The organism is Bifidobacterium sp. UTBIF-78 (genome assembly GCF_006408945.1).
GTDB lineage: Bacteria > Actinomycetota > Actinomycetes > Actinomycetales > Bifidobacteriaceae > Bifidobacterium > Bifidobacterium myosotis.
The window spans coordinates 1-55,406 of the sequence record NZ_JFAO01000030.1 but is presented as its reverse complement, the minus strand read 5'-3'; the positions used below and the strand labels follow the sequence as shown (position 1 = coordinate 55,406).

General features: G+C 60.1%; 50 protein-coding genes. 24 read left to right on the top strand and 26 right to left on the bottom strand.

Annotation, left to right across the window (positions count from 1 at the left end; translation table 11 throughout):
• On the bottom strand, window positions 1-268 hold a 268-nt coding region (locus BG22_RS07515; protein WP_181163447.1), incomplete at its 3' end, for an AAA family ATPase.
• A gap of 303 nt (window positions 269-571) precedes the next feature.
• Between BG22_RS07515 and BG22_RS07510 the strand changes: the two genes are divergently transcribed.
• Window positions 572-1,000 (top strand): hypothetical protein, encoded by a 429-nt coding sequence (locus BG22_RS07510; protein ID WP_140494562.1) that lies wholly within the window; start codon window positions 572-574, stop codon window positions 998-1,000.
• Window positions 1,001-1,430: 430 nt separating this feature from the next.
• On the opposite strand, the gene BG22_RS07505 is transcribed toward BG22_RS07510, so the two are convergent.
• Complete coding sequence (locus BG22_RS07505) at window positions 1,431-2,846, bottom strand: MFS transporter (protein WP_140494560.1); 1,416 nt, start codon at window positions 2,844-2,846, stop codon at window positions 1,431-1,433.
• 536 nt (window positions 2,847-3,382) lie between these two features.
• The gene (locus tag BG22_RS07500) at window positions 3,383-3,748 is read right to left on the bottom strand and encodes a phage holin family protein (RefSeq protein ID WP_140494558.1); all 366 of its coding nucleotides are present in this window, start codon (window positions 3,746-3,748) and stop codon (window positions 3,383-3,385) included.
• A 250-nt stretch (window positions 3,749-3,998) separates the two neighbouring features.
• Here BG22_RS07500 and BG22_RS07495 point away from each other — a divergent pair, with 250 nt between their 5' ends.
• Window positions 3,999-4,856 carry a deoxyribonuclease IV gene (locus BG22_RS07495; protein ID WP_140494556.1) on the top strand — a complete coding sequence of 286 codons (858 nt, stop codon included), beginning with the start codon at window positions 3,999-4,001 and terminating at the stop codon, window positions 4,854-4,856.
• A 62-nt stretch (window positions 4,857-4,918) separates the two neighbouring features.
• Here BG22_RS07495 and BG22_RS07490 read toward each other — a convergent pair whose 3' ends face one another.
• The gene (locus BG22_RS07490; protein WP_140494554.1) at window positions 4,919-5,641 is read right to left on the bottom strand and encodes a response regulator transcription factor; all 723 of its coding nucleotides are present in this window, start codon (window positions 5,639-5,641) and stop codon (window positions 4,919-4,921) included.
• A complete protein-coding gene (locus tag BG22_RS07485; protein ID WP_140494551.1) occupies window positions 5,638-6,813 on the bottom strand; it encodes a sensor histidine kinase in 1,176 nt (391 codons plus the stop codon). The genes BG22_RS07490 and BG22_RS07485 overlap by 4 nt, the downstream gene beginning before the upstream one ends.
• 313 nt (window positions 6,814-7,126) lie before the next feature.
• Between BG22_RS07485 and BG22_RS07480 the strand changes: the two genes are divergently transcribed.
• The 16 genes from BG22_RS07480 (at window position 7,127) to BG22_RS07405 (ending at window position 22,920) form a co-directional block, all read left to right on the top strand.
• Window positions 7,127-7,876: an ABC transporter ATP-binding protein gene (locus BG22_RS07480; protein ID WP_140494549.1), complete on the top strand. Its 750-nt coding sequence runs from the start codon at window positions 7,127-7,129 to the stop codon at window positions 7,874-7,876.
• On the top strand, window positions 7,873-10,404 hold the full coding sequence (locus BG22_RS07475; protein WP_140494547.1) for an FtsX-like permease family protein: 2,532 nt from the start codon (window positions 7,873-7,875) through the stop codon (window positions 10,402-10,404). The genes BG22_RS07480 and BG22_RS07475 overlap by 4 nt, the downstream gene beginning before the upstream one ends.
• A gap of 339 nt (window positions 10,405-10,743) precedes the next feature.
• Window positions 10,744-12,831, top strand: a complete 2,088-nt coding sequence (locus BG22_RS07470) for a bifunctional indole-3-glycerol phosphate synthase/tryptophan synthase subunit beta (protein WP_140494545.1) — start codon at window positions 10,744-10,746, stop codon at window positions 12,829-12,831.
• A 125-nt stretch (window positions 12,832-12,956) separates the two neighbouring features.
• Window positions 12,957-13,826: a tryptophan synthase subunit alpha gene (gene trpA, locus BG22_RS07465; RefSeq protein WP_140494543.1), complete on the top strand. Its 870-nt coding sequence runs from the start codon at window positions 12,957-12,959 to the stop codon at window positions 13,824-13,826.
• Window positions 13,827-13,996: 170 nt separating this feature from the next.
• The gene (gene lgt, locus BG22_RS07460; RefSeq protein ID WP_140494541.1) at window positions 13,997-14,929 is read left to right on the top strand and encodes a prolipoprotein diacylglyceryl transferase; all 933 of its coding nucleotides are present in this window, start codon (window positions 13,997-13,999) and stop codon (window positions 14,927-14,929) included.
• Between the two features lie 63 nt (window positions 14,930-14,992).
• Entirely contained in the window at window positions 14,993-15,661 is a 669-nt protein-coding gene (rpe, locus tag BG22_RS07455; RefSeq protein ID WP_094668429.1) for a ribulose-phosphate 3-epimerase, read from the top strand.
• 81 nt (window positions 15,662-15,742) lie between these two features.
• Window positions 15,743-16,006, top strand: a complete 264-nt coding sequence (locus BG22_RS07450) for a phosphoribosyl-ATP diphosphatase (protein WP_094668428.1) — start codon at window positions 15,743-15,745, stop codon at window positions 16,004-16,006.
• A gap of 217 nt (window positions 16,007-16,223) precedes the next feature.
• Window positions 16,224-17,075 (top strand): ATP phosphoribosyltransferase, encoded by an 852-nt coding sequence (gene hisG / locus BG22_RS07445; RefSeq protein ID WP_140494539.1) that lies wholly within the window; start codon window positions 16,224-16,226, stop codon window positions 17,073-17,075.
• A gap of 23 nt (window positions 17,076-17,098) precedes the next feature.
• On the top strand, window positions 17,099-17,719 hold the full coding sequence (locus tag BG22_RS07440) for a CDP-alcohol phosphatidyltransferase family protein (protein ID WP_140494537.1): 621 nt from the start codon (window positions 17,099-17,101) through the stop codon (window positions 17,717-17,719).
• Window positions 17,709-18,686, top strand: coding sequence for a DUF881 domain-containing protein (locus BG22_RS07435; protein WP_140494535.1), 978 nt, complete (start codon window positions 17,709-17,711; stop codon window positions 18,684-18,686). The genes BG22_RS07440 and BG22_RS07435 overlap by 11 nt, the downstream gene beginning before the upstream one ends.
• A complete protein-coding gene (locus BG22_RS07430; protein ID WP_094668425.1) occupies window positions 18,686-19,018 on the top strand; it encodes a small basic family protein in 333 nt (110 codons plus the stop codon). The genes BG22_RS07435 and BG22_RS07430 overlap by 1 nt, the downstream gene beginning before the upstream one ends.
• Before the next feature lie 3 nt (window positions 19,019-19,021).
• Entirely contained in the window at window positions 19,022-19,840 is an 819-nt protein-coding gene (locus BG22_RS07425; RefSeq protein ID WP_094668424.1) for a DUF881 domain-containing protein, read from the top strand.
• Between the two features lie 189 nt (window positions 19,841-20,029).
• Window positions 20,030-20,473, top strand: coding sequence for an FHA domain-containing protein (locus BG22_RS07420; RefSeq protein ID WP_140494533.1), 444 nt, complete (start codon window positions 20,030-20,032; stop codon window positions 20,471-20,473).
• Window positions 20,474-20,562: 89 nt separating this feature from the next.
• Window positions 20,563-21,207 (top strand): MerR family transcriptional regulator, encoded by a 645-nt coding sequence (locus BG22_RS07415; protein WP_140494566.1) that lies wholly within the window; start codon window positions 20,563-20,565, stop codon window positions 21,205-21,207.
• Between the two features lie 251 nt (window positions 21,208-21,458).
• Window positions 21,459-21,869 (top strand): hypothetical protein, encoded by a 411-nt coding sequence (locus BG22_RS07410; RefSeq protein ID WP_140494531.1) that lies wholly within the window; start codon window positions 21,459-21,461, stop codon window positions 21,867-21,869.
• A gap of 520 nt (window positions 21,870-22,389) precedes the next feature.
• Window positions 22,390-22,920 carry a hypothetical protein gene (locus BG22_RS07405; protein WP_140494529.1) on the top strand — a complete coding sequence of 177 codons (531 nt, stop codon included), beginning with the start codon at window positions 22,390-22,392 and terminating at the stop codon, window positions 22,918-22,920.
• Between the two features lie 293 nt (window positions 22,921-23,213).
• Here BG22_RS07405 and BG22_RS07400 read toward each other — a convergent pair whose 3' ends face one another.
• The 3 genes from BG22_RS07400 to BG22_RS07390 all read right to left on the bottom strand — a co-directional run bounded on the left by BG22_RS07400 (window position 23,214) and on the right by BG22_RS07390 (window position 24,796).
• Window positions 23,214-23,708, bottom strand: a complete 495-nt coding sequence (locus BG22_RS07400; RefSeq protein WP_181163446.1) for a S26 family signal peptidase — start codon at window positions 23,706-23,708, stop codon at window positions 23,214-23,216.
• Window positions 23,709-23,778: 70 nt separating this feature from the next.
• Window positions 23,779-24,045, bottom strand: coding sequence for a PqqD family protein (locus tag BG22_RS07395; RefSeq protein ID WP_140494527.1), 267 nt, complete (start codon window positions 24,043-24,045; stop codon window positions 23,779-23,781).
• A gap of 193 nt (window positions 24,046-24,238) precedes the next feature.
• Entirely contained in the window at window positions 24,239-24,796 is a 558-nt protein-coding gene (locus BG22_RS07390) for a hypothetical protein (protein ID WP_140494525.1), read from the bottom strand.
• Between the two features lie 320 nt (window positions 24,797-25,116).
• On the opposite strand from BG22_RS07390, the gene BG22_RS07385 reads away from it, so the two are divergent.
• The gene (locus BG22_RS07385; protein ID WP_140494523.1) at window positions 25,117-25,455 is read left to right on the top strand and encodes a hypothetical protein; all 339 of its coding nucleotides are present in this window, start codon (window positions 25,117-25,119) and stop codon (window positions 25,453-25,455) included.
• Window positions 25,456-25,489: 34 nt separating this feature from the next.
• On the opposite strand, the gene BG22_RS07380 is transcribed toward BG22_RS07385, so the two are convergent.
• Window positions 25,490-27,376, bottom strand: a complete 1,887-nt coding sequence (locus BG22_RS07380) for a DUF4012 domain-containing protein (RefSeq protein ID WP_140494521.1) — start codon at window positions 27,374-27,376, stop codon at window positions 25,490-25,492.
• Between the two features lie 89 nt (window positions 27,377-27,465).
• Between BG22_RS07380 and BG22_RS07375 the strand changes: the two genes are divergently transcribed.
• The gene (locus tag BG22_RS07375; protein WP_181163445.1) at window positions 27,466-28,014 is read left to right on the top strand and encodes a low molecular weight phosphatase family protein; all 549 of its coding nucleotides are present in this window, start codon (window positions 27,466-27,468) and stop codon (window positions 28,012-28,014) included.
• Window positions 28,015-28,020: 6 nt separating this feature from the next.
• Here BG22_RS07375 and BG22_RS07370 read toward each other — a convergent pair whose 3' ends face one another.
• Together BG22_RS07370 and BG22_RS07365 are read right to left on the bottom strand one after the other, a co-directional pair.
• Window positions 28,021-29,592: a polysaccharide biosynthesis tyrosine autokinase gene (locus BG22_RS07370; RefSeq protein WP_375137710.1), complete on the bottom strand. Its 1,572-nt coding sequence runs from the start codon at window positions 29,590-29,592 to the stop codon at window positions 28,021-28,023.
• A gap of 213 nt (window positions 29,593-29,805) precedes the next feature.
• Window positions 29,806-31,131, bottom strand: a complete 1,326-nt coding sequence (locus tag BG22_RS07365) for a nucleotidyltransferase family protein (RefSeq protein WP_181163444.1) — start codon at window positions 31,129-31,131, stop codon at window positions 29,806-29,808.
• 155 nt (window positions 31,132-31,286) lie between these two features.
• On the opposite strand from BG22_RS07365, the gene BG22_RS07360 reads away from it, so the two are divergent.
• From BG22_RS07360 to BG22_RS07350, 3 genes are all read left to right on the top strand, one after another.
• On the top strand, window positions 31,287-31,799 hold the full coding sequence (locus BG22_RS07360) for a helix-turn-helix transcriptional regulator (protein ID WP_258186271.1): 513 nt from the start codon (window positions 31,287-31,289) through the stop codon (window positions 31,797-31,799).
• A complete protein-coding gene (locus tag BG22_RS07355; protein ID WP_140494513.1) occupies window positions 31,796-33,106 on the top strand; it encodes a type II toxin-antitoxin system HipA family toxin in 1,311 nt (436 codons plus the stop codon). The genes BG22_RS07360 and BG22_RS07355 overlap by 4 nt, the downstream gene beginning before the upstream one ends.
• A gap of 425 nt (window positions 33,107-33,531) precedes the next feature.
• Window positions 33,532-34,857: a hypothetical protein gene (locus BG22_RS07350; RefSeq protein WP_140494511.1), complete on the top strand. Its 1,326-nt coding sequence runs from the start codon at window positions 33,532-33,534 to the stop codon at window positions 34,855-34,857.
• A 127-nt stretch (window positions 34,858-34,984) separates the two neighbouring features.
• Here the strand turns inward: BG22_RS07350 and BG22_RS07345 are convergent, their stop codons facing one another.
• The 8 genes from BG22_RS07345 to BG22_RS07310 form a co-directional block, all read right to left on the bottom strand.
• Window positions 34,985-36,094, bottom strand: a complete 1,110-nt coding sequence (locus tag BG22_RS07345; protein ID WP_140494510.1) for a polysaccharide pyruvyl transferase family protein — start codon at window positions 36,092-36,094, stop codon at window positions 34,985-34,987.
• 33 nt (window positions 36,095-36,127) lie between these two features.
• Window positions 36,128-37,576: a lipopolysaccharide biosynthesis protein gene (locus BG22_RS07340; RefSeq protein WP_181163443.1), complete on the bottom strand. Its 1,449-nt coding sequence runs from the start codon at window positions 37,574-37,576 to the stop codon at window positions 36,128-36,130.
• Between the two features lie 40 nt (window positions 37,577-37,616).
• Window positions 37,617-38,198 carry a serine O-acetyltransferase gene (locus tag BG22_RS07335; RefSeq protein WP_140494506.1) on the bottom strand — a complete coding sequence of 194 codons (582 nt, stop codon included), beginning with the start codon at window positions 38,196-38,198 and terminating at the stop codon, window positions 37,617-37,619.
• Window positions 38,195-39,325: a glycosyltransferase family 2 protein gene (locus BG22_RS07330; protein ID WP_140494504.1), complete on the bottom strand. Its 1,131-nt coding sequence runs from the start codon at window positions 39,323-39,325 to the stop codon at window positions 38,195-38,197. The genes BG22_RS07335 and BG22_RS07330 overlap by 4 nt, the downstream gene beginning before the upstream one ends.
• 3 nt (window positions 39,326-39,328) lie before the next feature.
• A complete protein-coding gene (locus tag BG22_RS07325; RefSeq protein ID WP_140494502.1) occupies window positions 39,329-40,357 on the bottom strand; it encodes a glycosyltransferase family A protein in 1,029 nt (342 codons plus the stop codon).
• A gap of 4 nt (window positions 40,358-40,361) precedes the next feature.
• Window positions 40,362-41,609, bottom strand: coding sequence for an O-antigen ligase (locus tag BG22_RS07320; protein ID WP_140494500.1), 1,248 nt, complete (start codon window positions 41,607-41,609; stop codon window positions 40,362-40,364).
• Window positions 41,610-41,683: 74 nt separating this feature from the next.
• Window positions 41,684-42,982: a glycosyltransferase gene (locus BG22_RS07315; protein WP_140494498.1), complete on the bottom strand. Its 1,299-nt coding sequence runs from the start codon at window positions 42,980-42,982 to the stop codon at window positions 41,684-41,686.
• A complete protein-coding gene (locus tag BG22_RS07310) occupies window positions 42,982-44,121 on the bottom strand; it encodes a glycosyltransferase family 4 protein (RefSeq protein ID WP_140494496.1) in 1,140 nt (379 codons plus the stop codon). The genes BG22_RS07315 and BG22_RS07310 overlap by 1 nt, the downstream gene beginning before the upstream one ends.
• 411 nt (window positions 44,122-44,532) lie before the next feature.
• Here BG22_RS07310 and BG22_RS07305 point away from each other — a divergent pair, with 411 nt between their 5' ends.
• Window positions 44,533-46,080: an ATP-binding protein gene (locus BG22_RS07305; RefSeq protein WP_181163442.1), complete on the top strand. Its 1,548-nt coding sequence runs from the start codon at window positions 44,533-44,535 to the stop codon at window positions 46,078-46,080.
• Between the two features lie 9 nt (window positions 46,081-46,089).
• Here the strand turns inward: BG22_RS07305 and BG22_RS07300 are convergent, their stop codons facing one another.
• The 7 genes from BG22_RS07300 to BG22_RS07275 form a co-directional block, all read right to left on the bottom strand.
• Entirely contained in the window at window positions 46,090-47,667 is a 1,578-nt protein-coding gene (locus tag BG22_RS07300; RefSeq protein ID WP_140494492.1) for a sugar transferase, read from the bottom strand.
• 416 nt (window positions 47,668-48,083) lie between these two features.
• Window positions 48,084-49,046, bottom strand: coding sequence for a hypothetical protein (locus BG22_RS07295; RefSeq protein ID WP_140494489.1), 963 nt, complete (start codon window positions 49,044-49,046; stop codon window positions 48,084-48,086).
• A complete protein-coding gene (locus BG22_RS07290; RefSeq protein WP_140494487.1) occupies window positions 49,034-49,630 on the bottom strand; it encodes a hypothetical protein in 597 nt (198 codons plus the stop codon). The genes BG22_RS07295 and BG22_RS07290 overlap by 13 nt, the downstream gene beginning before the upstream one ends.
• A gap of 170 nt (window positions 49,631-49,800) precedes the next feature.
• Window positions 49,801-50,145, bottom strand: coding sequence for a hypothetical protein (locus BG22_RS07285; protein WP_140494485.1), 345 nt, complete (start codon window positions 50,143-50,145; stop codon window positions 49,801-49,803).
• A 46-nt stretch (window positions 50,146-50,191) separates the two neighbouring features.
• On the bottom strand, window positions 50,192-50,365 hold the full coding sequence (locus BG22_RS10865; protein WP_181163441.1) for a hypothetical protein: 174 nt from the start codon (window positions 50,363-50,365) through the stop codon (window positions 50,192-50,194).
• A gap of 48 nt (window positions 50,366-50,413) precedes the next feature.
• On the bottom strand, window positions 50,414-52,468 hold the full coding sequence (locus BG22_RS07280; RefSeq protein ID WP_140494483.1) for a hypothetical protein: 2,055 nt from the start codon (window positions 52,466-52,468) through the stop codon (window positions 50,414-50,416).
• Window positions 52,469-52,774: 306 nt separating this feature from the next.
• Complete coding sequence (locus BG22_RS07275; RefSeq protein ID WP_181163440.1) at window positions 52,775-54,571, bottom strand: ABC transporter ATP-binding protein; 1,797 nt, start codon at window positions 54,569-54,571, stop codon at window positions 52,775-52,777.
• Window positions 54,572-55,406 lie beyond the last annotated feature (835 nt).

The following is a 55,406-nucleotide window of genomic DNA, read 5'->3' as shown; positions in this document are numbered from 1 at the left end:
AAAACAAACGGACGGTACCGGTGATTCCCGCCATTCGTTCGTTGACGTATCGGATCAGCCCTTCCGCGTCCGTGATGGAGGAATAGGTTCCTGATTCGAAATTGATGTGGAGCATGGATTGCTTTGGAACACCCTCGGCGCGCATCCGCAGTCCGATGAGCTTCAACAGTGTTGATTTGCCGGAACGCCGGGCTCCTACAAGCACCTTGATGATGTTCTTCCCAATGAAAGGCTGTATCTGATGCATATACGTAGGGCGTTCAATCATGATGGCTTCTTCCTTTGCCGAAGTAAAACCAACTACATCGTAGTTTTCTTGGATAATATGCCTAGAAATCGATTATAATCGATTCTTCTGCCCATTTTGCTGATTCTCGCGATTGCATACGGGTGATTGGGATGATGCAAAGTCGAGTCGAGTCATGTCACGGGTGTCACGAAGGCCATGCGGTCGCATTCCCCGAAAGCCGACGGCTCGATACCAGCAGCGCTGAAAATCGACGGCATGGTCATATGATGCTTCATAGCCACACAAACGTCGTGCGGGCCAATCGTCTACGGAGGAGAGCACATGACACCGATTGAACTGTCCACTCGCCGCAGGGTGACCGGACTGACCTCGGACGAGTTCGCCCGACTGTTCGTAACGATCGAGCGAAAGGTGGATGGCGAGAACGTCCACTGGGATGCCGCGGACGTCGAATCATGGGAGATCGTCGGGCCTCCACCCACCGCCGACCAGCATCTCATCGATACGTTGGGCGCCGCGCAGGAATTCGTCGCGACACTGGCCAATCAGCTGTATCGCGCCGCGATGCCGGCCTCCGAGGGCGACACACTCACCGCGTACGGCGACAACCTGACCTTCTGGGCCGAGCATCCCGACTTCGGTGGCATGCCATATGCGCTGTGGAATTTTGCCGCGTTGCAGGCGGCCGAATGGATTCGCAAGGAGACCGGCATCATCTGCGAGCTGGACGCCCGCCGGCCGCTGGTGTGACCGACGAAGGCCCGATGACGGGCCGGCGAGTGCCTGTCAAGCCATACCGGGGTACGGCGGCAATAGTCGCCATTGCGGCAGCATGAGCATGATCCGACATCGGTGAGCGCGGTACGATACGCCGATTCGGCTCATTTCGGACTGTCGTACCGCATTGCTGTGGCACGACAGTTCACGCAATCGTTTTCATTCAGCGTCGTGGCAACATGGCGGAATCACAAACCGCGGAAACAAGCCATTCTGTTCCGGTCCGGCAAATTGGTCTCTGACACCGCCGCGGTACGACATGCGAAAAACAGCCGATTTCGCGTATAGTACCGCACCGGGTTGTACACAATATGGCGAGAACGCTGTTTTCGGGCTATCGTACCGCAATGTCGCCCGGCTCGACGCCTGGTACCGCCAAAGGTGCCAAGCCGGCAACGAACAATCATAGTTCGACCTGACTCCAGTGCTCAGGCAACGGGATGGTCCTGGTCGCGGTGACGCAGGCGAGCACGAGGCCCGCAGCCGAGCACACGACGACCAACATCATGACCGCGCGGAATCCGAACCCGGGAGCCTGCAGCAGCCCTCCGACGAGCGCCGGGGCGATCGCGCCGGGCACACCGACCGTCGTCTCGAACACGGTGGAGACGCGTCCCTGCATGTCGTCCGGCGTGCGCCCGTAGATGAACCCGAGTTCGCCGGCGTTTAGCGCGGGGAACAGCAGGGCCGGCGCGGCCAGGCATACGACGATCACGGCGTAGGAGTCGGTGAACAGCAGCGGGATCATCGCAGCCGTCAGCACGGCGAACGTGAGCATGATGATCCCGCCGGTGGGGACGTGGTCGACCAGCCATCCGGCGGCCAGCGACCCGGCGAACGCGGCGATACCGGTCACCGTGCCGACCAGTCCGATGAGCGCTGCGTCGGTGCCGCGCGCGGCGAGCATAATCTGCACGCCGACGATGCTCCCCACGCAAGCGACGTTGATGATCGCGCCCTGCACGATGGCCGCGAGAATCACACGCCGGGTCAGCGTCCAACACCAACCCTCAATGAACTGCGTAAGAAACGACGGATTGTCGCCGGATGTGGCCGTCACCGTGGGCGTCGCCGGCGACGTTGCCACGGCATCGGCGGCCTCGACTCCATCCGCACCGATACGCTTCGGCAGTCGCAACGCCGTGGCCGCGGCAATGCCGTACAGGATGGTGGAGACGAGGAACGGGAGCCATCCGGCGAGCCGGTACAGCAACCCGCCAATCACTCCGCCGGACAGTTCGACGCAGGATTCGCGCGCCTCACGAATGGCCTGCGCCTTGGCGAACCGTTCCATCGGCACGATCGATTTGAGCATCGCGTCATTGGATGGTCCCAGCAGTCCGTTCATAACGGCGAACAGGACGACCAACACGGCGAATGCGAGCGTGGTCATCGTGCCGGATGCGAGCATGCCGGTCGCGACGACGGACAGCGCCAGTCCAATCAGGCCGAGGGCGATCATGAGACGGCGCCGGTCATGCCGGTCTGCGATCGCGCCGCCGAACGACATCAGGACCAGCCCAATCGCCGATTCCGCGGTGACGAGCAGACCCGCCACGAACGGCGAGCCGGAGAGCGCAAGGCCGACCAGCGGTATGGAGAACGTGCGCAGGCTGACCGCGCACACGTCGGCGGTGTCGGCCGCGAACCAGTCGCGATAGGCGCGGCTGTGCCACAGCGAGCGGGATGTCGGCGGGACGGCCGTGCCTGAGCGATCGTGGCCTGACGCCGGATTCGGCGGGACAGTCAGGACCGGGGAGGGCGAGGGATGCGGAAGCTGTGAAGACCGCGGGGACGAGGAAGAATTATCGGCGTTCATGGTGACTCGTTTCGTGTGTCAGCCCCGAACGAAACACGGCGAGCGAGCGCGAGAAAACGTGAAGAGTCTGCGACGCGGATTCGTATGGATGTTCGGGGCGATGTCTGAAATATTCGCATAACGGCATGTCGCGGCTGCAATCTGTGCGGCCACGATGCATGAGGAACGGATGGGGCGGTGAGCCGGTCCGAACCGTATTAGTCGTATGCGAACGATTCCAGAACGAGGTACATGAGCGATCCTTTGCAACGGTCGGGCATGGCAGGCGCGTCGGTGCACCAGCATGCGGCGTCGGAGCAGGGATGACGGCTCCATGCGCCGCCACCTGTTTCGGTATCCACTGTATACGGTCGGGCGGCGAGGCATGCCCAACGGCGATGATCCCGACCCCCGACCCACGTCGTACGCATGCTTCCCGGCGGGAATCCCATCGGAGCGCGCGCAACGCACACCCGGCTGCGCACATCCGGCCGCAAGCGTCTGCCCCGTCGGCCGGGGGAGACGCCGGAATGTCGGAACAGCGGAACGGCCGCCGCCTATTCGCCGATGATCGAGTTGACGATGCCGGAGACGATGGCCATGATGAGCGAGCCGAGCACCGCCCACCAGAACCCGTGGATGATGACGCCCACGTCGAACAGGGAGAGGGCCAGCCATGAGGCGAGTTCCATGAACATCCAGTTGAGCACCAACGCGAACAAGCCCAACGTCAGCACGGAGATGGGCAGGGCGAGCATGTGGATCACCGGTTTGATGGATGCGTTGATCAGCGCCATGAACAGGGAGAACGCGGCGATGCCGAGAATCGGCGGCTCGCCCACCGCCTCCATGCCGGGCAGCACGGCGACCATGACGCCCGCCGCAACGGTCAGCACCAGCCAATGGGAAATGAATTGCTTCATGCTTTCGATTCTTCCAGTTCAAATGTCAGCGGAATGTGATGATGCCGCACACCGACGGGCGACGCCGTACAATGCGGAGGGTGACCGTTCGCGGGCCCGGTTGCGGGACAGGCGAGATAGCGGAGCGGAGTAAGGGAATCCGCCGGAATCCGCCGGAGAATCCAAGGAAGACGACTTCAGGGGAGTAGGGATCGGAACAATGACAGGAACAACGACGACAACGATAACGACGGAAACGACCGCGGCTACTATGACAACGACGGGCCTGCTCATCGGCTCGCACCTGTCCACGGCCGGCGGATGGGACGCGCTGATCAAACGCTCGCACGAGGAAGGCGGGTCTGCGTTCGCGTTCTTCCCGCGCTCCCCGTACGGCAAGCGGTCGAAGGCATTGGACCCGGCGAGGGCGGGGGAGTTCGGCGCGCGGCTGAAGGCCGAGCACTACGGGCCGCTGGTCGTCCATGCGCCCTACGTCTACAATCTCGCCAGCAAAGAGGAGACCAAGCGCGCGTTCGCCATCGAGGCGCTGGCTGAGGACATCGAACTGCTGACGCCGATTCGCGAGACGGGGCAGGAGACGTACATCAACATCCATCCCGGCGCGCACGTGGGCCAAGGCGCCGAGACGGGATGCCATCTGATCAGTGAGGGATTGAACCGCGTGCTCGAGCGGGCGAGCGGCATCATGGTGCTGCTGGAGACGATGGCGGGCAAAGGCACCGAGTGCGGACAAAGCTTCGAGGAACTCGCCGCAATCATCGACGGCGTCGAGGACAAGGAGCATATCGGCGTCACGTTCGACACCTGTCATGTGCTGGATGCCGGCTACGATCTGGTCAACGACTACGACGGCGTCAAGCGCCGGCTGGACGACATCATCGGGCTCGACAGGGTCAAGGCCATCCATGTGAACGACTCCCAGTTCGGGCTCGGCTCGCACAAGGACCGCCACGCCAACATCGGCGAGGGGCAGCTCGGTATCCCGTTCTTCACGCAGCTTGTTAACGACCCCGACATGGCACGTCTGCCGATGATCCTCGAAACCAAGGAGGTCACGCCCGACACACATCGCGAGGAGATCGCGCTGCTGCGCTCACTGGTGGCGTAGTGTGAGGCCTGAAGCGATGGGATTGTCATGCCTGCACCGCATCCGCTAACGTGATACGCCGGTTAAAGGTGCTGTGCGGCCCAGACGATGAGGCGCACACGGTTGGTCTGGCCGGTTTTTCTCAGGATATTGCCGACGTGGGTTTTGACAGTGGATACGCTGATGCCGAGGTGTGCGGCGATCTGCTCGTTGGAGTCGCCTTGGACGATACGGACGAGGATGTCCCGTTCCCGGCTGGTGAAATCGGGAAGACCATTGTTCCTACCATGCGGTGTTTTGCCGCTGTTTGCAGATCCTGCCGCCGATGCTGATACCGACACCGCCGGCGTTCGGACGGAACCGGTGGCGAGTCTTTGGCTGAGACGGCTCATGGTGGAGGAGTCCATGACGGTGTTGCCTGAGACTGCATCGCGTACAGCAGCAAGGAGTTGCTCGACGTTGCTGGTTTTGAGCAGGAACCCGCTAGCTCCCGCGCCGATCATGCCGATGGCGTAAACGTCGGTGTCGTAGGATGTCAGACCGATGATGCGTGTTTCGGGCAGATCGCCGGTAATGATGCGCGTGGCTTGGATGCCGTCAAGTCCGGGCATGCGCACATCCATGAGTATCACATCCGGCTTGATCCGTCTTGCTGTGCGTATCGCGCTTGCCCCGTCCATGGCCACTGCGGTGACGGTCATGTCAGGTTGCGTATCGATGATGCGAGTAAAACCATCAAGGACTAACGGCTGATTGTCGACCAGCATCACACGAATGGGTTGCGTCTCATATGCGTTCTCCGTCATTGCGGATCTCCTCGCCGGTAACCATCAGCCGTCTCGCCCTTTGCCACGACGGTCGATTCCTGCCCATGAGGCAGCGGCCAGACTGCATCGACCAAACACAACCCTTCCACCATGCTGACACTGGCATGGCCTCTGTATTGTTCGGCTCTCCACCTGATGCCATCCAAACCGTGCCCACGTCGTTGGCGCTCGGCAGCATCGGCGTGGGGAAGAAACGCATACGGATTTTCACAGTGCAAAGAAATATCATCGCCGGTGATGGTCAGGGACAAGTCGACACAGCGGGGTTGCGCGTAACGCAACGCGTTGGTCAGGCATTCCTCGACCACCCGGTATACGGCGTGGGATAATCCCGTTGGCAGATTCGTCGGTTTTTCGTCCTCATGATGCAGGTCGATGATCAGCCCTTGTTTCCGATATTCGGCGATAAGCTCATTGAACTGGTCAAGCGTGGGTTCAGGATGACGGTCTTCCCATACATTGTCGGATAGCAGTGCCCGCAGATCGGTGACTGCCTCGCGCGATGCCCGGGCGATGTCCGTGAACACCGTACGCGATGCCGGGTCAGCGGTAGCCGTCCTGCCACTTTCGGCCTGGACGGTGATGCCGGTGAGCGTATGGGCAAGGATGTCGTGCATCTCATGGCTGATGCGCATGCGTTCCTCCAATACGGCAAGTCGTGCACACATGGCGCTATCGCGTTCGGCCATGATCCGACGTGCCTCTTCCGCTTCAAGGCGCATATCCTTGATGCGGTTGAAACGGCCCGCCTGCCATGCAGTCAGCATCAGACTGCCTGCAAGCAACCCTGCCACAATCATTATCCAATCCGAGGAGCGAATGATCGCCAGGTGCAGTCCGAACGCGATAACGGGCAGCAGGCATGATGTCAGACCAATCATGCGGCAATGCTTCACCCGGCTTGCCCCACACAGGAACACGGCGATCACGGCAACGAGCTGGCCGATCAACGTGAACGAGCCGTAGACAGTCGTGTATATGGTGGGAACCACAGGAGCCAGAACAGCGAATACGACGGGCCGACGGCGCACGGACACGATGGAGACGGCGGAAACGGCCACCCACATCCAATCATCCATGCCTGCCGCACCGAACAGCATGCACGACAGTACGCCGAGCAAGGCGATTACATCCTCCGCACGAACCTTCACATCAGCGACGATACCCGTGCCAGTCGGCCAATGGCATGATTCGCAATGATGGTTTCCGTTCTCTCATTTCACGGGATCTCATACCTAAGTACCAAGTCGTTCACGCTTTGGTGCCGGACGGATGCCGAGTAATCCGTCCGGACGATATTCCACACGATTCCGTTCCCGTAGGCTGATCGTGTGAACGGATGATTCAGCACATCGGCAATCGAATCATCCGCGGAAGAAGGGAAGGCGCTGGTATGACAGGCGGATCGGCAACGGCAGATAGCGTCATGGGTGCGCATCCGGCGGCGATTGAGGCGCTTGATGTGTGCAAGACGTATGGTTCGGGGCGTCGGAGACGGTTGCGGTGGCGGGGATCACGGCGAGGTTCGAGAGGGGACGGTTCACGGCGATCGTGGGCCCGTCCGGTTCGGGCAAGACCACGCTGTTGCATCTGCTTGCGGGGTTGGATGCGCCGACTTCGGGGCGGGTGGTGATCGATGGCACGGATATCTCCGCTTTGTCGGATGATGCGTTGTCCGATCTGCGTCGTGACCGGATCGGGTTCATTTTCCAGGATTTCAATCTGCTGCCGTACCTGACGGCGGAGCAGAACATCGAGCTTCCGTTCACGTTGCGCGGCAAGCGGCCCGACCGAAACAAGGTACGTGAGATCGCGCGTGAGCTGGGCATCGAGAACCGTCTCGATCACAAGCCGCAGGAGATGAGCGGCGGCCAGCGGCAGCGTGTGGCGGTGGCCCGCGCGCTGGCCGGGGATCCCGCGGTGGTGTTCGCGGACGAGCCGACCGGCGCGTTGGATGTGAGGTCGTCGCGTCAGCTGCTGGCGATATTGCGGGATATGGCGTCTCGGCGCGGGCAGACGATCGTGATGGTCACGCATGATCCGAATGCGGCCGCGTATGCGGATAGGGCGCTTGTGGTGCGTGACGGGCTGATCGCCGCGGATATCGCGCATCCGTCCGCGACGGACGTGGTGCGCGTGCTCGAGCAGGGCGCCGGGCTTGCGGCGGGCGCGGCCGGGGAGCCGTCCGATCCGGCGGAAGCGGGTGCGCGATGATCCGGGTGGCGTGGGCGCAGATCAGGCATTCCCCGTCCCGTCTGCTCGCCGTCCTGTTGGCGGTGGTTCTGTCGGCGGCGATGCTGGCGGGCACGGTCGTGTTCCAGGGCACGTCCACCGCGAGCATGGCCACCGTCACGGCCGCGCCGTTGAAGCCCGTGGATGTCGTCATCGATCCCGGCGACGCCGATGCGGGATCGTTGAAGCCCTCGTGGGCCGAGGACGTGCTCGCCAAGGCGGACATGGGCGGCATGGTGAGGGCGACGGCACCGTATTACGCGGCCACGGTCACCATGTACGGTGCCGGCGCGCGCGGCACGGCGAACGTGTATTCCGTGTCCCGTGATCCGTCCCTGCGCTGGTTCGGTCTGGAGTCAGGCGATTGGCCGGACAACGCCGGTCAGATCGTCGTCTCCCGTGATACGGCCGATGGTCTCGGCGTGCGGGTCGGTGGCAGGGTCACGTTGAAATCGTCCGACGGGACGAAACGCGTGGTGACGGTCAGCGGCATCAACGACGTGCGGTTCAAGCCGATGACCGGCACCGATTACGCGGTCTACGCCGACCCGTCGTACTTCGGGGATGCGACGCCGGGCGAACTGTTCGTCAAACTCGACGATTCCCCCGATGCCGCCGCGGCCGTGCAGCGGCTTGCGCGGACGGCCGCGGCGGATGGCGTCACGGCGGTCACCGGCGCGGAGATGATCCGTCAGGCGTCGGCGATGATGGCCGGCGGCAGCGATCAGCTGACCGCGATCATGGCGGTGTTCGCCGCCATCGCCCTGTGCGCCGCGATGATGGTGATCTCCAGCACCTACCGGACATTGACCGCACAGCGCACACGTGACATCGCCATGCTGCGCCTGATCGGGGCGCGACGCGCGAACATCCGTTCGATGGTCCTGTCCGAGGCGCTGATCACCGCCGTGGCCGGCACGCTGATCGGTGGACTGGTCGGCGTGGGCGGCGGCTACGCGGCCATGACCGCGATGGGACAGGCGTTCGGCGGATTCGCCGCCGACCCTCTCCTATTGGCGGGTGCGCTGCTGCTGACCGTCGCGGCCACGGTGCTGGCCGCGTGGACGACCGTCCGCCGCGCCACGCGCATCCCGCCGATCCAGGCGTTGGACGGAGCCGCTCAGACCGACGGCGCGGCCGGCGTGGGGACAGGCGGCAGGATGCTTGATATCCAAGCCTCGCGCATCGTGTTCGGCGTGTTGTGCGCGATCGCCGGCGTCGCGCTGCTGTGGGTCGGTGCGGCCGGCTTCCACATGCCCATCGCACTGGTCGGCGGCCTTGTCCTGGCGCTCGGTCTCGTGCTTGCCCTGCCCGGACTGGTCGCGATGCTCATGCCCGCCATCGGCATGCTGTCGACCGCGTGCGGGCTGGCTGGCAAACTGGCCGCTTCGAGCCTGACGGCGAACGCGAGGCGCGCTGGCGGCACCGTCACCGCGGTCGCGTTCGGCATCAGCCTGATCGCCGCGCTCTCCTCGGCCGCGTCCACCGGCACCGGCACCATCAACGCCGACCTCGACTACCGCTACCCGGTAAGCGCCGCCCTCTACACGCCGGACAACAGCAGCCTCTCCGACAAAGTCCTGCAACGCGCAAGTGAGATCACCGACGCGCAGGCCGCATACCCGGTACGCACCACCGCCATCGGCCAGACGCCGGACGGGCGGAGGACCACACCCAAGGTACTCGACGTGATCCCCGACGAGGCCGCCGCCGTCTTCACCTCCGACAGCCCGTGGCCTGCCGGCATGAGCGATGGTATGCCGGTGGCGCTCGTCCACCCGCGATACATGAGCGCCATCGGCATCAAGGAAGGCGACACGCTCGCCATCACCGTCGCCGACACGACCATCACGGTCAGGGCACAGGCCTCGCAGCTCACCGAATCACCGGAACTCGCGGTCATCATCACCGACAGCCAGCTCGCCATGCTGCCGAACGCGGCCACGATCCGATCCGCGTTGAAGACCAGCATGGTCTGGTTCAAGGCCGGGCCAGGCGTCAACCGTGCCAGTCTTGCCAAACAGGTCGACCATCTGGCCGCGGCTGACCCGAATGCCACCGTCGGCGGCGGCATCGCGGAAAGCAACGACATCCTCAACGTATTGAACATGTTGGTCATGCTCTCCTACGCGATGCTCGCCATCACCGTGATCATCAGCCTGACCGGACTCGCCGACCAGCTCGCGCTTGCGGTCATCGAACGGACCAGCGAGATCAGCATGCTGCGCGCCCTCGGCGTCAGACGCGGAACCGTCCGCGCGGAGATTGCCATCGAAGCGCTGACCCTGACCGTCATCGGCACCGTCATCGGACTGCTCGTCGGCCTGCCGCTCGGCATCGCCGGCGTGAAAGCCCAGATCGGCGGCATGACCGGCCAGTTCACCGTCGCGATGCCCTGGACGCAGATCGGCGTGCTCATCCCCGTCATCCTCGCCGCGGGGCTGCTTGCCTCGATCATCCCCGCACGCAACGCCACCCGCATCCAACCGGCACAAGGCCTCACCAGCTGAAGCGGATAGCGGTATTTCCTTGGATACCGATTTGGGGAGGACCGATACCAGCCGTCGCGCTGATTCTTGTTTCGCGTGGCTATCTGCGTTGTGAGGGGTGCTTGGGGTGTTTTGTGGAGAGGCAACTGCTTTGCAAGGGGTACCTGATGGACGATACGGCGAGTATCAGCACCGCCGTTGCAACGTCTGTACTTGACATACGGATGGTTGTATACCCCTTGCAAGGCAGATATCTTTCTGCCAACGGACCGAAGCGCCCAAAATATAGGACGCACAAGGCCCATCGGCCAGGGGGTGACCTAGAGTGTCGCATGATCGACCACCAACAAAGGGAGAATCATGTCGGTTTTGGACGAACTGGTGGCGGGCGCGCTGGAGGACCAGCACACCCGCGAGCGTACCGTGTCGCTGGAGGAAGTGAAGCAGGCCGCGCTGGCGGCCCCGGCCCCAATCGACGCGATGCGATGGCTCAAGCGCGCTGACGGCATCCCGGTGATTGCCGAAATCAAGCGCGCGTCCCCGTCCAAGGGCCACTTGAGCGACATCCCCGACCCGGCCGCGCTGGCCCGCGAATACGAGCAGGGTGGCGCGAGCGCGATCTCCGTGCTCACCGAAGGTCGCAGGTTCCTCGGCAGCCTCGACGATTTCGACAAGGTCCGCGCCGCCGTGCATATCCCGCTGCTGCGCAAGGACTTCATCGTCACCGACTACCAGGTCTATGAGGCCCGCGCCCACGGCGCCGATCTGGTGCTGCTCATCGTCGCCGCGCTGGATGACGAGAAGCTCAAGCATCTGCTCGATCTCGCGCATGAGCTCAAGATGACCGTGCTCGTGGAGGCGCACACCCGCGAGGAGATCGAACGCGCCCGTAAGGCCGGCGCCAAGGTGATCGGCATCAACGCGCGCAACCTCAAGAACCTGCGCGTGGACGTGAACAAATACAACGAGCTGGCCGCCGATCTGCCCGACGACGTCATCAAGGTGGCGGAGTCCGGTGTGTTCGGTGCGGTCGAGGTCGAGGACTACGGCCGCGCCGGCGCGGACGCCGTGCTGGTGGGAGAGGGCGTGGCCACGGCCGACGATCATGAACTTGCAGTGGAACGACTAGTAAAGGCAGGAGCACAAGTGAAAGCATCCGAATCCACCCCGTTGAGCGAGCATCAGGGACCGTACTGGGGACAGTTCGGCGGCCGCTACGTGCCCGAGGCCCTCATTACCGCGCTGGACGAGCTCGAGCGCGTCTACAATGAGGCCAAGGCCGACCCCGAATTCCACAAGGAGTTCATGACCCTGCAGCAGCGTTATGTGGGCCGTCCGAGCCCGCTGACCGAAGCGCCGCGCTTCGCCCAGCTCATCAAGGACAAGACCGGTCTGGACGCCCGCATCTTCCTCAAGCGCGAGGATCTGAACCACACCGGCGCGCACAAGATCAACAACGCGCTCGGCCAGGCTCTGCTCGTCAAGCGCATGGGCAAGACCCGCGTGATCGCCGAGACCGGCGCCGGCCAGCACGGCGTGGCCACCGCCACCGTGTGCGCGATGATGGGCCTCAAGTGCCGCATCTACATGGGCCAGATCGACGCCCGCCGTCAGGCCCTCAATGTGGCCCGTATGCGCATGCTCGGCGCCGAGGTGGTCGAGGTCACGCTCGGCGACCGCATCTTGAAGGACGCCATCAACGAGGCCCTGCGCGACTGGGTCACCAACGTCAAGGACACCCACTACCTGCTCGGCACGGTCGCGGGCCCGCACCCGTTCCCTGCCATGGTGCGCGACTTCCAGAAGATCATCGGCGAGGAGGCTAAGCAGCAGCTTCAGGACTGGTACGGCATCGACCATCCGGACGCGGTGTGCGCCTGCGTGGGCGGCGGTTCCAACGCCATCGGCGTGATGAACGCCTTCCTCGACGACGAGCGCGTGAATCTCTACGGCTACGAGGCCGGCGGCAACGGCCCCGAGTCCGGCAAGCACGCCATCCGCTTCGCGCCCGGCACCGGCCAGCTCGGCATGTTCCAGGGTGCCAAGAGCTACCTGCTGGAGACCGACGAGGGCCAGACGCTCGACACGTATTCCATCTCCGCCGGCCTCGATTACGCCTCCGTGGGCCCCGAGCACGCCTGGCTCAAGGACATCGGCCGCGTGAACTACAGCTGGGCCACCGACGAGGAGGCCATGAACGCCTTCCGCGACCTGAGCCAGACCGAGGGCATCATCCCCGCCATCGAGAGCTCGCACGCCGTGGCCGGCGCATACAAGGCCGCCGCCGATCTCAAGGCCAAGGGCTACGACAAGGCCGTGATGATCATCAACATCTCCGGCCGCGGCGACAAGGATATGGCCACCGCCGGCAAGTGGTTCGGCTACCTGACCGACGACCAGGCCAAAGCCCTTGAGGTGACCGGCGCGCACGGCAACACCGTGGCGTGAGGTGCGGAATAAGCACAATCTCTTGTAGAACCTCCTCTCAGTCACTTCGTGACAGCTCCCCTCCAGCGGGGAGCCAGTGAGATGACGACTGAGAGAAGCAACAACGAAAAAGGAAAAGCTTTACTATGACCAACACTGCAACCACGCCCTCCGGCCAGCCGCTGGGCATCAGCCACAAGCCCAGCCAGACCGAGGCGATGTTCGCCAAGTTCAAGGCCGCCAACAAGCCCGCCTTCATCGGCTACCTGCCCTATGGCTTCCCGAACCCGGACGTCTCGCTCGAAGCGCTCAAGACGATGGTCGAGCACGGCGTCGACGCCGTCGAGATCGGCCTGCCCTACTCCGACCCGGTCATGGACGGCCCGGTCATCCAGGCCGCATCCTCCATCGCCCTGAAGAACGGCGAGACCATCAAGCGCGTGTTCGAGGCCGTCGAGACGGTGGCCAACGCCGGCGGCGTGCCGCTTGTCATGAGCTACTGGAACCTCATCTACCACTACGGCGTGGAGCGTTTCGCCACCGACTTCGAGAACGCCGGCGGCGCGGGCCTCATCACCCCGGACCTCATCCCGGACGAGGCGGGCGAGTGGGTCGAGGCCTCCGACCGCCACGGCCTCGACCGCATCTTCCTGGTCTCCCCGGATTCGGCCGACGAACGTCTTGAGACCGTGGCGAAGAACGCCCGCGGCTTCGTGTACGCGGCCGCCCGCATGGGCGTCACCGGTGAACGCGCACATCTCGACGCCTCGCCCGAGGTGCTCGTGGAGCGCACCCGCAAGGCCGGCGCCGAGAACATGTGCGTCGGCATCGGCGTGTCCACCGCCGAGCAGGGCGCCAAGGTGGGCTCCTACGCGGACGGCGTAATCGTCGGCTCCGCGCTGGTGCACACGCTGCTCGCGGACGACAACAGGACCGCGCGCGACACCGCCGAAGGCCTGAAGCTGCTGGCCGCCAAGAGCGAGGAACTGGCCGAGGGCATCCACAACGCCCGTTGATGCCGCGCGTGTATCACAACGCTGCGGCATACGTGTGTCGTGGCCGCACCGCACCGTCCCATGTATGCCATGGGCACGATGCGGTGCGTGCCGCACGGTAGGGTAGTGCACGCAACACCATGTGGTCATGCGCAGGCGTGACCCCGGCAAGTCCAGCAAGTAGAGGCAGCATGAATCTGGCTTATATCCCTTCGCCGACCTTCTCCAAATTCCAGATCGGTCCGTTCACCATCCACATGTACGCGATCTGCATCCTCATCGGCATCTGTGTGGCCGTGTGGATCCTGACCACCCGCTGGAAGCGGTACGGCGGCACCTTCGACCAGATTCTCGACACCACGCTGGTCACGGTACCCTGCGCTTTGGTCGGCGCCCGCCTGTACCACTGCATCACCACGCCAAGCATGTACTTCCCGCCCACCGGCGATCCGGTGAACATCCTCAAGGTCTGGGAGGGCGGCATGGCCATCTTCGGCGGCATCTCCGTGGGCGCGCTGACCGCGTTCCTCTGGTGCCGTCACCGCCGCTACCCGTTCGCCATCTTCGCGGACTCCATCGCGCCCGCCCTACTGGTCGCGCAGGCCATCGGCCGCCTCGGCAACTGGTTCAACCAGGAGCTGTACGGCTGGCCCACGACTCTGCCGTGGGGTCTGAAACTCAACGACGCCGACGCCATCGGCAAGTCCGAGATCTGCTACAGCGGTTCGCAGTGCCCGGACTACACCACCACGCTGTTCCATCCCACCTTCCTCTACGAGATGATCTGGAACCTCATCGGCGCGGCGCTCATCGTCTATCTCGGCAGGAAACTCGCCGATCGGCTCAAGGCCGGTCAGCAGTTCGCCATGTACATGATGTGGTACGGTCTCGGCCGCACATGGATCGAAAACGTGCGCATCAACTACTCCACGGTGATTCTGGGCCTGCGGACCAACGTATGGACCGCCATCATCGTGTTCGTCCTCGGCTGCATCCTCTTCGTCGTGCTCTACCAGCACGGCACCGACGCGCAGGAGCAGGCGCGCAAACTCCAGGCGGTCACCGCCGACGAGCTCGAGCGCCAAAGCGTCGAAGAGGAGAAGAACAAGCAAAAGAAGCGTTAACGGCGACCCGACGCCCCGTGAAATACCGGGGCAAGTCCCATTTGAAAGATAAGGTAGGAAACCATGAGCAAGATCGCAATCGCACCCAGCATTCTGTCCGCCGATTTCTGCAACCTCGAGCGAGACCTCAAGGCCATCGCCAACGCGGACCTCGTCCATGTGGACGTGATGGACCATCATTTCGTTCCGAACCTCACGCTGGGCGAGCCGATCGTCAAGCGCATCTGCGAGGTCACCGACCTGCCGGTGGACGTGCACCTCATGATCGAGGACCCGGACCGTTGGGCCCCGGAGTACGCCAAGCTCGGCGCCGCCTCCGTGTCCTTCCACATGGGCGCCACGCACGCCCCCGTGCGTCTGGCCCGCCAGCTGCGCGACATGGGTTGCAAGGCCTGCTTCGCCGTCCGCCCGGCCGAACCGGTCGAACCGATCTTCGACATCCTCGATGAGTTCGACATGATCCTCATCATGACCGTTGAGCCCGGCTTCGGTGGCCAGAAGTTCCTCGACAACCAGATGGCCAAGGTGCGTCGCCTGCGCGACGAGATCACCCGCCGCGGCCTCAAGACCCGCATCCAGGTGGATGGCGGCGTGAGCCCCAAGACCGCGCACATCGTGGCCGAGGCCGGCGCCGACGTGCTGGTGGCCGGTTCCGCCGTGTACGGTGCCGAAAGCCCCGCCCAGGCCATCGATGATATCCGCACCAAGGCCGAGGCCGCCTACAAGGACTGATTGTCGACCGGCGCGGCGGCATCCATGCATCCGCGCCCGACGCAATCGACGCAACCGTATCAATAAAGGAAACACAACATTATGAAGACGTTTGAATCCCTGTTCGCCGAGCTGAGCGAGAAGGCCGAGACCCGCCCCGAGGGCTCCCTGACCGTCGAGGAGCTGGACAAGGGCACCCACTTCATCGGCAAGAAGATCATCGAGGAGGCCGGCGAGACCTGGATGGCCGCCGAGTACGAAGGCGCCGACCGCACCGCCGAGGAGATGAGCCAGCTCATCTACCACGTTCAGGTGATGATGATCAAGCACGGTCTGACCCTCGAGGACGTCTACAAGCATCTGTGACGGCGGGCCGGAATCTGACCGGCCACAATCCGATTGGCCATTCCGGCCGATGCTTGTGCGTGGTCCTGTGCACCGCGCGCCGTGCCACGCACAAGGCATTGGCCGGGCCACAGTCGAGAGCAACGTCTTCAATGCCGCAACCGATTGATTGCGTCGTGGAAATCTGAGTCGTAGGAAGCTGTACACACAGTAACTCCCATCAGGGAGAGGAGCATTTATGCTGAGAATCGCCGTTCCGAACAAGGGCATGCTGTCCGAGCCCGCTTGGAACATGCTGGCCGAGGCGGGATACCGTCTGCGCACCAATCCGCGCCAGCTCGTCGTCCAGGACCCGGACAACGACATCGAACTGTTCTATCTGCGCCCGCTGGACATCGCCGTGTACGTGGGACGTGGCGCCATCGACGTCGGCATCACCGGCGAGGACCTGCTCAAGAACTCCGGCACCGAAGCCATCGAGCATCTTCCGCTCGGCTTCGGAGCCTCCACCTTCCGCTTCGCCGCGCCGAACGAGTCGCCGATCTCCAAGCTTGAGGACATCCAGGGCAAGCGCGTGGCCACCACCTTCGACAAGCTCGTGCAGGACTATCTGACCGATCACGGCATCACGGCCGAGACCATCCACTTGGACGGCGCCGTGGAATCCTCCGTGCAACTCGGCGTGGCCGACCTCATCGCCGACGTGGTCTCCACCGGCACCACACTGCGCAACGCCGGCCTGCGCATCTTCGCCGAGCCGCTCATGCACTCCGAAGCCTGCCTCATCCGCTCCCCGCGCCTTGATACCGACGACCCGCGTCTGGCGGTGCTGTCCCGCCGCCTTCAGGGCGTGCTCACCGCACACCAGTACGTGCTCATGGACTACGACATCCCGATCAGCAAGGTGGCCGCCGCCGTGGCCGTGACCCCCGGTTTCGAGAGCCCGACCATCTCCCCGCTGCACGACAAGCAGTGGAACGCCGTACGCGTCATGGTGCCCAAGGCCAAGGTGAACCAGCTGATGGACGACCTGTACGAGGTCGGCGCACGTGGCATCATCGTGACCGCATTGCAGGCGTCGCGCATCTGATCATTCGATTGTTTTAGGTGGACATGACCAGCCAGAAAGCCAACACCAGCAGATACAGCCCGGAGGCGCGGGACATCTACTTCACCGTGCCCAACATCATCAGTGCGTTGCGCATCATCTCCATCCCGTTCATCACCGTTCTGGTGTCACGGCACGAGATGATCGCCGCACTGGCGCTGATCGCCGTATCCTCAGCTTCCGATGGTCTTGACGGCATCATTGCTCGCCGCTTCAATCAGGTGAGCAAGATCGGGCAGATCCTCGATCCCATCGCCGATCGACTGCTCATCTTCTGCTCCATTCTGGCGTTGGGCATAGCCGGCATCATCCCTTGGTGGATGCTGATCATCGTCGGTCTGCGCGACCTGTGGATGGCCATCCAGGTCATCTGGCTCGCGCAGTACGACTACGGTCCATTGCCGGTGCATTTCGTGGGCAAGGCGGGCACCGCGCTGCTCATGATGTCCATCGTCGGACTGATCTTCGCCGATCTGGGCACCTCCACGTTCTTCCATCTGTTCTATCTCGCGGCCCTTGCCGCGGGCATTTGGGGACTGGCCATGTACTGGCTCGCCGGATACATCTACACCAGGCAGGGCGTGACGTTACTGCGCAAGGAGCTGGGGGAGCGGTATGGCTCCTGACCTCACGGCACCGGTCTCGTTCCCCGTGCCTAAGGAGAACGAGCCGGTCCGACGCCGTGCGATCTTCTCGGCATCCGTACGCGGCATCGATTCCCATCACGCGTTGTCGCCCGACGACGCGGGCGCCATCCGCACCCGACGCCGTCGCAAAACCAACGACGATTCGCTGCGGCTCATCGACGATCTGGTCAACCGGCCGATGGACCCGATGTTCTCCGACTCCCGACTGGTCCACGAGCACCGTTCCGCGCTGTCCGTCTGGGCGACGCGCATCATCGTCTTCCTCATCTGCGTGGGCGTCGGCTTTGCGGGGAGCCTGTTCGTCCAGCAGCTTCAATCCGACCCGCGCAAACAGGTGCGGCAGACCCTCGCCGGCCAGATCGAGGACCGCAACAGCCAGATTGACAGCCTCACCAAAGACGTGAACTCGCTGCGCACTCAGGTGGACGAACAGTCCAAGAAGATTTCGGGCACCGTCAAAAGCGAGGCCCTGCTGCAGGACGAGATGCTCAACGGCACGGTCGCCGTCGAAGGGCAGGGCATCACCATGACCTTGGCCGACCCGATCGCCGCAAGTCAGTCGGATCAGACCTCGTCCTCCCGCGTCGGCACCTCCAGCAACATCCGTGTGGTCACCGACCTCGATCTGCAGCAGCTCGTTTCGCTGATGTTCCAGAACGGCGCCGAGGCCATCGCGATCAATGGCAACCGGATCGGCGCGCAGACTTCCATCCGCAAGGCCGGCGGACACATCCTCATCGGCATGACCGCAATCCAAAGCTCATACACCATCGAAGCGATCGGCAACAAAAACGATCTGGCGGACGCCATGGGGGAGAAGAAACTCGCAAGCCTCTACGATTCCTTCAAACAAGCCGGCATTTACCCCCAAGTGAGCAAGAGCAATTCGATTAGACTTGAGGCAGCGGTGGCTGGGGACGTCCAGTACGCGGAGAGGAACGAATAATGGCAGCGGTACTCGGGCTCATCATCGGCGTGGTCGTCGGTGTGTTCGTCAAGCCGGACATTCCGGTCATCGTGCAGCCGTACCTGCCCATCATGGTGGTGGCCGCGCTTGACGCGCTGCTCGGCGCCGCCCGCGCCTACTTTGAGCGCAGCTTCTCCGACCGCGTGTTCGTCATCTCCTTCTTCGCCAACGTGATCACGGCCACCCTGCTGGTGTTCCTCGGCAACCAGCTCGGCGTCGGCTCGCAGCTGCAGACCGCCGTCATCGTGGTGCTCGGCATCCGCATCTTCTCGAACGTGTCCGCCATCAGGCGATTCATCTTCCGAGGCTGAGCCATGGCCCGACGCGCGAAATCGAACAACATGCTGGAGAAACTGCGGGACCAGCATGCCCAGGACACCGTCAACGACCGCATGGAGACCGGCTCGTTCCCCACCGTGCGCAAGAAGCCGCGGCGCAACGACAACCGGGGCGGATTGAGGTCGCGCCTGCTCTCGTCGGTGCTCGTCACCCTCATGTGCGCGCTGCTCGGATTCGCCTACATGACCCAAATCAACAATTCGAAGTCCACGTACGAGACGCTGGACGAAACCGAACTGGTCCGTCTGCTCAACGAATCGAACACGCAGATCACCAACCTCGAGCAGCGCAAGAGCCAGCTCACCGAGCAGCTCAACTCGCTCAAGTCGGCCGCCGACGAACAGGAGCAGGCGCGCAAGATTGCCAAGCAGAACGAGGATACATCCGGTTTGATTTCAGGCCGTCTGCCCGCCAAGGGGTCCGGCATCACCGTGCGTGTAAGCCGCGGATCGACCAAGGTCGATGCCTCCATCATGTTCAACCTCATCGAGGAGCTGCGCAACGCCGGAGCCGAGGTCATCGCCATTAACGACGTGCGCGTCGTGGCATCCACCTACATCCAGGACGCGGACGAGGGACTCATCGCGGACGGCACCACCATCAAGCCCACCTACGTGGTCAAGGCGATTGGCAACCCGCAGGAACTGTCCAACGCCGTGGACATCGCCGGCGGTGTGGGAGCACAGCTTCAGGTGAAGTATGGGGCCAGCGTGGACGTGCAGTCCTCGGACAACATCGTCATCGACGAGGTCCACGTCGCCACGCCGAACACCTATGCGAAAACCGCGGAATGACGGTGATGGCGCCGAGCGGCGCGTGTGCCGTGTGCCGCGTGAGGAATCGCCGTACGAGCGCGTGCCCCGCCGGGCAGCGTCGTCCGGCGCGTAATCCGACTGCGTGAGCAATCGACAAAGATGGCTATTTCGCGGCTTTTCCGCACGTCGATGAACGAAACCGCAATCGTCCTTGTACTATAGGAAGTTATGACTGATCCGATTCCTACCGCAGGCGAAACCACCATCATCGGTTTGCCTGCCATCAATGTTTTGCCCATCACCTCCACCGGAGACCGTCCACTGACCCAAGACGATCTGGATACGATCACGCGCCTGTCCGACGGCACCGCGCTGCTGATCTCCACTAGGGGCGCGGTATCCGGCTCCCGCTATCTCCTGGACGAGGATGAGATCACCGTGGGACGCGATCCCCGCGCGGACATCCTGCTGGACGATTCCACGGTATCCCGCCAGCACGCCGTGTTCCGCCGCGCCAACGGCACATTCACCGTCATCGATGCGGGCAGCCTCAACGGCACCTACGTGAACCGGCAGCGCGTCGATCAGGCGGTGCTGAAGAACGGCGACGAGATCATGATCGGCAAGTTCCGGCTCATGTTCTTCACCAAGTCCGCAGTCATCTCCCAATAACCGATACCAACCAGCTGACGGGTACACTGGGGGAGGGCACCGCCCAGCGGAAACCGCGGGAGAGCGCCGGCGCCCGGTAAGGGGGCATGATGGAACAGACCGGGTTGCATCTGCATACGCCGCTCGCCGAGCGGACGAACCTCAACGATCATGCGGTGCAGGGGGAGCTGTTCTCCAGCACCGATTCCGAGGAGCCCAAACGCGGATACCGCGGTACCGTCGCCTCGAAAGTCGCCGGCATCACCTATCGGCAGCTGGATTACTGGGCGCGCAAGCAGATCGTGGAGCCGTCGATCACCCCCTCGCACGGCTCCGGTTCGCGCCGGTTGTACTCCTTCAAGGACGTGGTGATTCTCGCCGTCTCCAAGAAGCTGCTCGACGCAGGTGTGAACCTGCAGAACGTCACTGCGGCCATCGGCTTCCTGACCCAGCGAAGCACCGGCCAACTGGCTAATGTGACCATCATGTGCGACGGTCAGGAAGTACACGAATGCACCACCAGCGAGCAGATGTTGGATCTGCTCAACAGCGGCAAGGCGGTGTTCGCCGTGTCGGTCGGTTCGCTCTGGCATCAGATCGAGACGGCGCTCGAGCACGAGGATTACGTGGATCTCGAGTCCAACCCGGTGACCATCACCACCAATCGTCCCATCGACGAGCTCACGGCCATGCGCATGCGCAAGAAGCTTGAGGCGCAGCGGCGGCAGCGGGAACGCGAGAGTGCGCTGCACTGAGCGCTGAGCTAGGTCCGTGTGGCGTGCGTTGGCATGAATGCCATAGCTGAATGCCGATCATCGTGTTCCGCATTCCGGTGCCCTGCCGGTATTTTGACGTGTTGCGGTCTGTCTCAATCGCCGATATCTCTTGCTGGATGCACTGGGAATTCTAGCGATAAGAGCACTGAGGAACGGTTCTTGGTTTTGCTCTCAGGCTTCCCGTATAGGAATGGCTCCTGCACGATTTCGAGTTTTCGGAGGTTTCGCTTATGACGGTCATGGTCGAACTGCTGCCCGTGGCGTTGTGGATCATCGCCGTAGTGATGGCGGCGAACATCATCTGCATCACCGTGCTGCGCGGGCGATTGTTCATTCCACGCTCACGTCGCGGGCCGGTCAATCCGGTGAGTTGGACGATGGTGATGGCTCATGTGGCGTCATTCGTGATGGCGATTGTGCCGTTCCCCGTATACGCGCTGATGGCGTATACGATGGATGCCAACGTGCGGGCGTTCTATGAACGATATGCGCTGTTCGGCGCGATAGTCGTCATCGTGCTGGTGATGTCGGAAATCGCGGCGATGTACGTACAGGCGCGTCATGCGATGGAAACGGAGATGGATCGCCGGCTGGGCAAGGCCGTGCGCCCTCGGCGGAGCGGTGGTGAGCGCAAGCAATAGTGACTGGAAAACCGGCGATAGCACTCGGCAATACGCGACGATGCGGTGGGTGGCGTAGTACAACTCGAAACGACTGCACGCCTCACTGGGCTACAGGACACCACAGGACATGGAAAACGAGTATTATCGACAGCAGGCGGCACCAGCCGTCTCACAGTAGAGACGGAACAAAAATCAGGCCACTTCACAAGGGCATCCACGGAATCTGAGTCTATGCCTTCATGGTATTGCACGCATCGTCCCCTCTGTCCATCCTCGTGGCACTATCATTTGCACCAAGGCAGTGTCTCAAGTGGTGCGATTCGACGCGCCCTTCGAGTGCGTTCTTGCCCGATAATGGAGTTGGAACAAGCGGCTTAAGGGGGAGTGACGCATGGGATTGCAGCAGGGGAATGGGGTGTCCGGGAACGCCGTCCCAGGGAACACGTTAGGGAACACAGGCTCCGGGAACACGGGTTTAGGAAGCATAGGCTCAGGAGGCACCGCCACGGGGAGTCGCGCAGCCTCAGGAAATCGGTCGATGATGCCTTCACAAGCTAACCTGCCGCCCCATCGATATCCATCTTCACGCCGTGTATGCGGGGCGGCTGGAATCGTTGCCATCGTTTGCATTTCTGTTGGGGGAGTCATCGCCACCCTCGGTACGTGGTATTACGGCAAAGCGTCATCCGATATGTCGGCTGCCGTGGATGGAACCTACGACGGCGTTCCGGCTGAAACACTCAGCGTACTGTTGTTCAGTCCGTTTGTGGGCTTGATCATGGCATTGGTATCGCTTCTGGGAATCGTGCTGTTGACGGCCGGCTGCGTCATTCTCGTTGCACACCTTATCCGTTGGCATGTGCCGGATGCGCAGCATCGGTGGTTGTTCCCGGTCGTACTGGCAATCGCTTGCGTCTTTGCGGCATTCCTATGGCTTGCCGCCATGTTCCTGCCTTTCCCGCAGAATGATGTTGCGCCATCCGTCTGCCGTTACGTCGCGGTCGCCGCGTTGGCCACGGGGTTGATTGTTGCAATCGGCTGGCTGATACGGATTCTTCGTGTCCGATAGCGATCTCGAATCCCGGCTATGCGCGTCGCGCGTTCGCGCGGGAAACATGTGCCAAGCGTGTGCCAAATCGAGCTGTAAATAACCGAAAATGGCAGGATTTCGTTGATGTCCGATAATCCGTGGAAGCGACACAGCCTTTGGAATCATTGGGGTCTAATACTTCCAAAACAATGCTTGGATTATTATCCGATAATGTACGTTATGTCAGATTGAATGCATGGAATCACAGATAGGGTGCGATGCGTGGAATCCCCCGTGAACGCATGACACGCCATCGTGAACGCGAAAATGCTCTAGAAAGGCTTTCGATTGGGATGAAGCCCCTTCCAACCGAACAAGCGCAGGAAACGTCCCATCAAGGCCCTTGCACGCTTCCAGCAATACCGCAACGGCCACAGCGCCATCCATGCATGCCAGTAGAGGCGATAACCGCGGGACGACGCACAATCGATATGCCGCGAGCCACGATAGAACTCCTCGAGGCGGCCAAGGACCTGACCGTCGCGCACGTGTTCGGTGAACAGTCGGTTGTCGCCGCGAATCGCATACCAGCCGTCGTACACACCCACGACGCGATGCAGCACGTATTTGCGGTTGCCCAATCCGTCGGTCACGCGGTACAACGCCACATCGCCGACCGCGAGTCGTTCCCCGTGCGGCACCGGCCGGACTATAATCGTATCGCGCCGGTTGCGCAGCATCGGCCACATACTGATACCCACCGTGGTGCTGACGAACAGCCGCTCGTCACGCAGCACCTGTTCCAGGCGCTCATATGAATCGGACACAGCCAAACCGGATACGGTGGGAGCGGACGACCTAGACCGGGATGAAGGCCTAGACCGGAAACGGTCCGTCTCACTCATCCAAGAATCCGTTGTCGCGCATCTTCCCGATGAACGTCTCAACGTCCGAGGTGGCGGTGGCGCGGTCCACGTCGAACTCGGCGATGACCTTGTCAACAATCTGATCGACGGTCAACCCGTCGTTCAGCCCGGACCAAATGACCTTGCCTGTGTCGTTTACGCGGATCATACCCTGGAACGTCCGGGATACCTCACCCGTGGCGATGATCACCGTCTGCCCGGCCACATCGCGCATCACGAACCCATGCTTGACCTTCATATCGGCTCCCCTCCTTGGACTGCTTAAAACTCTTCGGGACTCCTTGGGATTATCCTCCTACACATCTTCCCACACGAATTGTATCCGCATTGCAATCTCACAGGATGCCCGAATAACAAAGTCCCCCGAATCCATGAGGACCCAGAGGACTTCCTTGATGACGTTATGAATTATTCCGATGGAACGGAATAATTCAGCGGGCGTTCTTGCGCATCACGAACAGCGCACCGCCGGCGACAGCCAGCAGCACGACGGCCACGGCGTACGGCATCACGCTCACACCGGTCTTAGCGACCTCGTTGGAAGCAGCGCCTTTAGAGGCTACGGCGGACTCGACGACGTTGCAGGTGGCCGGGAAGCTGACCGTTGTCTCGCCGACCTCGCGAGCGGAACCACCCTGAGCGTCCTTGGAGGCCAGCACCTCAATGGTGGTGTCCGTGCAGTTCAGCGTGGAGAGCTTGAAGGTGGCTGTACGAGCGGAGCTCACCTGCCACCAGCCGTAGGTCTTCTCGGCGGCCAGAGTGACATTGCTGATGTTGGCGTCGTTGACCTGGGCACCAACGTACTGGTAGCCGGCGTTGTAGGTGGCCTCATCGAGGGTCACGGTGACGGTAGCGGTGCCATCGGCGTTGGCAGAGGCGCTGATCGAAGCCGAGTACGGGGTGGGGTCGGCCATGGCCGACGGGGTGAACGCGAACACCGAGAACAGCAGTGCGGCAATCACCGCAAACATAGCGGAAATCTTCTTCATCTTTATCCATCCTCCTCCCACATGCGTTTTCATTCGCGCATTGACAGTTTCAGTTCGGAAGTTCAAACCTGAGAATCCCAGCACATCTACCGAATATGCGGAAATCCCCTTCCGACTGCCTACACTTTAGCATCAAGGGAGGGACCGATATCACCGCATTAGGTTAACAGAGCGGTAACATTATAGCCGGGATGCGTCCCCGGCTCGCCGAACCACGTAGTCTGGATGTATCCGAGGCGGATCGCCGGCGAGCGAAGCAGTAGACGGGAACCGGCCCTCAGCCCAATGCGCTCTAAGGAAACCAGACAAGGGGACGTACGTTGGCCAGAGTCCAAAAGCAGGAATCACACGAATCTGAATCGCATAGTCCGGATATTGATTCCCCGGGGCACCAGCTCCCCCAAACACGCGACACGCCTAAGGGCGACCAGGACGCCACGATCGACATCAACGAGATCGATCACGATGTCCCACTCATCGAGGTGCAGGGCGCGCGCCACCGCACGCACACGAATCGAAGGATGAGCAAGGAGCACATCGAGCGCATCAAGCGGCGCCATCGCCGCGAGCGGCTCCTCGTCAGGCTGGATCTGGCGCTGTTCGCGGTCGTGTGCCTCGGCGGCGCCGTAATCCTGATCGGGCTGCAGGCTCTGCAGTAGGCGCCAGCCGCACGACGGTCGCCGCCTACCATGTCTATCGCGCCAGCGGCGTCTGGCGCACGACGGTCCGTCCGTTCATCGATTCCGGCGCGGTGTAAACCGTGGCCTTGATCTCGTAGCTCTCCCCCGGCGCCAGCGAGACCTGCTTGGCCACGACCGTCAGCCCGTCGTGGATGGCGTAGTCGTCGCCTTTGTTGCCGTTCGGTCCGGCCGCGTATTCGGGCACGGATCCGCCGGCAGGAACGTAGAGGTAGTTGACGAACTGGATGTTGCCCTTGACGGCCCCGTTCTCCAGAGTGCCGATGATGTAGTCGGGCAGCCCCTCCACGTCGCCGGCGGAGAGGGTGTTCCTCATGCGGATAGTAATCTCGTGGCGCTCGCGCCCGTTCGGGTAGGTCTGGACGAGCTTGTCCTCGACGGAGCGGTCAAGGTACCAATCCATCTTCGAGGCCATCGCGTCGTTGTAGTACACGCCGATCACCTGCCGCGGCGCCTTGGCGCCCATGTACCCGCCGGATTCCTTGGTGACGAGGGTACCTCCGACCAACGTGCCATCAAGCAGCTTCTGCTCATCCTCGCGAGCGCTCCAGACGTACAGGTGCCCGTCCTCGGCCGAGGAAATCACCTGCCTGACCAGTTCGGAGGGATTCGCCGAGGACGAGTGCAGGATCCTGTCGAAGGACGCCTTGGCCGCGAGCCCGAAGAATTTGTCCTGATCGGCGTTGTTCGGAAGATCGAAGTAGACCTTGTTGAGCAGGGACTGCGCCGTGTTGGAGCCGTCGAGCGTCATGGACACACCGTTGCCGCCGTCAACCGTGACCGGCCCGACCACGGAAAGCACGCGCTGCAGAAACACGGGGTCCATGCTGATCACGCCGTCAATGGTACCGCCTCGTTTGGCCTCCCACATGGCCTTGGCGATTTGCCCGGTGCGCGAGAAGTCGGGGGTGAAGTTCACGTCCTGCATGAACTCGCCGAGTCTGTCACCGAAGATGTCACGCTCATCCGACTGGAGGGGTACGACCGGCTGGTCGAAGCTGCCGAACTCGGAGGTGGAGACGAAGTCGTGCATCTCCACTTTGCCACCCTTCACGCTTACCAGTCCGAAGGCGCCGGCGATGCCTCCGGTGGTGCGGACCTCGGCGTTGTTCTGCGCGAGCACGAGATAGGTACGCGTGGCGTTCGGATCGTCCAGTCCGAGCATGCTCGGCAGCAGCTGCGCGCCGCGCGAGAGTGTATCGCTGGTCTCGGCGAGGGTGACGAACTTCTCCTGCGCGGGCTTGAGCTGGCGTTGCAAAGCGCCGAGCGTCACGCCGTCGATGGATTGGAGCTTGGCGTTCGCGTCGGCGATGATCCCGTTTGCCTTGGCGAGTTTGGGCGCCGCCTGACGGATGCCGGGAACTGACACCGATCCGTCGGCAATCGTAATGCGCGACACATCCACGTCGGAGACGGCGTCGACGATCAGCGGCAGTGCGTCGTCGGCGACCTGATGCAGCGCGTCGACCGAGGTACGTATAGCTTCGACGTCGCCACCGTATCCCGGCAACTTGCCGGCCATCGCCCAAATCGGGTTGCTGGTATGAATGTAGGCGGCGTCAGCGTGCTTGCGCAGCTCATCCGAAGTGGTTTTGAGCTTGCCGCTCGCATCATCGGCCGTGATATCGGCACCCTGCAGCGACGTAACCGTGGCGGCCGCGGCCTTGACCTCGTGGGCGACGAATGCCGCGGAAATCGCAAAATATGCGCTGATCACGATGATCGCGGACAGCACGACTGCGATGATGACCAGCAGCGTGTCCCGTATCACCCGTCTGACGCGGCGCCTGAGGTATCTTTTGACCTCAAGACCGCTGTGATCGTCGTTCCTGATGACGGTCGGTCCATGTCCCGATTCGTTGCGCAATTCCTCGATAGCCACGTAGCCATGCTACCGCATACAGGGCAATCGCGAGGTAACCGCGCGAATCCGGCACGATGAGTTGTCTCGGGACGCCTACAATGGGCCGCATGCACATTCTCTTCGTTTGCACGGGCAACATCTCCCGTTCAGCCATGGCGGAGCTGCTCGCCCCGTATATCTTCCATGATGATTCGCTCACGTTCGAGTCGGCGGGCACACGGGGATTGCATGATCATCCGATCTCCGACGAGGCGGCGGCCATCCTGCGCCGGGATCGCATCGACGAGAAGACGATCGAATCGTTCCGTTCGCGCCGCATCACCTCGCAGATCGCACGCGAGGCCGATTTGATCCTGTGCTTCGAGACGGCCCAGCGTGCCGATATCGTGGTGGAGTCGCCGCTGAAGGCCCGCAGAACGTTCCTTATCACCGATTTCGCGAACATGTGCGAGATGGCCAAAGAACAGGGATGGATTACCGGCTCTTCCATCGAGGAGCGCATCGACTCGGTGGCCGACAACGCCGGGCTGTTACGCCCGGCGTTACCCGATGCCGAGAACGTGGACGACCCTCAGGGCCTCGGCATGGACGCCTTCATCTCCGCCCACAACGCCTTGGTCCGTGTGCTCAAGCGCATCGCCGCCGCGCTCGCCTGACCTGCGCTAATTCGCGTCGGTCTGGCTGGTCGGTTCGGACCTGACCAGTGGTTTGGCCGAACCGACCAGCCGCCCGGACCGCTTCGGGGCGACGCGCTTGCCCTTATGCTTGCGGCCCTTAGAGAACTCGGACTTGTCGTCCTCGTTATCGACGCCGTAGCCATAATCGCCGTAGTAGTAATAGGAGCCGTAGTAGTAATAGGAGCCATAGCCGCCCTTGCGCTTCTCGTCGGCCATGTTGAACACGAAGCCGAGTACCGGCACGTCGAGTTCGCCCAGCTCGGTGACTGTGCCGCGCAGGGCGCGCTTGAACGTGACTCCCCTACCGGAGACGAGGACGACGCCGTTGCCCTGTTGGCCAAAGACCGCGGCGTCATTGGCTACGGACATCGGCGAGGTGTCGATAATCACGTAATCATATTGCCGCACCGCCTGCTTGATGAGCGAGTTCATGATGGTTGAGTTAAGCAGCACCGACGCGTTCTGAATACGCGGGCCGGCAGGCAGCACATGCAGGTTCGGCTTCCAGTAGCGCTGGACAACGTCCTTGACGCTGGCCTGGTTGCTCAGCACATGGGCGAGGCCGACGTTGCCTTCGACCCCGAGTCGCTCGGCCACGGAGGGGTGGCGCAGGTCGGCGTCGATGAGGAGCACGGCTGCGCCGTTCTCGGCGAGGGTCGCGGCGAGGTTGCAGGAAATCGTGGTCTTGCCCTCGGCTGGCATCGACGAGGTGACGACGATCAGACGCCCCTTGTCGCCGTCCTTGGACGTGGTGAACGACAGGTTCGTGCGGATGCGGCGGAACTCCTCCGCGATGGAGCCGTCGGGCTTGGAGACGACGATTGGCTTGGTCACGTCAAGCGACGGATCCTTCGGGATGACGCCGACGATGGTGGCGTTCTGGGCGATCGACTGCAGGTCGGAGACATCCTGGACGCGGCGGGAGAGCAGGTCGCGCAGCACGGCCACGACGAGCGCGAGAATCAGGCCGAGGGCGGCGCCGGCAGCGAGGTTGAGCCTGACGTTCGGCGAGCTCGGGGCCACCGGCTCCTGCGCCTTCTGCACGACGGACAGCTTGACGATCGAGTTCTCGCCGGACGAGTACAGCTCGGAGCCGACGACCTTGGACAGGGAGTCGGCGACGCTGTTGGCGAGATCGGCGGCCTTTTGCGGATCCGGGTTGACGACCGACACGTTGAGCATGTACGTGTCCTCCGGATTGTCGGCGGACACCATGCCGGAAAGCGAGCTCAACGTCAGGGAGTCGTCATTCTGCGCGCTGACCACCGGGCTGAGCACCGCGCTGGTCTTGACCAAGTTCGGATAGCTCTTCAGCTGGGTGGCGATGTAGCTGCCCGCGACGCTCTGCGTGCCGACCGCGGTATAGTTCGACGGGGCATTCTCGTTAGAGGCGTCCGTCGCCGGATTGTTGTACGACGCGAACATCTGCGCCTGCGCGGTGTACATCGGCGTGCGGGCGAACGTATATGCGGCCACTGCGCCGACCACGACGATGAACGTGAGGATCGCGGTCAGCCAGTGCTTGCGCACCGCCATCAGCAGGTCAAGGATCGTCATGCCCTGTTCGTGCGCGACCGCGTCGCCACGGTCATGGCCGCTGTTCGTGCGCGACGGCCGGCCCTCCGCATTAGCCGATTCATTCTGTTCGAGGGTTTCCGAAACCACGAACCTCTCCTCTCGTGTTCTTCCTATATTGTTTCGAAGTATAGCCGACAGGGGGATACACGCTTTGGCGTGGGCCCGATGCCGGACCGTCCGACGTCCCTCGTCTCACCGCCCACGGCCGTTCCTTCCCTGCCGCCATGCGAGCACGATTTCCTGCGCCAGCCGCTTCGGATGCTCCCTCAGTGCAAGGGCGGCCCTGTGAAGGGGCAGGAGAAGTCGGGCCAGAGGGTTGGACCACGTCGGATAATAGGTCTCGACGATGGCGCGCGGCGGGAAGAGCCGACGCCACAGGTAGTCCACGAACCTCGGCACGCGCCCATGCGGCGTTGCGGACCGGCTTCCGGCCCCTTCCGGCTCGGTGGCCAGCAGCCCCTGCTCCCGGCCCATCGTCCTGGCGATCTTGCGCTCCATCGACCCGTAGATGCCGCCCGAGAGCACGTCGCCGAACAGCTCGCGCACCTCCGGGCCGACGAGGCTTCTCCACGATCCGGGATGCTCCATCAGCGCGACGGACAGCTCGCGCACCGCCCTCTCGAAGCCACCCAGCCCGAGATACCCCAGCTGTTCGGCGACGTATTCGGACCCCACCTCCTCTGGGAACCTCACGCAATAGAGGTATTCGTCCGCGAGGAACCGCAGGCCGAACCCCGATCCACGATAGTGCTTGGACATGTGGTCGATGTGGAACACGTATTCGTCCCGGACGCCGAACCGGAACTCGCATGGCGGGACACCTTTGCACGTCGCCAACCGCCATGGGTTGGCGTAGTAGTCGACCTCCGCGGTTTTGGCCGATCCGGCCGCGACCTCGGCGGCGGAGATCAGCGAGCGGTGGATCTCGAAGTGCAGCGGCGGCTTGAAGTAGGAGGAGTCCCGCCCGACGGTGGACGCCGCCTCGTAGCCATGGGCCTTCATGATGCGGTCGACGTGCTCGTCGGCCTTGCGGGCCCACCCCTTCCGGCCCTCGCCGGCACCCCCGGCATCGGCGCCGTCCCCTCGTGGACGCCACCCGCCGGCGCCGTCCGGCTCCACGTATCCGACGACGATGTCCTGGTCGCTCATCGACCTCATGCCGGGTTGGGGGTAATAGCCGGCGACCATGATGCCCTTCAACGGCATCCACGACAATCCAGCCTTGCGCAGATCGGCGGTGATGGCCTCACGCTCGATGTCATAACTCACCTGCTGGTACAGGGTCATGTCCGCGCTATGCCTCCACCGTTCGGCCAGTTCCGCAGGCATGCCCCCGGAGGCGAGCGCGCCGTCGGGCAGGGCCGGCAGGATCATGGGCAGGATGGAGTGCCGGTCGGCAAGGCGATACACTTGCTCCCAAGTGACCCGATCTGGCTTGGCGCCCGCCCTGACGCCGTGCAGCGCGGCCGACATTAGCGTGACCGCGTATTCTTCCAGCTCAGTCGATACTTCAGTCAACAACTCCTCCACCACGCGAAACGGCACCGGATTCCAGTATATCCGGCGCGCGTGCTCGCATGGCGAATCATCGGGGCGTCGTCCCGGTGCTAGATATTCGATTTCTCTAACAATTTTCGACGTTATCATGTTAGACTTATCTAACAACATGTGAAATGTTCGATAAGTCTAACATTGGAGCGGCAATGGGCAGGATGTCGAGCGCAATTCGATCCATCAGACAATTGACAGTGGCTCTTCGCGACGCCCGGGTGACGCAGAAACTCACCCAAGAGGAACTGTCTCGAAGGACCGGCCTGACCCGCTCATGGATCAGTCAGTTCGAACAGGGCAGGATCGAGAACGCCAGCATCTCCCGCATACTGCTGCTATGCCGCGAACTCGGAGTGTCTTTCACCGTCTCGTACGACGTGCCGGGACAGCCGCCCGCCACACCGAACCAAGCAGCCGCCGCGCACGGCACGCGTCCGCCCGATGAATCCGACGGACCGGGTGCTCTTCATCCTGTGGCGCACGTCCCATCCCCGTCCTCCGACGAGATATCCAGGATGGCGCAACGGTTGCAACCTCTCGCGGGTTTCTCGATGGAAACCTATTTCAACGCCTTGCGGAAACTGACAACCCCCCACGTCGAAGGCAACGATGACAGGAAACGACACCGACGATGAAGATCAAAGCGCTTGACGTCCTGCTCAACGGACGCCATATCGGCGTGCTACGCGAGGAACCGACCGGTAGACATACATTCACCTACGATTTGGGCGGTTCCGATACGACGACGCTTTCGCTGTCCATGCCACGCAAAGCCGAGCCGTGGGAGGGGGACCCGATCGAGGCGTACATCGACGGCATCCTTCCCGACGACCCTGCCATAAGACAGCGCATCGGCCGTCTGTACGGAGTGAATCCACGCAACCCGTTCGCCCTGTTGACCGCGGTGGGATTGGACTGCGGCGGAGGTGTGCAATTCGTCGCGCCCGACGCAGACATTCCAGACGGCCGCATCACACCTATCAGCGAGGAACGGATCGGGCAACGGCTGCTCGCCATTGCCGGCCCACAACAGGCTTCATGGCAGAGCGGGGAGGAGCATTGGTCCCTGAACGGCGCGCAGGACAAACTGGCCCTCCGATACACAAACGGGCAATGGTACGAGGTCGAAGGAACCTCCGCCACCACGCATATCATCAAACCTAGCATACGAGGACTGCGCGAACAGGCGTTCAATGAATATCTGTGTCTGAAGACGGCCGAAAAACTGGCATTGCCTGTTGCACGAACCGATTATCGGGTGTTCGGAGGCGTGCCGGCGGTCGTCAGCGAGCGCTGGGACCGCATCGTTGACGACACGGTTGTTCCCGCCACCGTGACACGGATCCATCAAGAGGACTTCTGCCAAGCCATGAGCGTCATGACGGACAAGAAGTATCAATCCGACGGAGGCCCCGGGGCCGTTGACATCGTGCGATACATGAGCGATAACCGGTTTCCGGAAGAGGATGCGCACACGTTCATCAAAGCGTTGATATTCAACTACCTGATAGGCGGCTCGGATGCGCACGCCAAAAACTACGCGATTCTCGAGCCCCCATCCGGCGGAGTCCCCCGGTTGGCCCCGCTCTATGACATCGCATCCCTGTTCGCATATGACACACGACGCAGGGAAAGGAAACTGGCGATGAGCATCGGTGGCGAGTATCAGTGGGAACGGATCGGGCTGAGGCATTGGACAAGGTTCTTCGAACAATGCAGCAGTGATCCGACCGATCAGGAACGTTTTACCGGCATGCTCGCGGAACTGGCCATTCGGATCGTTCCCTCCTTCGTACAGGCATCGACCGAAGCATCAGCATGGGCGAGCGTTCTTCCCGATGTCACCGAGGAGGATATTGCCGACAAGAAGACGCTGATCAACCGCATGGGAACGTCCATCGTCGAACAGAGCTCACGCGTACTGGGCTGGTTTGCGGATTAGATACGACCATTGGGGCTGGACGCGACAGACCGGTCCGACTACGTGTTCTATGCGGCGCTATGATCCCAACCACCTCGTGCTCGATATCGCGCGGAAAGACAATCTCGTCTATATCCCCGACGATGCAAAACAACTCAAACTTGTTATCACCTTTATACAAGAGCACACTGGCGAAAACGTGACCGAGACGAAAATACAATAGCTACCGGAAGGCAAGAATATCTACCGATTGGCTTTGACTCGATGACACGAGATGCCAAACGAACATAACGAGATGATGACAGTTACCGTCAGCGGGAGGGCGTCCGGTCCGCGGTGGAGCGCATGATGGTGGGGTGATTCCCGTCTCCCCCTTTGCGGCACATGGACAAGACGACGCCACAACAACGACAAGGCATGCCCCCGGCTATCTGCAACGGCTGGACGTGACGGACCGTTCCGACTATGTGTTCTACGCGGCGCTCATGCTGCTGCCGGCGGACGGAACCGTGCTGGGCTGGTACATGCCGTTCTGGACGCCGATCAGCCCCTGGTTGCTCATGCTGTACACGGCGCTGAACTGGCGATTGATGCCGATCGTGTATCACAGGTTCAGAAGGTTCCTCCTGTTCCCGCTGGTCGCGCTCATGCTGTCCATGATCGGATGGGCGACCGTCGCCTTCCACCCGCTGCCGGCCCTATGGTCGTTCCTGGGCCTCGCTGGTGCGCTCGCGTGCCTCGCCTCCTTGGAGATCGCCGTACGCATCAAGCGTCTCGACTGGCGGCACATGATCCGCATCATCCTCATCGCGTACTGGATCGCATTCGCGGTGGGCGTCGTCCAGTTCCTCGCCATACACCTGGACATCACGTTCGTCCGCGACTGGTTCAGCAAGCTCATGGCCCGCGAATACATCACAGCCGACTCCCCGTGGGGAGGCAACCGCCCCCAGTTCCTGTTCGCCGAACCCAGCTACATCGGCATGCACCTGTATGGCGTGCTCCTGCCGCTCATGTGGATGATGCGGGGACGGGACCGCGTCTACGTCAAACGGCTGCGCAACCTCATCATCGTGTTCGCCGCGGGTTCGATCCTCATGGGAGCGGGAGTGCGCATCATCATCGACACGGGGGTCGCGCTGCTCATCGCTATCATCGAGACCCTGAATCTCCATGACAGGCGGATCCGAAAACGCGCCTTTATAACGTCCACCGCCATAGTGCTTCTCACCGCAGCCGCAGCACTGACGAATGGGCGCGTCCGCTCGATAGTGGAGCAGGGGCCTTTGGCGGGCGACACCTCATCGTCGGCGCGGCTCTCGCAGACCCTTACCCCCGTGATCGCGTTGATCCAACATCCGATGAATCTCTTTACCGGGTTCGGAGCCGGCAACATAGCCGAGGCCAACCGGCTGGGCACCACGACCGCATACGCAATGCTCAACGGCCCCGATGCGGCGGCCCCTTGGTGGGTATGGAAAAACATGTCTCCCGACAGCACGTTCACCATGAGTGCGTACACGAGCTTCATCACCGAATTCGGCCTCATTGGGCTCACCGCCCTTGTCGTCATCGTCATATCCCATATCAGCGAGCGGCATCTGCGGAACAGAACGACCATCTGCTGGCTGATACTGGTGGCATATCTCTATGTCCAGTTTGAAGGATATGCGTTCTATGCGCTGCCGTTATTCATATGGGGCATGAAGACGAATACCGCATCAAGGTCTGCGGCACCGCTATCCGCTTGGACATCAACCCCCTGCCCATGATCCTCATCAACTTCGTGGGCTTCGGCACGATCGCGATACTCTTGACTGAACTCATGAGACGTATCCGTTACAAATTCGTCATCGGAGAATAAAGTTAAGGGGGCGGTATATACCGCCCCCTTAACTTTCAGGATTTGAGATAATCACCGACCATATTGAATTTGCTTCGGAATGCAGCGAAGTCATAAGCATTATCGGATACCGACAACACATTTTCCACACATTCGCGCCAATCGCTGCCATCACTGAACCGGATGTACGGGCAGGAACGAAGCCATGTCTCATATAAGGCGCGCACCTTACCGTTGCTATTGTTGAAGGCAACGCACGGGGTACCTGTGATCGCGGACATCACCATGCCATGCAACCGATCCGTGACCACGATGCGTGCACAGGAAAATTCACGAAGTTTGTCATACACCATCGGCTCACGCTTAGCCGCGGGAATGTTAAGCAAACCCCCAGTTCCCAGCGCCGTATCCGTCTTCTTCACATCGGACAGTCCAAGAGCATTCAATCGGTCAGAGACGTCTTCAAAGGAGGGATGGGACGCGACTTCACCGTCACTGCGGAACGCAACAAGCGCTCCCCGTCGTTTCTCCATCGGAGAATGGGCATAGGGAGTTTCATATGTCATTACGATATCCGGCGTAAGCTCAATCTGAGCCGAAGGGAATAGACGCTTCATGACCGCGAATGACGGTTCATCTCGGGCCAGCAGCATGACATGCCTCACGGAAGCATAGACATGCCTCATATACCTGCTCAGCATACGTCCCTCAGCATCACGGTAATCAGCGGTTTGGGGCATGGAAATGACACGTCCATGAGGGAAGGCACCAATATCGGCGGCTCGAAGAAACTCGAAGCTCTTGTACAGAGACCCCATATTGCCGCCGCCATGCAGTATTACCGTCGTATCCGCAGGAAGGATATGACGGTAATACACCAGATCCTCGATGTCACCGATCTGATCAACCTCGTCATAGCGCAGGCCCAAGCCAGACAGGTAGGCCTCCTCCGCCAAGGCGATGGCCTGATCGCCGAGATTGCCGTGATTGGGGACATCGCACAGCAGAATGTTGGTGGCACTTCTCCTGCCATTATGTCGCTTCAGATATTCCTTTGCACGACGCAATCCGCGAAGCGCCCTCTTCGGATGCATCATGCAGTGCACGCGATATGATCCGAACACTCGGCATACGACAATCTGAATAGCAGTTTTGATTTGACTCATGACATTCCTTGCATTGTTTTCTTACGATGATGATTACACATGCATATGACGGTTGCGCTGACGTACGTGCTTGGGATGACGCATGTAACATCCAAGAAAAGATCTGCATATCGGGATGAGATCAGCAAGCTGAAGAAATGCGATTGCAATGAACAATCCGCATGACATCAGCATGTAGAACTTCGGCTGAATGGCCATAACCAGCGCCAGACACGTGAGCAATCCGACCGACAGCAAGAATGTAAACCAATTGATACGGATGTGCATTATCCGACGCGAGCTGAATACCCGCATAAGGAAAACGACGGCGTTGCTGATAACCATCGCAATGCACGGTCCGAATAGTCCCAGCGGGGAGATCAATCCCCACGTGAAGGCCACACTTGCCAACGCGCCGACAATGGTGGTCGTGAATAATGCCCTCGTCTTCATCGTCGTAGTGAAGACAGTGCCCAGATAGGAGTTCAGCGAATTAAAGTAGAAAGCCAGCACCAGAACCGGAATCAGATTCCAGCTCGAATAGAAGTCCTTCTGCAACATCAATGACGCCAACCACGGCGTGCAAACGGTCAACCCCGCGGCTCCAATGGCCATACCGGACTGCAGCAGCTTGAATACGATCGAGAAGAAATGTGCGACATCATTCCGGCGGAATTCCTGAAACGCTGAAAGCGTCCAAGCCTGCTGGAAAATGCTGTATACAACGTTCAGCAGATTGGGGAGTTTACTGGCGGCCGCGAAAAGACCGGAAGCGGCGATGCCGAGCATACCGGTGATGAAGAATCTATTGATGCTGGTACCGATCCACCAGAACAGTGCATTAGGAATCAACGGAATGGCATAGGCCATCATGCTCCGGACCAGGCGCCAATCGTCCTGTTCGATCCTGCCGATGTATTTGAGGTAGCCGCCTCCCACCAAGAAAACGACCACACCGACAAACGCCCCAAGGATCATCGAATAGAAATATCCGTAAGCTCCCAAGTGCAGCCAAGAGATGAAGGCGACAGCAGAACCACCGGTGACCAGTGAAGTGACGATTGCATCGGCGGTCAGCAGTTTCAGATGGTTCATAGCACGCGACACATTGCCGAGATACAGCAAAAAGGCGTTCGTCGCATACATGAGCCAGAACAGCAACTGGTAGTTGCCAAGTCCACCGAAGAAGTCAAGCTTCAACAGAGGAAGCAGGCAGGCGACGATGACGCAGCTTATCAGCATGGCTATGAAACCGATGGTCACATAACGCTTGACGTTTTGGGAGTCATCGACCACAAACCGCAATACGGCGTCGGCAAACGAGAAGGAGGCCAACGGCACCATGAGCGTCACTACGGTAAGCGCCATATCGGTCACACCGAATTCGGCCTTGCTCATGTTGTATGTGTACAAGGGCACGAGCAGGAAGGTGATGAGTTTAGTGGCGAAGATATTTAAGGCGAATACGCCAATGTTCAACAGCAGGTTCTTGTATTTGCCCACAATAAACAAACCTCTTGGTTAGAGCACGCTGCGCGGTCAGCTATAACAACCCATGTTCTGCCAACATGGGATTAAGATTGGCATGCGAATCGTGAGAACTGACCTGCCGCGCCGGCACGCCAGCGACGGTGATCCCTGGCGTCGGAACATCGTGGACGACGACGGCATTAGCGCCTATGGCCACATCATCAGCCACCGATACTTTACCGATAACACGCGCACCGCTGCCAAGGAAGACGTTGTCTCCGAGTACCGGCGCGTCTCCGGATCCATTGGTCGCCCCAATGGTGGTGCACTCCTGGATGCGACAATTCTTTCCCACTCTGGCATTGCCATTCACTACAATGGTGCCGACATGAGCGATGGAAAGACCCGGGCCGAAAACATTCAGGGGAATAGAGAAACCAAACTTCTGACCGAACCCATGAACCCGATAATGCAGCCAATAGGAATAGAGTTTACCGAATGGTGTGCGATGGCAGTTCCTATAGAATTCCGCCTTTCTCAACAAACGCTCAAATCGCCATATGACGTCAAACGGCAGCGGGAAAGACCTCTTCTCACCCAAGGCGATACGGTCCTGCTCCAGATAGGCTTTATATTCCTCCCTGCTGGTAATCACAGTCGTTCTCCAATCATGGTCTCCATCGTTCCATATGCCCCAGCGAGGGTCCATAGCGTATAGTTTCTCGTCCTCAATGCGGTCTCCACGGCTTTGAGCGCACGACCTCCACCGAATGAGAACGTGCTAAATTCCTTTGTCTGCCGCAACAGATCACAGCAGCAGTCAAATACGAGCCTTCTCTGTTCCGCAGGCAATGCCTTCGTACGCCAGTAAGCCAATGGCCCCAATTGGTTCAAGGTAGTTTTATAGATTCTTTCGGTCCACGGCAAGGATGCAGTGCGGTAATCCGCGAGCATCCTCTTCGTGATCCAATATGTATCAACAGCTTTCTTTTTCCCGTGCATCGCATGGGAAATGGATCCGCTGCGTACCCGATAAAGATAACTGGTGTCACGGATCGTTTGTTCTGAATAACAAGGTTTCACAAAGTAAGCGAGTACAGTGTCCTCATACCATAGCTGTTCAGGAAACCGCACACCATCCCAAATCTTCCTCTTGTAGATTCGCGCCCATGCCGTGCCGTACTCATTGTCGGGAACACGCTCGAGAATTCGACCCTTCTCATCAATACGGGAGTATCCGGATGTGACGTAATCCTTCTTTGAGGCGATCAAGGCATCCATCAAGGTCTGGATATGGTCAGGTTCCAACGCATCATCTGAATCCACAAAAGCGATATAGTAGCCGCGAGATTCGTCGATTCCACGGTTACGAGCACCAGAGAAGCCTTGGTTGCTTTGGTTCACCACTCGGATACGAGTATCCTTTTTAGCGAATGAATCGATAATCTTTAACGAGCCATCCGTGGATCCATCATTGATGACGATGATTTCGAAGTTATAGGAAGTACGCTGATGCCTGATCGATTCCAGACAGTCTCCGATATAGGTCTCAACATTGTATGCAGGAACAATGACCGATAGATCACATTCCGGCTCGTACCTGTAGATAGCCCTACCATAATGATCCGGCTGAGGTTCTGGAGATACGGTCCGCAATAATGATTCACCAGCACCAGTAGTTTCTCTTCGTCCAAATAATGACGCAAAAGAAGCCGCGATAGAAAAGATTCCGGATCTTCCGGGGATATGACTATATAATCTTTTCAGAGAATCTTTTGACATGGATCAGCTCCTCACACGCCCCAATAGCAAATTCTTCAAAGAGGACATTGCTCGAATGAACACACCTAAACCGTACCTCTCCGAAATTACAACAATCCTGATATCGGGACGTAACAGTTTTACGGCACGTTTGCAACAATATGAATCTCTAAAGAACTCGGAGCCACGAACATGCACGCAAAAAGCAACGAAATCTCTATGCGACATAGATCCTGCAGCCAATTGCAGCAAAAGACCAGTGATCCACAAATTCACCATATAGACATGCGTAAGCATGTAATGACCCGGATATCGACTCTCCCATTGAGAAGCGTATCTGATCAATGCACCACGAGAAATCATGAGATCCTCATAATTCTTGGGATTGAATTTCTGAACAAGACTATCCGGATTGGGCCTGTAGAAATAGAGCACATCGGGAATGTATGCGAATGATTCAGCTTTATCAAACAGACCAACGATCTGGAGAAGATCCTCGCCGAAACTCAGTCCCTCATATTGCTCGTATCGATTGTAGGCATCGAATATCCGGCGCGAAAATGCTTTGGACCATATTGAGTTGAATCTATAGGTGTCACACAGACGACTAAGTATCTCGGCCTTGTTACCCGAAAAAAAGACACGTTCACCATCAAACATCGGCGAACCGTTAAGCGTGAAATGCTCGTCACGTCCACCTTCAAAACAAACGATGTCAGGATGATGATGTTGGAAAACCTTGTGAATACGTTCTAGCGCATTGTTCCTTAGCTTATCGTCGCTATCCACGGTCATGATAATATCTCCACGCGCAATAGCAAAACCGGCACGTCGAGCCATAAGAAGACCACGATTTTCTTGCTCAATGATTCGAATGATATCGGGGTAACCGATCTGAAACTGACGACACAACATGCCACTCGAATCCGTTGATCCATCATTGACAAGTATGATTTCGAAATCTTTGAACGTTTGCGAAAGAAGAGAATCAACACATTCCCGTAAATATCGTTCAACATTATAAACAGGTACAATTATAGAAAATAGAGGCATGATATTACCTTAATTTTTTCTTATCACTCGGGAACGTCAAAAGCAAAAAAGCAAAAGCCGTTGCAATAGCGGCGCAGACATAAGTATATTCCATATTAAAGAAAGCATTAATCAACCATTGCAGGACGAGCAGAGCATAAATATACCAAGGGGCATTGACTCTATTCACAAAACTGTTTCGAATCAGGAAAATCAATGGCAACAGATAGACAACCAAGCCGACTATACCATTGGTGACAAGAAGGTTGATGAAATCATTATGCGCCCAAATATTGATACCGATTTCTTGGTTGATCTCGTAAATCTTGTTAAAACCACCACCAAAAAGTAAATTCGTGAACCCAAATTGCGAGTATCGCAACATATCATGAGCCCAGAAAGAGCTTCTACCACTTGTCAGCGTATCCCAGAACCCTAGGTAACCTCCATGTGACGTCGAATTTATCTTAGAGGAAATAGACGAAACGGAAATAATGAAAGCAGCGAATACACCGCCGGCGACAAGAGATATGTAAAAACTTCTTTTAGAAGCCATAAACTCCCACATGAATAAGACGTACATGAGCAAGATAACACCCAAGTACGTTCTTGAATACCCCATGAAAGCGCAATAGAGAGGAAAAATGGACATGACACCATATATCCATCTATTTACATAGTCTCTCTTCAGGCATACTATAAGAAGAGTCAGAACCATCAAAGCGGTCGGGCTCAATCTAAATGAATCACCCGCAAAAGAACAGAAAAATCTTCCCTGCCCCTTGACCACATAATATGAACTGGGGAATGGAATCGACACTGCCACCAAAATGCACCATACAACCGCAATTCCTCTTATCCATTTCATGTCCTTCATTACCAGCATCCCCAAAGAATTTATCTTTGCAGAAAACATCGAAAACAAGAGAACCCAGAACAATAAGTAGACAACAAGATTTATATTGACAAATTTTCCATTTGTTATTGCTATACCAAAAATCGTCAACGCGATAGTAAGAAAAAGTAAAAACCAGTATCGCATCAGATAATTCGTAACTAATGCAGAAAGAATAAAACAGGTAACACTTAATGCAATAACTATCTGATTGATTGCGCTAAACCCCGGCTTAGCCTGCAACAATGTGGCCAATGGCAGCAACGTGATAATACGTACTGTCAACTTATTCAAATACGTCGAAGCTCTATCGATCTGTGCATTCGAAACTTTCGACACTAACGCACTGCTCATTGTGAAACCTTCCTGATTCGTCAAATATTCTCTGATTGATCAGTATGTCGCGTCCCTACCGCTGCCATGTTGTATTGCCATGAACCGTTTTACGGGAATCAAGCTTTCTCTTTCCGCTTATCCAAAAGATTACGGTAGACCCCCGCCAATTGCCTGATGTAGTCATTCTGCCGACACCTCTCATGCACATAGGAGCAGCAAGCTTCCTGCATATGTGGATAGTCATCCGAAGCCACACCCGAAGCCCGCAGCAGCGCACGCGCCAGATCCTCCCGGTTTCCGCTCTCAAACCTGAAACCGGTCTCACCTTCCACCACGAGTTCGGGGATACCGCCGATGTTCGCGCCGATCACCGGGGTCTGCGCGGCCAGGGACTCAAGACCGGAGTACGGCATGTTCTCACGCCATTCGGAGCACAGCACGCTGAAACGGGCGTTACCGACCTCGCGCTGCAGGTCCTCGCCGGTCTTGTAGCCGAGCAGACTAATGCGGTGCTCCGCCTCGTCGCCCGTCTGCTTGATGAGATCCTCAATGGTTTCCCGTTCCGGCCCGTCGCCCACGATGTGCAACGTCCAATCCCCGGGAAGGCCCTTGCCGGCGGCGTCCAGGAACGCACGCACGAGCGTGAGGATGCCCTTCTCCTTGGAGAGCCTGCCGAAGAACAGGAAATACGGTTCAACTGTGTCGAACTTGGCGGTGTTCGTGACCTTATGAGCCATCGCCATCTGGCTTTCGGTCAGGAAGTTCTGCATCGCGATGGTACGGCCCTTATATCCGCCCTCATCGAGCTTCTTCTTCATGAACTCGCTCGGCGCGATGATCCTGTCGATCTTGTCGTAGCTGTGGTGGTATTTGAGGAACTCGGCCTCCAGGAACGCGAGACCGCTCTTAGCCTTCGAGCCCTTCACACAGGTCTTCTTCACCGCATGAATGAAGTGACGGTCGAGGCAGTCGTCACACACGTTGCCGGCACCGTCCACCATCGTGTAGGCGGGGCACAGCAGGATGTAGTCGTGTGCCGTGTACACCACCGGCACATGATGCTTCTTCAGGTATGGCGCGTCCAGAATCGACAACGTGAGCTGGCGGTGCACGTTGTTCATGTGAATCAAGTCCGGCTTGAACTCCTCAAGCAACGCCTCGAACTTGCGCTTTGACTCGAACGAGTAGACAAGTGTGGCCGCTTCCTTCGCCTGCTGGAACGCGGAGATCTTACCCACGTAGTCCTTCTCGGACACGAAGTACTTGCTCCAGTAGCTCGGCTCGTTGTTCGGATGCTTCATCGAGAAGAACGCTACCTCGTGGCCGAGCGCCTTCAAGCCTTCGGCCAGCGCGAAGAAGTAAGTCTCCGCACCGCCCTTGCGGTAGAAGTACTTGTTGACGAGCAGAATCCTCATCAGGCCTCCTCCCCTCGGTAGAGGGCGAGCGTTCGGTCGACGACCCTGTCCCAACTGTACTTGGCAGTGATGTAGTCAGCGGCCGTGGCCTTGAGTGATTTCACGCCGGCGGGGTCGCCGAGCAGCACATGGAGCTTGTCGGTGAGATCGTCAATATCACCCTTGCGGAACGTCACGCCGTGGTCCTCGAGTACTTCGGCACACTCGGGAATATCGGAGGTCAGGCAGCAGTTGCCATAGCTCATCGCCTCAAGCAGGCTCATCGGCATGCCCTCAAGATCGCTCGGCAGCACATACACATAGGCGTTCGAGTACAGTTCCGCAAGCTCATGGCCTTCCGTGAACCCAGTCAGGACGATACGCGAATCTCCTTGCGCAGCGGCCTTGATCGTGTCGTAGTACTCGGCGGAATCGGAGGATCCACCGGCGATGACGAGCTTCTTGTCCGTATCGAGACGCTTGAACGCGTTGATCAGGTAATGCACGCCCTTCTCCGGTACGATACGGCCGAGGAACAGGATGTACCCGTCCTTCTCAAGTCCGTACTTGCGCGTGATCTCGTCCGCAGGCACGGGCGTATTGCGCTCGATGCCGTTCGGGATGAAACAAACGTCGCGGCCGTACGTGTCCTTGAAATACCGCTGGACGTTACGGCTCAGGACGATCACCTCGTCCGCGCACGTCGCGGCGGTGCGCTCCCCCAGCTTCAGATACGTGGACGCGAACTTGCCCCATTTGGCGCGCTGCCAGTCAAGACCGTGGATCGTGGCGACCGTACGGATGCCCGCCCAATGCGCCAGACGCAACGGCACGCAGGGACCCTCCGCGTGGTAATGGATCACATCGGGGCGGGCCATAATGGCCTTGACCGTCGCAAAGAACGAGGAGGTGAGCGCGGCCAGACCCTTCGCGTCGATCGTGGTAACAGGGATGACCTTCACGCCCTTGTAAATGAACGGCTTGTCGTTCCGGTTGGACTCGTTGTCAAACCGTTCGCCGGCGACGTTGTGGCCCTTGCGGTTGTACGCCACCACCTGCTCTCCGCGCGCGGCCATGCGGGTGGTGAGCTCGTCCACGACGATCTCAATGCCCCCCTCGCGTGAGGGAATGCGCTTGTGTCCGATCATGGCAATCCGCATTACAAGCCGGCCTTTCCTCTGTCTCTTCGACTCTTCCTTATTGCTTCTGCGAACCGGAACACCCATCCGAACTAATACGAACAAGTCAGAACAGGCGAATGCCGAATCGCATCAAATTTACCCTCACTATAACTCAACAGAGGTAACTACGGGGGGTCAGCTTCTACGAGAAGGCAAAATGTGAACGGTCACGAACGGATTGGCTCCGATCAGTACGCACCCTTGTGGCTCAGGACCGCACCGACGGTGCGGAACAGGAGCACCACATCATCAGGCATCTACCCCTAAAACATGAATACATATATATCCAAAAATTAGAATATACATACCCATAAATTGTCACTTACCCCTTTTATTGATATAATATACCCAGTTTTTAAGGCATACAACCTATGAAAGATGGCATCTTGGATGGAACTGCAGCAGATAGTGCAACACGTGCTGGAATCCCGTTGCGAAACGCAGACTCTGGAGATCAAAGCCGCCGCCGAAGGCACACCCCGCGTCTATGACACCCTATCGGCGTTCTCGAACCAAAACAAGGGCGGCATCATCCTGTTCGGCATCGACGAGCAGCATGGGTTCGACATCTGTGGAGTATACGACGCCCAGGATCTCCAGAAGAAGGTGCACGGGCAGTGCGAATCCATGACGCCCGAGATACGACCAGCGTTCGAGACCATGGTGGCCGACGGGAAAACCATAGTCGCCGCCTATATCAGCGGACACCCCATGAGTGAGCGTCCGGTATACCGCACAAGCAAAGGCATCACCGAAGGTTCGTACACGCGTATCGGTGATGCCGACGTGCGTATGACCGCCACGGAACTCTACGATATCGAGACGTTCAAGGAAGGCCGAAGAGACGACATCAGCACAAGTCCCGCAGCGTCACTCGACGCACTCGACGCAAGGAAAATCAGCCGGTTCATCCTCAACGCAACCAAAGAACGCCCACTGCTGTCGCGTCGCACGGATGACGAGATCCTGTCGCTGACGGGCATCATTCGCGATGATCGGCCCACACTTGCCGGAATGCTCACGCTCGGCGACTATCCACAGCGGGCATACCCCAATCTGTGCATCACCGCCATCGCAGTCAACGGCACCTCCATCAGCCCCGACGCCACAGGGGAACGGTTTCTGGACAGCAAACGATACGAGGGAACCATCGAAGACATGCTGGAGGGCGCGCAGAGCTTCGTAGCCCACAACAGCAGAACCAAAGTGGTCATCAAAGACGGAGAGCGCATCGACGTTCCGGAATATCCGGAAACCGCAATACGTGAGATAATCCTCAATGCGTTGATGCACCGCGATTACGGCCCCTACTGCAACGGCACACCCGTCAGACTCACCTTGTTCTCCGACAGGCTGGAATGTTGGAATCCCGGCGGCGTCTACGGCGGACAGAACATCGACGACATCGGATATGCCAACATGCCTACGCGAAATCCGACGTTGGTATCTCTCCTCGAGATACAGAAGACCGCCGAGAACCGCCACTCCGGCATTCCCGTCATCCGGGAGGAGGCAGCATCCAGAGGACTGCGGCAACCGGAGTTTCTGGACAGAAACGGATCGTTCCTCGTACGGTTCTTCAACGAGAACGCCGTTCCGTCAGCTGACGACCAAACGACCGCGACAGTGAACCGAGTCGAAACCTTCGCACGGCAAGACACCTCTCAATTGACCCACCAAACGGACGATGACCATCACGACCATCATGGAAACGTCAGGAACAACCCCGAGACCATGCGCCGCATGATTCTGCGTTATTGCCATGAGCCACGTTCCGCGAAGGACATCGCCGAACATTTCGACTACAACATAACCTATATGCGCAAAACGTTCATCCGGCCCATGGTCGAGGAAGGAGCTCTGACCAGAACGATGCCCGACAAGCCACGAAGCAAATACCAGCGGTATCTGGCGACGGATCAGCACACAGCCTTATGATCCAGCGACTCAGTACGCGCCCTTGTGGCTCAGGACCGCACCGACGGTGCGGAACAGAAGCACCACATCACCGAGGATCGACCAGTTCTGCACGTACGCGACGTCCAACGCCTCGCTCTCCTCGGCGGACAGGTCTGACCTGCCGGACACCTGCCACGGGCCGGTGATGCCCGGCTTGACCAGCATGCGCGTGGCATACAGGCGGTTGTAGCGCGCGTACTCTTCCGGCAGCGGCGGACGCGGCCCCACCACGGACATCTCACCCAGCCACACATTGATGAACTGCGGCAGCTCGTCGATCGAGAACCGTCGGATGAAATGGCCGACCTTCGTGATGCGCGGATCATCCTTCATCTTGAAGATGAACCGGTCCTTCTGACCGGTCTCGGCGGCGAGCTTGGCCTTCAGGGCATCCGCGTTGACCACCATCGAACGGAACTTGAGCATTTCGAACGGCTTGCCGCGCAGGCCGATGCGCTTCTGCTTGTAAAACACCGGGCCGCCGTCAGTCACCTTGATGGCGATCGCCACCGGCAGTGTGATGATCAGGGACAGCACGATCGCCACCGACGAGACGATCAGATCGAACACACGCTTGATGATGCGGCTCGCCGGGGAATACTGGGCGAGGCGCTGCGTGATGATCGTCGTGCCCTGGATGGAGCGCACCTGAATCTCATGGTTCGCGGTATCGCCCGCGGAGGCGACCATCGCGATCTCCAGGCCGAGGGTCTCCATACGCACGGAGAAGATGTTGTAGTTGTCGGAGTACCGGCGGAACACGTCGGCGACCATCACGGTCTGCGCGTTCATGTCGATGATGCGTTCGGCGAGCGTGTGGTCGTCGTACCGGATCACGGGCAGACGGTGGCCCAGCGAGGCCGTGACCGCGCGGTCGACCGCGTCCGCGTCGTCATCGGGGACCACCAGACCGGACGCCTTGTCCAGACGGACCGGGCAAACCGCCACCGCACGGTAGTTGAGCTGGTCGCGACGTGCGAGGAACCGCAGCGTGCGCCCGATGCCTTCGGGGGATCCGACGATCACCGTGCCGTAGGAGTAGCCGCCCCGCTCGCGGGTGGTGACGATCACGCGGCGCATGATGGCACGTTCGACCATCGTCAGCACACCAGCAGCCAGCACGATCAGGCACAGCGTGCTGAAATACAGGTTCAAGTTGAGGACGAAGCACAACGCGCACAACGCGCCCCACGTCTGCACCATGCCGACGAACAGCAGCGAATTGAGCTGGTAGCCATCACCCATCACATGACGGTGGTAGACGCCCACCGTGTGCAGGCACAGCACGAAGATCAGGGCAGCAACCACCAGATAGACGGACAGGTCGAACTCGAAGCCGCCGAAACGATTGGCATACAACGGCATCGGTTGGCGCCAGTACAGGTTGATGACCGTGACGCCGGCAATGATGAACATGGCAGCGTCGACCAGCATCAGGGCGAGGTTGACGAAGAAACGCCAGTACAGCACCTGGGACAGCTGCCGTTGGCGGATGTCGCTCAGCTGCTCGTCGGTACGCTGCGCCCCCTGCCTCCCGGGCACGCCCATAGATAAATCCGAACCCATGTCTCCCGCTCTCATCCTATCGTTTCCGTCTCTCATCTCGCATCCCGCGACGCTGTCCAGTCTATAGTCCGCGCCGTATGTCCTAAGCGCAAGATCTCACGGAGATGAGACCCACTATAATACAGGAGACACCCCTTTACCCGGGAACAAGGAAGGGATTAGGAAGGCGGACACGGGGGGAGCCAAACCTCCAAGACGCTGGGAGGAGCCGTCGGGGTTCAACGGGCCCCAGCCGTCGGGATACCACCGTTACCGCTGGCGGTGACGACATCCGCCGCCAGCAGGGTCACGTCCGATTCAAGCTTCGCATATCGTCTCTTCATCATTATTCACTGCTGTTCCGCTTGGTTTGCTTCTGGATGTCCCGGGGTTCTTGGGTTTGATGTACACCCATCCGAAACGCTGCCCATCGGCCATCACTGCGGGCCGACGACTCCGGCGGAACCGGCATCGTGGCTGGCCCATGTGCGTTCGGCGGACAGGATCGGCCAAGGGAATTCGACCCGGGCGTCCTCATACGAACGACCGGTCAACAGTTCAAAGGAGGCCGCCAGATGGGATTCATCGACGGAACCACCATGCCCATCGGACTCATCGGACCCGTCGGAGTCTTCGGCCATCGCATGCATCCGATACAGCGAAGCCAGCAGCAGCACACGGTCGAGCACTCCCAACGCGATGGCCGCATCACGCGAGTCATCGGGAATGTAGATGCACCGCATCGCCTGGGTGACCATCGTGGAGGCGTCTGCGCGTTCGACGGGGGCGCCTCCGCCGGGATGCGCAGCATCGGCGGAACCGGCGAAACACCAACCGCCGAGCGGATACGTAACAGCCTCGCTCCTCCAATCAGAACCGATCCACCACGGCGTGCCCGACGCGGCGATATAGACGTCACGTCCGTCGTGCACCTCGGACAACGCAATCCAACCGCTGCCGACGAGTCGTACGCCATCACCCAGATACCGCCGCCACAGCAGCGCATAACGCTTCGCGGCGTTGAATGGGTCGACTGGGACGTTGGAGGCAGCGGAACCGGACGACGACGAGAACAGGTACGCGCAGTTCTCGTACTCGATGCATACGCCACTCACCGCGATGACCTTCCGGCGGGCGAAACCGTCGAGCATCATGTGGCATATGCTCTCCAACGCCAATCGCGGCAATCCCCAGCGCGGATGGCGATGCGACAGTCGGCGCATGATTCGCTCGGAAACGGCGCTGCGCACCGGGGAGCGGTCAGTCACCATCCAATCGGGGATGATGAACGGCTCGAACCGCCCCAGCTGCGTGGACAACAGGCCATGCGACTCGACCACGCAGTCAAGGCCGGCGATCCGGCACGAGAACCGGCCGGATTCGGGAATCACGCCTTCCATGACTCGTACAGCTCCCCCGTCAGTCCTTCGAAACTGGTCCTCACCGCGTCCTCGCTCATATCGCAGGTCAGCACGTAGACCGGAACAGCCTTGAGGATCGCGTTGAGCATGTCCATCGCCTTAGTTGCCTGAGCCGGATCATTGGTCAGATAGATGCGGTTGACAAGCTCGTCCAGGGACTCTTCCGTCGTGGCCTGACGGATGGTGCTATGGACGCCGCCCTCGGCACGTCTGAGAATGCAGATCGCGGCGAGCGGCACCTGCACGTTGTTCTGCCAGCCCTCCTTGCCGCACCATGGGGTACCGCATGCGAGTATGCCATCGGCGACTGAGATAATCGGCTTGTCCCCGTTCACCACCCGTACCGCATCGCCCAGATACCGACGCCACAGACGGATGTGCGTGGATTTGCCAGTGCCATGGTAGGCGGTGAAGACATAGGCCTTCCCGCCGAACTCAACACACGCGCCATGGAAGGTGAGCCGGTCGAATCGCAGCATCTGGCGCGACACCTGATCGTAGATGCACGTCCATTCGGCGATGAGCGGCACGGTCCCGGGATGGCGACGAATCAAATCCGCCACACGCCCCCCCCCTCGAACCGTACACGGACCGGCGTGGCGGCTGCGGTAACGGCGCGCACATCATATCCGTCGCAGCGCGGCGGCACCCCGGGATCCCGATACTCGATGCGGCAATCAACCCCGGCGACCGTACAGTCGAACAAACTGGTCAATTCACTGCTTCTATTTCTCTACTTCGCGGACGACGAGGGCGCGGAGGTGGATTCGCCGAAATCGTACGAATCACTCGAATCTTCTGAGGAATCGCCGTTCCCCGTGACCGGCTTGCCGGTGCCGAAATCGACTGTGGAGCCGTCGTCCGCCGGCTGATCGGGAACCGACTGCTCGACCTTCATCGACGGACCGTCATCGGATGCGCCGCCCTTCGGGGCGATGCCACCCGACTTGCCGGACTGCGCATCGTAGTTCGTCGAGGTCGAAGCGCCACCGGGGGGATTGCTGTTGCCGGCTTCACCGGAATGAGACATGAGCGCCCATACGCCGAGGGCGACGGCCAACAGCAGAGCTACCGCCACTGCTACGATGACCGCCGTCCTCGGAATACGTGTGGACGCGGAATGATCACCGTGCGCCATCAGCAGCAATGCACTCAGGCGTGGGGTTCTCGAAGTCGCAGTTACCGTCGCCGCCACCGCCGATTGACGGAACAGTCTCGCTGATTATCATATCCGTGGCGACGATGTCGTTGTTCATGAGCTTGACCACGATCATGCTCGGCTCTTCATATTGCTTCATGATTGATGCTCCTTAGATAATTCAGGAAAAACGTGAAGATAGATCACTTCACTGGAGCGGCTTAGCGGCCGAGACACCGCTTTCGGCGGTGGGCAGCGTGAAGTCGCTGCCGCCGGCGATGCCACGGGAAACGCTGGTGCCGTCAAGGGTGGTCCACTGCGGGGTGGCGGTGACCTGGCTGTCCGCCCACTCGCCGGGGATGCTGGTGAGCGTGCCGACGGCCCAGTACTTCGCGTCGCTGCCGGACTTGCCGTAATCGGCCGGGGTCAGCGCGACGGTGCCGGAGCCGTTGACCGAAGCGGTCTTGTACAGGGTGGTCGTCCTGACGACGAACTTCTTGGACAGGTTCTGCGTCGGGTCATACAGCGTGAGGTTCACAAACGCAAAGCCGTTGAAGTGCGCGTTCGGCACGGCGGAGTAGACGCGGATGGCGAACTTGCCGTTCGTATTGACGGCGGAGCGCTGGACAAACACGTTCTGCGTCTCCTTGCTCACGAAGTAACCGAACGGGAAGCGCGGGTCGCCGGTGAAGTTCGTGAGCGGCTCCTCCAGCTTGTCATCCCTGTACCAGCCGGCGAACAGGCCGTTGTCGGTGGGCTTGGTGAGGTCGCCGTTGTAGGGCAGCTTCGCCGGGTTGGTCCAGCCGCTGTAGTTGGAGGAATCGTAGTATGTGTACGTATTCTTCGCACCGGGCGCGCCGTACAGGGTGGCGGTCGGGGTGACGCCTTCAGCGGCGCTGACGAACTTGCCGTCGTTGAAGGTAATCTTCGCGTAGACGACCAAGTCCTTACGGACGGAGGAAGTGGAGCCACCCAGCTTGTTGGTGTTCGGCACGACCAACGAGCTCGGGGACTGGCCGCTCATGTTGTTCACGTTCTGGGCGTTCGCGTCGTTGGCGACTTGACCGGCGAGGGACTCGGCGGACGAGACGTTGCCACTGAAGACGCGCAGCTCGGGCTTGTTCTGATCTTCGGTGAGGGAGCCGAGATTGGCGTGGCCGTACTCGGTGGTGAACGCATACGGCTTCTCATTAGTCGGGGTCTGGAACTCGGTGGCCTTGAAGCCGTACACCTCCCCGTTGCCGAAGACGATCGGGGTGGCCGGATCCTGCGGACGCAGGTAGGCCTTCGCGTCAGCGGAAAGCAGATGGATGGACTTGCGGGCGCCGCTGTTGAGGTCCGCGGTGCGCAAGGTGCCACCTTCGATGTAGGCCTTGGCCGAGCCATCAAGGGTCAGCGAGGCATTGCCGCTCTTGACGGAGGAGCTGTCGATGTCGGGCGTGATCTCGCCGGCGGTCTGGGTGTAGGTGCCGTCCTTGACGTACACCTCCTGCACGCGGGCGCTGCCGCCCACCGTGACGTCCGCGCCCCAGGTGTTGACGGCGTAGGTGTCGTTGTCGGTACCGGAGTTCTCGTTGACATACACGCCGTCGGTGATGTTGATCTTCACGTTGGAGACGCGCTCGACCGTCTCGGCGACGCTAACGTCGAAGGACGTCTCGCCGATCTTGCTGTTGTTGGTGACGATCGCGCCGGACGCGGCGCGGATGGCCTGAGTGCCGCCGTAGTTGCTGCCCCAGTCGGCGCCCGCGCTCTGCAGGTTGAGGGTGGAGTTGTTGCCGACGAGGATGCCGATCGCGCGGCCGACGCCGCCGTTGGTGTACAGGCCGGAGCCGTTGGTCAGGTTGAGGGTGGCGCCGGTGATGGACACCGGAATCTCGGAGGGGTACGTCGGCCAGTTCTCGATGCCGTCGTTGACCTTGAGGTTGTCAAGCGTGAACGTGCCGCCCGTCACGTGGAAGTGGGCGTAGGAGACGGTGTGGCCGTTGCCCATGATGGTGACGGTGTTCGTGACGTTCAGGTTGGTGTACTCGCCCGAAGGATGGCCCCATCCCGTGTTGGCGATGTCATCGATCACGTTGATGGTGTCGACGGAGCCCGCGTTCGACTGGTTGAGGCATCCCTCCAGGGACGACCAATTGTCGGCCTCACATGTGCTGGCGGCGTTGGCGGTCGGGACCACGGCCAGACCAAGAGCGCCGAGCATGGCGGCGCCGATCAGCGAAGTGAGCCCCTTCTTCGCAAATTGTTGGATGTTCTGCATATTCCCTCTGTTTCCTATACGCACCCGGCGCCTATACAAGCACGCAGAGCGTCTCATATGCTTCGGCAGCCATCGTATGTAGAGGCCGTCTCACAGGAACGGAGAGAGGTGAATGAAAAATGAATCGGACTTTGAGGCGTTCTTACCAGACGATTTCGAAGGGGCTTCATACCTTGCCTTCATTGGATTTGCTGCATTTACGTGACACACGTCTCTATTTCGTTATTTGAGATATTTTGTCTCGGAAAACGGATGATATTGCGACTGTTCAGGGCGAAGCCGCTTCTAGCCGGCCCTTCACCGAAACTACTCCCCACCGAGAGTGATGACGGCATCGCAGTAGTCGAGGACCTCGTGACGATGGGTGACGACGAGCACGGTACGGTCCTCCAACGCCCGGATGCGTTCGAGCATCGCGTGCTCGGTGACAGTATCGAGCGCGGAGGTGGACTCGTCGAGCAGCAGCACCGGCGCCCGGCTATACAGCGCACGCGCCACAGCGATGCGCTGCATCTGCCCTTCGGACAGGCCAGTCCCACGCTCCCCCAGCTGGGTCTCATACCCCTGGGGCAGCTGCTCGACAAAGGAATCGGCGTCGGCGATGCGGCACGCCTCGCGGACCCGGTCATCGTCGATTGACGACGAATCCGGATCCGGATCGGCGAAGGCGACCGCCTCGCGGATCGTCCCGCTCATCAGATAATTGCCCTGCGGCACATACGCGAAGAACCCGCGGGGGATGTCCGCCGGCGGAATGAGCGTTGCGGGCCGTCCGTACGGCGCCGCCGCGCCCGAGGCGCCGCCCAGCGCGACGCCGATCCGCCCCGACTGCGGGCGATACGCCCCCAGAAGCAGTTTCATCAGGGTGCTCTTGCCGATGCCGCTGCGACCGGTGATCGCCACGAAATCGCCCTTGCGGATATCGGCGGAGAAGTCACGCAGCACCTCGTTGCGCCCATAGGTGAAATCGACGTGGTCGAACCGGATGGCCCCGGCGCGGGAATACAGGGCGCGGACGGCGTCCGGCCGGAGGGACTTGGCGGAGTCGGCGGAATCGACGTCGTCGCGCACCGCGCCCTCGGCATCGAGATCCATCAGACGCTCTGCGCTGGCGAGCATGGCCGCGTGACGCGGGAATATGCCGCCCATCATCGCGAACGGCGACTGAATCTGGCCGATCAGCTGGATCACGGCCATCATCGTGCCGTAGCTGATCGTCCCGTGAAGAATACCGAACCCACACCAGACGAAACCGATCAGATAGCCGACGTTCATCGCGGTCGATAACCCCGTGCTGGCCACCGCGCCGACGAAGACGCGACGCATACGCGCGCGCTGATGATCGACCATACGGTCACCGGCCTGACGACGCACCTTTGCAAGCACACCGAATGCCTGAATCACCAACAGGGACTCCAGACACTCCTGCATGAACGAACGGACACGGCCCTCCGCCTCCTGCACACGCTTATGCAACCGCTTCAGCACGCCACGCAGCAGAAACGACGCGCCGGCCATCGCGCATCCGCCCACGACGAACACCGCGGTCAGCACCGGGGCCAACACCACCATCACCGCGACGACGCCGACGATGCGGATCACCATCGACACAGCGCTGGGCAGCAACGCCACCACCGAACCGCTCACCACGGTCACGTCGGAGGTGAGACGATTCATCAGCTCACCGGAATGGTAGCGCCGCGAATCGGCGATGGGAGCGGCAAGCACACCCGCGAACACGTTGGAGCGAAGCCGATTGTCCATCGAACTGCGCGCGCGTTCGGAAACGACCACGACAAGCGCGCGCAACCCGATCTGCACGACAATCGCAAGCGCGAAGACCACCGCCTCATGGACAAACGCCGACTCATCGCGGGCGACGGCGGCGTCGATCGCACCGCGCATCATCAGCGCATACCCGACGCCGATCGCGGCCATCGCGGCCTGCAGCACGCACAGCACGACCACCAGCCACGATGAGCGTCCGAACACGGACAGCATCCAGCGGTAGGTGCGCCACGTGGAGGGGGACGCGGCGGGGCCGGAACTGGCAAAGGAACTCATGGAAACGTCGGGGCCGGAATCGACGGTGTTCGGGGTCATATCAGCCATCGTACAGGCACACGATACAGGCTGTATACGGCACAGGCCGCACGGCACGCGCGGAAACCCATACAACAGCCAGCGGCGGATTCATCAAAAAACGCGTGACCGTTGGGCCGAATACCGTTCCGCCCTGATGCCCGCCCTCCATCCGGCCTTGTGGTCGGCCTCCATTATCGGACGGACAGCGGATGTGGCGGCATCAGCATCTCAATGCAGACCGGTTCTGTCCTGCGCAACCGGCTCCTTCATCTCTTCCCAGCGGAGAGCGGAGAACACGGGGCTCGGCCTGCCTTTCCCCCAGTCAGTAACCAGTCAGTTCTCTTCTGGTCATATCCGTACCATAAGCAACCCATCATCCCCGGTTCTGGGCATATCCGTACCACGAAGACCCCGATATCTCCGTTTTCATGGCGATCATATGCCCAGAAATCCATTCACGGCACGCATATGCCCAGAATAATTGGTAGGGATATGCCCAGAAAACCAGCGAGCCGGCTCCCATCAGCCTCCATAGCGATAGAACATTCGTTCGATTCCTCCAGACCGTCCGAACCGTCCGTCACGGTCGTGCCGCCGCCGATCGTGGTGCGGTTGGTTACCGTCGGTTCCTAATGAGCGGTCCTCGACTACAGGTCATCACACAGGCTGTCCAGCTATCTCGGTTGTAAGGGGTATATTAACGCCATCTCGGACAGGTATCTGCTTTGCAAGGGGTACCCAAACGGCGAAACAGCAAGTACTATGGTCGGAATTCCAACGGGAATACATGGGCTTTTCGACGTTGAGGTACCCCTTGCAAAGCAGATACCTGTCCGCAGAAGCGCTAATGTAC

Excerpts from the sequence above, each read along its gene's own strand:
- BG22_RS07510 (WP_140494562.1), top strand. The coding sequence starts at position 572 with ATGACACCGATTGAACTGTCCACTCGCCGCAGGGTGACCGGACTGACC.
- BG22_RS07505 (WP_140494560.1), bottom strand. The coding sequence starts at position 2,846 with ATGAACGCCGATAATTCTTCCTCGTCCCCGCGGTCTTCACAGCTTCCG.
- BG22_RS07500 (WP_140494558.1), bottom strand. The coding sequence starts at position 3,748 with ATGAAGCAATTCATTTCCCATTGGCTGGTGCTGACCGTTGCGGCGGGC.
- BG22_RS07495 (WP_140494556.1), top strand. The coding sequence starts at position 3,999 with ATGACAACGACGGGCCTGCTCATCGGCTCGCACCTGTCCACGGCCGGC.
- BG22_RS07490 (WP_140494554.1), bottom strand. The coding sequence starts at position 5,641 with ATGACGGAGAACGCATATGAGACGCAACCCATTCGTGTGATGCTGGTC.
- BG22_RS07475 (WP_140494547.1), top strand. The coding sequence starts at position 7,873 with ATGATCCGGGTGGCGTGGGCGCAGATCAGGCATTCCCCGTCCCGTCTG.
- BG22_RS07470 (WP_140494545.1), top strand. The coding sequence starts at position 10,744 with ATGTCGGTTTTGGACGAACTGGTGGCGGGCGCGCTGGAGGACCAGCAC.
- trpA (WP_140494543.1), top strand. The coding sequence starts at position 12,957 with ATGACCAACACTGCAACCACGCCCTCCGGCCAGCCGCTGGGCATCAGC.
- lgt (WP_140494541.1), top strand. The coding sequence starts at position 13,997 with ATGAATCTGGCTTATATCCCTTCGCCGACCTTCTCCAAATTCCAGATC.
- rpe (WP_094668429.1), top strand. The coding sequence starts at position 14,993 with ATGAGCAAGATCGCAATCGCACCCAGCATTCTGTCCGCCGATTTCTGC.
- BG22_RS07450 (WP_094668428.1), top strand. The coding sequence starts at position 15,743 with ATGAAGACGTTTGAATCCCTGTTCGCCGAGCTGAGCGAGAAGGCCGAG.
- hisG (WP_140494539.1), top strand. The coding sequence starts at position 16,224 with ATGCTGAGAATCGCCGTTCCGAACAAGGGCATGCTGTCCGAGCCCGCT.
- BG22_RS07440 (WP_140494537.1), top strand. The coding sequence starts at position 17,099 with ATGACCAGCCAGAAAGCCAACACCAGCAGATACAGCCCGGAGGCGCGG.
- BG22_RS07435 (WP_140494535.1), top strand. The coding sequence starts at position 17,709 with ATGGCTCCTGACCTCACGGCACCGGTCTCGTTCCCCGTGCCTAAGGAG.
- BG22_RS07430 (WP_094668425.1), top strand. The coding sequence starts at position 18,686 with ATGGCAGCGGTACTCGGGCTCATCATCGGCGTGGTCGTCGGTGTGTTC.
- BG22_RS07425 (WP_094668424.1), top strand. The coding sequence starts at position 19,022 with ATGGCCCGACGCGCGAAATCGAACAACATGCTGGAGAAACTGCGGGAC.
- BG22_RS07420 (WP_140494533.1), top strand. The coding sequence starts at position 20,030 with ATGACTGATCCGATTCCTACCGCAGGCGAAACCACCATCATCGGTTTG.
- BG22_RS07415 (WP_140494566.1), top strand. The coding sequence starts at position 20,563 with ATGGAACAGACCGGGTTGCATCTGCATACGCCGCTCGCCGAGCGGACG.
- BG22_RS07410 (WP_140494531.1), top strand. The coding sequence starts at position 21,459 with ATGACGGTCATGGTCGAACTGCTGCCCGTGGCGTTGTGGATCATCGCC.
- BG22_RS07405 (WP_140494529.1), top strand. The coding sequence starts at position 22,390 with ATGATGCCTTCACAAGCTAACCTGCCGCCCCATCGATATCCATCTTCA.
- BG22_RS07395 (WP_140494527.1), bottom strand. The coding sequence starts at position 24,045 with ATGAAGGTCAAGCATGGGTTCGTGATGCGCGATGTGGCCGGGCAGACG.
- BG22_RS07390 (WP_140494525.1), bottom strand. The coding sequence starts at position 24,796 with ATGAAGAAGATTTCCGCTATGTTTGCGGTGATTGCCGCACTGCTGTTC.
- BG22_RS07375 (WP_181163445.1), top strand. The coding sequence starts at position 27,466 with ATGCACATTCTCTTCGTTTGCACGGGCAACATCTCCCGTTCAGCCATG.
- BG22_RS07370 (WP_375137710.1), bottom strand. The coding sequence starts at position 29,592 with ATGACGATCCTTGACCTGCTGATGGCGGTGCGCAAGCACTGGCTGACC.
- BG22_RS07360 (WP_258186271.1), top strand. The coding sequence starts at position 31,287 with ATGTTCGATAAGTCTAACATTGGAGCGGCAATGGGCAGGATGTCGAGC.
- BG22_RS07355 (WP_140494513.1), top strand. The coding sequence starts at position 31,796 with ATGAAGATCAAAGCGCTTGACGTCCTGCTCAACGGACGCCATATCGGC.
- BG22_RS07345 (WP_140494510.1), bottom strand. The coding sequence starts at position 36,094 with ATGAGTCAAATCAAAACTGCTATTCAGATTGTCGTATGCCGAGTGTTC.
- BG22_RS07330 (WP_140494504.1), bottom strand. The coding sequence starts at position 39,325 with ATGTCAAAAGATTCTCTGAAAAGATTATATAGTCATATCCCCGGAAGA.
- BG22_RS07325 (WP_140494502.1), bottom strand. The coding sequence starts at position 40,357 with ATGCCTCTATTTTCTATAATTGTACCTGTTTATAATGTTGAACGATAT.
- BG22_RS07315 (WP_140494498.1), bottom strand. The coding sequence starts at position 42,982 with ATGAGGATTCTGCTCGTCAACAAGTACTTCTACCGCAAGGGCGGTGCG.
- BG22_RS07310 (WP_140494496.1), bottom strand. The coding sequence starts at position 44,121 with ATGCGGATTGCCATGATCGGACACAAGCGCATTCCCTCACGCGAGGGG.
- BG22_RS07305 (WP_181163442.1), top strand. The coding sequence starts at position 44,533 with ATGGAACTGCAGCAGATAGTGCAACACGTGCTGGAATCCCGTTGCGAA.
- BG22_RS07300 (WP_140494492.1), bottom strand. The coding sequence starts at position 47,667 with ATGGGTTCGGATTTATCTATGGGCGTGCCCGGGAGGCAGGGGGCGCAG.
- BG22_RS07295 (WP_140494489.1), bottom strand. The coding sequence starts at position 49,046 with ATGGAAGGCGTGATTCCCGAATCCGGCCGGTTCTCGTGCCGGATCGCC.
- BG22_RS10865 (WP_181163441.1), bottom strand. The coding sequence starts at position 50,365 with ATGAAGCAATATGAAGAGCCGAGCATGATCGTGGTCAAGCTCATGAAC.
- BG22_RS07280 (WP_140494483.1), bottom strand. The coding sequence starts at position 52,468 with ATGCAGAACATCCAACAATTTGCGAAGAAGGGGCTCACTTCGCTGATC.
- BG22_RS07275 (WP_181163440.1), bottom strand. The coding sequence starts at position 54,571 with ATGACCCCGAACACCGTCGATTCCGGCCCCGACGTTTCCATGAGTTCC.